The 55,830-nt window shown below is 35.1% G+C and carries 47 protein-coding genes (1 of these 47 cut by a window edge); 20 read left to right on the forward strand and 27 right to left on the reverse strand.

The genetic code is table 11. From position 1 onward, the window contains the following. Both J7604_RS18960 and recO read left to right on the forward strand, forming a co-directional pair. Positions 1 to 1,959, forward strand: the 3' portion of a protein-coding gene (locus J7604_RS18960; RefSeq protein WP_293899142.1) for a two-component regulator propeller domain-containing protein. Its footprint begins 327 nt before the window's first position; only the last 1,959 of its 2,286 coding nucleotides appear in the window; its start codon lies beyond the left edge, outside the window; its stop codon occupies positions 1,957 to 1,959. Next, positions 1,959 to 2,630 carry a DNA repair protein RecO gene (gene recO / locus J7604_RS18965; protein ID WP_293899145.1) on the forward strand — a complete coding sequence of 224 codons (672 nt, stop codon included), beginning with the start codon at positions 1,959 to 1,961 and terminating at the stop codon, positions 2,628 to 2,630. The genes J7604_RS18960 and recO overlap by 1 nt, the downstream gene beginning before the upstream one ends. Positions 2,631 to 2,673: 43 nt before the next feature. On the opposite strand, the gene J7604_RS18970 is transcribed toward recO, so the two are convergent. Further along, positions 2,674 to 3,534, reverse strand: coding sequence for a hypothetical protein (locus J7604_RS18970; protein ID WP_293899148.1), 861 nt, complete (start codon positions 3,532 to 3,534; stop codon positions 2,674 to 2,676). An 89-nt stretch (positions 3,535 to 3,623) separates the two neighbouring features. Here J7604_RS18970 and chrA point away from each other — a divergent pair, with 89 nt between their 5' ends. Next, positions 3,624 to 4,850, forward strand: coding sequence for a chromate efflux transporter (chrA, locus tag J7604_RS18975; protein ID WP_367113588.1), 1,227 nt, complete (start codon positions 3,624 to 3,626; stop codon positions 4,848 to 4,850). Here chrA and rfbA read toward each other — a convergent pair. The 6 genes from rfbA to J7604_RS19005 all read right to left on the reverse strand — a co-directional run bounded on the left by rfbA (position 4,833) and on the right by J7604_RS19005 (position 11,545). Next, a complete protein-coding gene (gene rfbA, locus J7604_RS18980) occupies positions 4,833 to 5,702 on the reverse strand; it encodes a glucose-1-phosphate thymidylyltransferase RfbA (protein ID WP_293899151.1) in 870 nt (289 codons plus the stop codon). The two genes, chrA and rfbA, sit on opposite strands and share 18 nt — an antisense overlap. A 4-nt stretch (positions 5,703 to 5,706) precedes the next feature. Then, a complete protein-coding gene (locus tag J7604_RS18985) occupies positions 5,707 to 6,711 on the reverse strand; it encodes an SDR family oxidoreductase (protein ID WP_293899153.1) in 1,005 nt (334 codons plus the stop codon). A 2-nt stretch (positions 6,712 to 6,713) separates the two neighbouring features. Next, the gene (gene rfbB / locus J7604_RS18990) at positions 6,714 to 7,781 is read right to left on the reverse strand and encodes a dTDP-glucose 4,6-dehydratase (RefSeq protein ID WP_293899156.1); all 1,068 of its coding nucleotides are present in this window, start codon (positions 7,779 to 7,781) and stop codon (positions 6,714 to 6,716) included. Between the two features lie 9 nt (positions 7,782 to 7,790). Beyond that, positions 7,791 to 9,092, reverse strand: coding sequence for a nucleotide sugar dehydrogenase (locus J7604_RS18995; RefSeq protein WP_293899159.1), 1,302 nt, complete (start codon positions 9,090 to 9,092; stop codon positions 7,791 to 7,793). A gap of 69 nt (positions 9,093 to 9,161) precedes the next feature. Then, complete coding sequence (locus tag J7604_RS19000; RefSeq protein ID WP_293899162.1) at positions 9,162 to 10,163, reverse strand: UDP-glucuronic acid decarboxylase family protein; 1,002 nt, start codon at positions 10,161 to 10,163, stop codon at positions 9,162 to 9,164. Positions 10,164 to 10,177: 14 nt separating this feature from the next. Beyond that, complete coding sequence (locus tag J7604_RS19005; protein ID WP_293899165.1) at positions 10,178 to 11,545, reverse strand: UDP-glucose/GDP-mannose dehydrogenase family protein; 1,368 nt, start codon at positions 11,543 to 11,545, stop codon at positions 10,178 to 10,180. Between the two features lie 190 nt (positions 11,546 to 11,735). Between J7604_RS19005 and J7604_RS19010 the strand changes: the two genes are divergently transcribed. The 4 genes from J7604_RS19010 (at position 11,736) to raiA (ending at position 14,411) form a co-directional block, all read left to right on the forward strand. Then, entirely contained in the window at positions 11,736 to 12,875 is a 1,140-nt protein-coding gene (locus J7604_RS19010) for an acyl-CoA dehydrogenase family protein (protein WP_293899168.1), read from the forward strand. 70 nt (positions 12,876 to 12,945) lie between these two features. Next, positions 12,946 to 13,140, forward strand: a complete 195-nt coding sequence (gene rpsU / locus J7604_RS19015) for a 30S ribosomal protein S21 (RefSeq protein WP_028979914.1) — start codon at positions 12,946 to 12,948, stop codon at positions 13,138 to 13,140. A 68-nt stretch (positions 13,141 to 13,208) separates the two neighbouring features. Then, positions 13,209 to 14,087 carry a tyrosine-type recombinase/integrase gene (locus J7604_RS19020; protein ID WP_293899172.1) on the forward strand — a complete coding sequence of 293 codons (879 nt, stop codon included), beginning with the start codon at positions 13,209 to 13,211 and terminating at the stop codon, positions 14,085 to 14,087. Positions 14,088 to 14,111: 24 nt separating this feature from the next. Next, a complete protein-coding gene (gene raiA / locus J7604_RS19025; protein WP_293899175.1) occupies positions 14,112 to 14,411 on the forward strand; it encodes a ribosome-associated translation inhibitor RaiA in 300 nt (99 codons plus the stop codon). 75 nt (positions 14,412 to 14,486) lie between these two features. Here raiA and infB read toward each other — a convergent pair whose 3' ends face one another. Genes infB through rimP form a run of 3 tightly spaced genes read right to left on the reverse strand, consistent with a single transcriptional unit; the run spans position 14,487 to position 19,305 of the window. Beyond that, a complete protein-coding gene (gene infB / locus J7604_RS19030) occupies positions 14,487 to 17,534 on the reverse strand; it encodes a translation initiation factor IF-2 (protein ID WP_293899178.1) in 3,048 nt (1,015 codons plus the stop codon). Between the two features lie 39 nt (positions 17,535 to 17,573). Continuing rightward, on the reverse strand, positions 17,574 to 18,827 hold the full coding sequence (gene nusA, locus J7604_RS19035; RefSeq protein ID WP_293899181.1) for a transcription termination factor NusA: 1,254 nt from the start codon (positions 18,825 to 18,827) through the stop codon (positions 17,574 to 17,576). A 4-nt stretch (positions 18,828 to 18,831) separates the two neighbouring features. Continuing rightward, a complete protein-coding gene (gene rimP / locus J7604_RS19040; RefSeq protein ID WP_293899184.1) occupies positions 18,832 to 19,305 on the reverse strand; it encodes a ribosome maturation factor RimP in 474 nt (157 codons plus the stop codon). 424 nt (positions 19,306 to 19,729) lie between these two features. Here rimP and J7604_RS19045 point away from each other — a divergent pair, with 424 nt between their 5' ends. From J7604_RS19045 to J7604_RS19055, 3 genes are read left to right on the forward strand one after another with little or no spacing between them, the layout of a single operon-like run. After that, positions 19,730 to 20,536: an endonuclease/exonuclease/phosphatase family protein gene (locus J7604_RS19045; RefSeq protein ID WP_293899187.1), complete on the forward strand. Its 807-nt coding sequence runs from the start codon at positions 19,730 to 19,732 to the stop codon at positions 20,534 to 20,536. Between the two features lie 42 nt (positions 20,537 to 20,578). After that, on the forward strand, positions 20,579 to 22,066 hold the full coding sequence (gene cysS, locus J7604_RS19050; RefSeq protein ID WP_293899190.1) for a cysteine--tRNA ligase: 1,488 nt from the start codon (positions 20,579 to 20,581) through the stop codon (positions 22,064 to 22,066). Further along, positions 22,056 to 23,051, forward strand: a complete 996-nt coding sequence (locus tag J7604_RS19055; RefSeq protein WP_293899193.1) for a M28 family peptidase — start codon at positions 22,056 to 22,058, stop codon at positions 23,049 to 23,051. The genes cysS and J7604_RS19055 overlap by 11 nt, the downstream gene beginning before the upstream one ends. On the opposite strand, the gene J7604_RS19060 is transcribed toward J7604_RS19055, so the two are convergent. The 13 genes from J7604_RS19060 to J7604_RS19120 all read right to left on the reverse strand — a co-directional run bounded on the left by J7604_RS19060 (position 23,039) and on the right by J7604_RS19120 (position 34,349). Further along, positions 23,039 to 23,965 carry an LD-carboxypeptidase gene (locus J7604_RS19060; protein ID WP_293899196.1) on the reverse strand — a complete coding sequence of 309 codons (927 nt, stop codon included), beginning with the start codon at positions 23,963 to 23,965 and terminating at the stop codon, positions 23,039 to 23,041. The genes J7604_RS19055 and J7604_RS19060 overlap by 13 nt on opposite strands. 98 nt (positions 23,966 to 24,063) lie before the next feature. Next, the gene (locus tag J7604_RS19065; RefSeq protein ID WP_293899199.1) at positions 24,064 to 24,747 is read right to left on the reverse strand and encodes an OmpH family outer membrane protein; all 684 of its coding nucleotides are present in this window, start codon (positions 24,745 to 24,747) and stop codon (positions 24,064 to 24,066) included. 32 nt (positions 24,748 to 24,779) lie between these two features. Beyond that, positions 24,780 to 25,313, reverse strand: coding sequence for an OmpH family outer membrane protein (locus J7604_RS19070; RefSeq protein ID WP_028979923.1), 534 nt, complete (start codon positions 25,311 to 25,313; stop codon positions 24,780 to 24,782). A 4-nt stretch (positions 25,314 to 25,317) separates the two neighbouring features. Next, on the reverse strand, positions 25,318 to 27,846 hold the full coding sequence (gene bamA, locus J7604_RS19075) for an outer membrane protein assembly factor BamA (protein WP_293899205.1): 2,529 nt from the start codon (positions 27,844 to 27,846) through the stop codon (positions 25,318 to 25,320). Further along, positions 27,846 to 28,595, reverse strand: coding sequence for an isoprenyl transferase (locus tag J7604_RS19080; RefSeq protein WP_293899207.1), 750 nt, complete (start codon positions 28,593 to 28,595; stop codon positions 27,846 to 27,848). Before J7604_RS19080 ends, bamA begins: the two co-directional genes overlap by 1 nt. 64 nt (positions 28,596 to 28,659) lie before the next feature. After that, entirely contained in the window at positions 28,660 to 29,373 is a 714-nt protein-coding gene (locus tag J7604_RS19085; protein ID WP_293899210.1) for a DUF6089 family protein, read from the reverse strand. An 11-nt stretch (positions 29,374 to 29,384) separates the two neighbouring features. Continuing rightward, on the reverse strand, positions 29,385 to 30,329 hold the full coding sequence (locus J7604_RS19090; protein ID WP_293899213.1) for a DUF6089 family protein: 945 nt from the start codon (positions 30,327 to 30,329) through the stop codon (positions 29,385 to 29,387). A 109-nt stretch (positions 30,330 to 30,438) separates the two neighbouring features. Further along, positions 30,439 to 31,314 carry an NAD kinase gene (locus J7604_RS19095; RefSeq protein WP_293899216.1) on the reverse strand — a complete coding sequence of 292 codons (876 nt, stop codon included), beginning with the start codon at positions 31,312 to 31,314 and terminating at the stop codon, positions 30,439 to 30,441. A gap of 1 nt (position 31,315) precedes the next feature. Continuing rightward, positions 31,316 to 31,981, reverse strand: coding sequence for a CBS domain-containing protein (locus tag J7604_RS19100; RefSeq protein WP_293899219.1), 666 nt, complete (start codon positions 31,979 to 31,981; stop codon positions 31,316 to 31,318). Continuing rightward, positions 31,978 to 32,736: an alpha/beta hydrolase gene (locus tag J7604_RS19105; RefSeq protein WP_293899222.1), complete on the reverse strand. Its 759-nt coding sequence runs from the start codon at positions 32,734 to 32,736 to the stop codon at positions 31,978 to 31,980. The genes J7604_RS19100 and J7604_RS19105 overlap by 4 nt, the downstream gene beginning before the upstream one ends. Positions 32,737 to 32,788: 52 nt before the next feature. Continuing rightward, positions 32,789 to 33,361: an aminodeoxychorismate/anthranilate synthase component II gene (locus J7604_RS19110; RefSeq protein WP_293899225.1), complete on the reverse strand. Its 573-nt coding sequence runs from the start codon at positions 33,359 to 33,361 to the stop codon at positions 32,789 to 32,791. Beyond that, positions 33,358 to 33,888: a CvpA family protein gene (locus J7604_RS19115; RefSeq protein WP_293899228.1), complete on the reverse strand. Its 531-nt coding sequence runs from the start codon at positions 33,886 to 33,888 to the stop codon at positions 33,358 to 33,360. The genes J7604_RS19110 and J7604_RS19115 overlap by 4 nt, the downstream gene beginning before the upstream one ends. 8 nt (positions 33,889 to 33,896) lie before the next feature. Then, the gene (locus J7604_RS19120; protein ID WP_293899231.1) at positions 33,897 to 34,349 is read right to left on the reverse strand and encodes a GatB/YqeY domain-containing protein; all 453 of its coding nucleotides are present in this window, start codon (positions 34,347 to 34,349) and stop codon (positions 33,897 to 33,899) included. 77 nt (positions 34,350 to 34,426) lie between these two features. Between J7604_RS19120 and J7604_RS19125 the strand changes: the two genes are divergently transcribed. Continuing rightward, complete coding sequence (locus tag J7604_RS19125) at positions 34,427 to 35,140, forward strand: pyridoxine 5'-phosphate synthase (protein WP_293899233.1); 714 nt, start codon at positions 34,427 to 34,429, stop codon at positions 35,138 to 35,140. 3 nt (positions 35,141 to 35,143) lie between these two features. Beyond that, complete coding sequence (locus J7604_RS19130) at positions 35,144 to 35,908, forward strand: alpha/beta fold hydrolase (RefSeq protein WP_293899235.1); 765 nt, start codon at positions 35,144 to 35,146, stop codon at positions 35,906 to 35,908. Here the strand turns inward: J7604_RS19130 and J7604_RS19135 are convergent. Beyond that, entirely contained in the window at positions 35,900 to 36,127 is a 228-nt protein-coding gene (locus J7604_RS19135; protein ID WP_293899238.1) for a DUF2905 domain-containing protein, read from the reverse strand. The two genes, J7604_RS19130 and J7604_RS19135, sit on opposite strands and share 9 nt — an antisense overlap. Before the next feature lie 38 nt (positions 36,128 to 36,165). On the opposite strand from J7604_RS19135, the gene J7604_RS19140 reads away from it, so the two are divergent. Together J7604_RS19140 and metK are read left to right on the forward strand one after the other, a co-directional pair. Beyond that, on the forward strand, positions 36,166 to 36,894 hold the full coding sequence (locus J7604_RS19140) for an SAM-dependent methyltransferase (protein ID WP_293899241.1): 729 nt from the start codon (positions 36,166 to 36,168) through the stop codon (positions 36,892 to 36,894). An 83-nt stretch (positions 36,895 to 36,977) separates the two neighbouring features. Further along, positions 36,978 to 38,255: a methionine adenosyltransferase gene (metK, locus tag J7604_RS19145; protein WP_293899244.1), complete on the forward strand. Its 1,278-nt coding sequence runs from the start codon at positions 36,978 to 36,980 to the stop codon at positions 38,253 to 38,255. Between the two features lie 88 nt (positions 38,256 to 38,343). Here the strand turns inward: metK and J7604_RS19150 are convergent, their stop codons facing one another. The 3 genes from J7604_RS19150 to J7604_RS19160 all read right to left on the reverse strand — a co-directional run bounded on the left by J7604_RS19150 (position 38,344) and on the right by J7604_RS19160 (position 43,203). Then, the gene (locus tag J7604_RS19150; RefSeq protein WP_028979938.1) at positions 38,344 to 38,616 is read right to left on the reverse strand and encodes an HU family DNA-binding protein; all 273 of its coding nucleotides are present in this window, start codon (positions 38,614 to 38,616) and stop codon (positions 38,344 to 38,346) included. 364 nt (positions 38,617 to 38,980) lie between these two features. Continuing rightward, positions 38,981 to 42,115: a hypothetical protein gene (locus J7604_RS19155; RefSeq protein ID WP_293899248.1), complete on the reverse strand. Its 3,135-nt coding sequence runs from the start codon at positions 42,113 to 42,115 to the stop codon at positions 38,981 to 38,983. Positions 42,116 to 42,123: 8 nt separating this feature from the next. Next, on the reverse strand, positions 42,124 to 43,203 hold the full coding sequence (locus J7604_RS19160) for an FAD-binding oxidoreductase (protein WP_293899251.1): 1,080 nt from the start codon (positions 43,201 to 43,203) through the stop codon (positions 42,124 to 42,126). Between the two features lie 284 nt (positions 43,204 to 43,487). Here J7604_RS19160 and porU (J7604_RS19165) point away from each other — a divergent pair, with 284 nt between their 5' ends. From porU (J7604_RS19165) to J7604_RS19190, 6 genes are all read left to right on the forward strand, one after another. Next, positions 43,488 to 47,372, forward strand: a complete 3,885-nt coding sequence (porU, locus tag J7604_RS19165; protein WP_293899254.1) for a type IX secretion system sortase PorU — start codon at positions 43,488 to 43,490, stop codon at positions 47,370 to 47,372. Between the two features lie 169 nt (positions 47,373 to 47,541). After that, the gene (locus J7604_RS19170) at positions 47,542 to 48,189 is read left to right on the forward strand and encodes an MBL fold metallo-hydrolase (protein ID WP_293899257.1); all 648 of its coding nucleotides are present in this window, start codon (positions 47,542 to 47,544) and stop codon (positions 48,187 to 48,189) included. Then, complete coding sequence (gene pssA / locus J7604_RS19175; protein ID WP_293899260.1) at positions 48,186 to 48,893, forward strand: CDP-diacylglycerol--serine O-phosphatidyltransferase; 708 nt, start codon at positions 48,186 to 48,188, stop codon at positions 48,891 to 48,893. Before J7604_RS19170 ends, pssA begins: the two co-directional genes overlap by 4 nt. 283 nt (positions 48,894 to 49,176) lie before the next feature. Beyond that, positions 49,177 to 53,067: a type IX secretion system sortase PorU gene (gene porU, locus J7604_RS19180; RefSeq protein WP_293899263.1), complete on the forward strand. Its 3,891-nt coding sequence runs from the start codon at positions 49,177 to 49,179 to the stop codon at positions 53,065 to 53,067. Positions 53,068 to 53,110: 43 nt separating this feature from the next. After that, entirely contained in the window at positions 53,111 to 54,304 is a 1,194-nt protein-coding gene (gene porV, locus J7604_RS19185; RefSeq protein WP_293899266.1) for a type IX secretion system outer membrane channel protein PorV, read from the forward strand. Positions 54,305 to 54,310: 6 nt separating this feature from the next. Beyond that, positions 54,311 to 55,582, forward strand: coding sequence for a pitrilysin family protein (locus J7604_RS19190; RefSeq protein ID WP_293899269.1), 1,272 nt, complete (start codon positions 54,311 to 54,313; stop codon positions 55,580 to 55,582). Positions 55,583 to 55,830: the final 248 nt, after the last annotated feature.

Raw genomic sequence — 55,830 nt, forward strand, 5'->3', positions numbered from 1 at the left:
GATGGTTCCATTTATAACCTTAGCGAACTAAAAAATAAATTTATTGTCGGAAGCAAGGTGGTTAACCATATAAACTTTAGTAATGAGTTTGCATATCTGTCAACAGATTTTGGGCTAATAGTTATAAACCTCAAGAAAAAAGAAGTAAAGGAATCTTATACTAATATTGGACCTAACGGAAGTACGCTAAAAGTATATGCTAGTTCCCTTAATAAAAATAAGGACAGCTTATACGCTGCAACTGATAAAGGACTTATGGTTGCTCATGTTTCTACAAGTATCAATCTTCTCGATTATTCCAACTGGTATATATTTCAAACTCAAGATGGCATTCCTTCATCTATCAGGACCATAAATTATCTGAATGATATAATGATAGCAGGATCTCCTAATGACGGTTTCTACTATTACGCCAACCAACAATGGCAGAAAAGCAATCTTCCTTATAGTAGTGGCCTTACCACTGTCAATTTAAGCGGGTCTAAACTTCTATGTGGCATGGATGACTATCTCTTGATAGTTGAAAATTTGGGAAGTTATGAATTAAAGTCTGGTTCTCCATTTAATTGGCCAAAAGAAGCTTCATTTGATCAAGCGGGCAATTTATGGGTTGCAGATCAGCAAGGCGGAGGGTTGTTTAAAGTATCTACTAATAATAATATCCAGTATTTCGAGATAAACTCTCCTCTAAACGAAAATTCCTTCAAGGTAGACACATATGGAGATAAATTGGTAGTATGCGGAGGAGGATACGGCCCCACTTATGGTAAAGCTGATCAGAGTGGTCAGTATTCTATTTTTGAAAATAATTCATGGACCAATTCAGGCAATTTATCCAATTCATCAGATATAATACATAGTACCTATAATCCGTATAATGGGAAATTATATTTCGCTTCTTATGGTCAGGGAATTTTAGAGGTAAAAAATAATCAAACAATTATTTACAATCCAACTAATACCCCCCTTATTGACCCAGGAGGAGGACATGGTTCGTTTGTCTTGACAAGCGATGCAAAAGTTGACAGAGATGGTACATTATGGATTCTCAACAGCTTTCTTCCGTCTTCAACTTCTCCAGCTCTTCACTCTTTGAGCAAAGATTCAGTCTGGAAAAATTATCCTATTACCTTGGACAATATAAGATTCAATATTGATTTGCTAATAGACAGCCGTAATCAAAAATGGATAAGAGTAATCCCTGGCAGAGGGGATGGGATTATCGTTTTTAATGAAAAGACCAATGTAAAACGGTCTTTGGATAATACTCCTGGGAAGGGGAACTTACCTCAAAAAGAGGTAACATGCATGGCTGAGGATAAAAAAGGTGACATGTGGATAGGAACCAAAGGCGGAGTTGGAATCATTTACAATGTATCCTCTGTACTTACAAGCCCCACAGTAGATGCTGTCAAGCCAATCTACGAAGGATATCCCCTGCTCTATCAGGATAACATTAAATGTATTACCGTAGATGGAGGAAACAGAAAATGGATAGGAACAGAAAACGGACTTTGGCTCCTCAGCGAAACTGGGTTGGAAGTAATACATCATTTTACGGTTGACAATAGCCCTCTACTGTCTAACATTATCAATGATGTTGCAATTATGCAAAGTACCGGAGAAGTTTTCATTGCCACATCCAAAGGTCTTATATCTTTTCGAGGAGAATCTACTGAAGGTACTGACAAATTTCAAGACATAAAAATCTTCCCAAATCCTGTACCTCCAGGCTTTACTGGCACTGTAGGTATCTCTGGACTTGCTCAGGATGCGAATGTTAAAATAACAGATATATACGGCAACCTTATCTTCCAAACAAAAGCTGCTGGAGGTACTGCGACCTGGAACGGTAGGAATTACAATGGTAAAAAGGCGGAGACAGGTACTTATCTGGTATTTTCTTCTTCAGAAAACGGTGAAGAATCAATGGTAGCTAAAATCGCCGTAATTGAATAATGCTCGTAAAAACTGAAGCAATAGTATTAAATTTCATTAAGTATAAGGAAAGTTCTGTGATTGCCAAGATCTATACTAGCGAACTTGGTATTCAAAGCTATATAGTAAATGGGGTTAGAAGCAAAAGCAAAAGTAAGATTGCACTTTTCCAGCCCCTTACAATCCTAGATTTAATTGTTTACAAAAAACACAATGCCAATCTGAACAGAATTTCAGAGATACACTGCAGTCAACCATATAAAAGTCTTCCCTATGACCTTAAGAAGACAACAATTGCCTTAATGATTGCGGAAGTTTTAATAAAAACGCTAAAGGAAGAAGAGGCGAATAAGGACTTATTCTTCTTTTTACATAAAAGCTTAATAATCCTTGATTCTTTAGAATCTGACTATGAGAATTTTCATATCCATTTCTTGTTTCAGTTTTCTTCCTTTCATGGTATTTTCCCTTCATCCGCCAAAGATATCATTACTTCAACAGCCATTATTCTAACAAAGGAAGAAGAAGCTAAGATCAATCTCTTTATTGGATCAGATTTTTTTGAGCCAGTAAAAATATCCAATGCCGTCCGTCAAAGACTTCTCGAAATTCTTCTTATGTTTTTCAGTAAACACATTGAAAATTTTGGTGAATTAAAGTCAGTTAAGATTTTAAGAGAAGTCCTCCACTAAAAAAGGCGCTCTACTAAGCGCCTCCTATTTTATTCCAATTCTATTAACTAGCTGCTTGCTTTAATATAATTTTCCTTTCCACGGGGTTAAATGGTACCTTAACTGGTTTATTCTCTTTATCTATCAGCTCAAGTTTTATTTTTGTTTCCCCCATTGGCAAACCTTCAATCAAGTAGGGCTTCCACTGAGTGATTGTAAATTCATTTCCATTTATCGTAGCCTTTACTTTATTCCCATTTTCACTCAAACCTGTATTTACAAGGTAAAAGTCCAAAAGAATATTTTTTGTATCATTACCAACATATTCACCCTTAGGTCTGCTATAGAATAACATAGGCTTAGTTAAATCTATATTTTTATTAGCCGCCTTACCAACTATAAATTGACGTAAATCATATGCTTGACTGTGTTTTAAACTTTCATGATAAGAACGTGAAAGGAAGGATAAGGCAACATAATGACCTTCTTTTAATTCCTCTTCAAATTTTGGCTCATATTTAGCGATATAGGGCTCATTATTTAATATCAGGTGAATATGCTGCCCGTCTTTGGAATTGGCACATTTATCTTGGCAAAATCCAGATGTTTGGCCTTTTAATTCATAATTTTTTATTTCATAATTAAACTCCACCTTGCCAGGTTTTAATTTTCCATTCTCTTCCGGTTTGTTTAATTCCAGAATAGCATCAGGAAAATCCGGAGATTGAACCAATGGTCTTAATGTAATTCCTCCGCTTTTCAACACACCTGCAGTATCGACTGTAACTTCCTCATTAACAACCGAAGTATTATCTGTAGCTATTGTATCTACATTTTCTGCTTCCTTCGATTTTTCATTATTAGAATCGCAAGAGGTTAAAAATAGGCAGATCAGAACCGCCAAACTAAAATTAAACTTTATCATATGGGAATAGTTTGATTTGTTAGTGAGATTAAAATTTCTCCGAAATAACTATATTTAAGTTTAAAAGTTAAAAAATCCCTTCAACTCCATTGCTTCCTGAGGTTCCATTACATAAAACTGAAAGTGCTCTCTCAATTAAAAAAGTAAGGCATCTTATTTTTTTAAAAGACGTTTTCCTCCTCTCACTATCTGCTTTTGGAGGACCTCAAGCTCACCTGGCCTTATTTTTCAATATTTTGGTTAAAAAAAGAGGCTATATAACGGAAGCAGAATTAATAGAATTAAATTCTTTCTGTCAGATATTACCCGGACCAGCCTCTACTCAAACCTTAACAGCCGTAGGCTTTAAAATAGGTGGCCCTCGACTTGCCTTTCTTACCTTACTTTGCTGGATTTTGCCAACAGTGTCAATTATGACAATAGCTGCAATTGCAATTTCCTATCTGCAACACGAAAGCATTCCTTTATACTTTACAAGATATATTCAACCTATGGCTGTTGGCTTCGTGGCATCCGCAGCTTATAAAATAAGTAGTGGAACAGTAAAAACTAAGACTAGCATCGTGCTCTTTATAATATCCGCAGTGATATGCTATTTCATTCAAACACCGGCAATATTTCCTATTTGCCTCATTTTAGGGGGCTTTACCACCTCATTTCGATTTAAAAAACAGCCTATAGAGGAAAGCGCCAGTCTGAAAAAAATAGAATGGTCTAACTTTTTTCTGTTTACTGGAATATTTATTGGAGCAGCTTTGCTTGGCAAAATGACAAATGCATTGCCAATCAGACTTTTTGAGAACTTTTTCAGAAATGGCAGTCTTATTTTTGGCGGAGGCCAAGCTCTAAGCGCTATGCTATATAAGGAATTTGTTGTTTTTGATCAGAAACAATATCTGACTCATGAAGAATTTCTTTCCGGCTTCGCTCTTCTCCAAATCTTGCCAGGACCTTTATTTGCATTCAGTTCATTTGTGGGAGCATTATCTATGCGGGAGTTTGGACTTTGGGGAGAAATATTGGGAGGTATAGTAGCCGCAGCCGGCATTTTTCTTCCAGGTACTATTATGATTTTCTTCATAATACGCTTTTGGGACAGGTTAAAAAAATATAGAGCAGTAAGGGCTTCACTTGAAGGAATAAATGCGGTCAGTGCTGGTATTGTTACCGCAACCGCTATAATTCTATTTCAACCATTGCAAGGTAATATTGTAAGTTATTTTATAATGGGAGGAACTTTTTGTTTACTTCAGTTCACCAAAGTTCCTCCTCCAATAATTATAATTTGCGGACTTTTATCAGGCTTTATTTTTTAAAAGATCTAGAAGATAAGTACCGTATCCGCTCTTCAACAAAGGTTTGGCAAGTTTTTCTAAACCTTCATCATTTATAAACTTCATGCGGTAGGCGACTTCTTCAATACAGCCTATTTTCAAACCCTGTCTTTCTTCAATAACCTGCACAAAATTACCTGCTGCCATTAAGGAAGGGAAGGTCCCTGTATCAAGCCATGCAGTTCCTCTATCAAGAATTCCAACTTTTAACTTACCCATATCAAGATATGCTTTATTCACATCAGTGATTTCATATTCACCCCTTGGACTGGGCTCCAGGCATTTTGCAATTTCGACTACCTGATTGTCATAAAAATATAATCCAGGAACAGCGAAATTTGATTTAGGTTTTGCTGGTTTCTCTTCAATAGACAATACTTTATTGTCTTTGTCAAATTCAACGACACCATATCTTTCAGGATCCTGGACATGGTAGGCAAATACTACTCCCCCGTCCGGATCATTATTCTTGAACAATAGATTACTCAAACCAGACCCATAAAAGATATTATCACCTAATATTAATGCGACCTTATCATTTCCAATGAAAGATTCACCAATCACAAAAGCCTGCGCAAGTCCGTTGGGCGTTTCCTGAACGGCATAACTAAAAGAACAACCAAGGTTCTTACCATCACCCAAAAGTTTCTGGAAATTAGGCATATCATGAGGTGTTGAAATGATAAGGATATCCCTAATTCCTGCTAGCATTAGAATTGAAAGAGGATAATATATCATTGGTTTATCATAAACCGGCATAAGCTGTTTGCTTACAGCAAGCGTCAATGGATGTAATCGTGTACCAGACCCTCCGGCAAGAATTATACCTTTCATTTTTTTATTTTTTTATTGATTCAAGATTAAACTTATACCAGTTGTATGTTATTTCAAGTCCTTGAGAAACTTTTATTGCAGGTTCATATCCTAACAATGTTTTTGCTTTGCTAATATTTGCCAGACTATCCTGAATATCTCCAACACGTTTTGGATGAATTTCTGGTTGGATCTCGTTGTTCCCAGAGATTTCCTGCAACTTCTTAAAGACCCCAACTAAAGATATGGTATCTCCAAAAGCTGCATTATAAATAGTATTTAATGCAGCAGGATTATCAGTAAATGCTGCTTTAATGTTAGCCTGCACTGCATTTTCTACAAAAGTAAAATCTCGGCTCTGGCTTCCATCTCCATGAAATATAACTTTGCCCCCTGTAAGAAATGCTTCTATAAATCTAGGTATAACAGCGGCATAAGCACCTTGTACATTTTGCCTTGGACCAAATACATTAAAATACCTCAAGCCAATCAAGTTTATTCCATAAATTTTAGAAAAAACATCGGCATACACTTCATTTATTTTCTTAGTCACTGAATAGGGAGACAATGCATTGCCGACTTTATCTTCCTGTTTTGGTAGCTCTTGATTATCACCATAAACAGAGGAAGAGGAAGCAAATACCATTCTTTTAACAGATTGATCTTTGACCGCGACAAGCATATTCAAAAATCCGTTGACATTAACTTCATTAGAAGTTATCGGATCATTAATACTTCTCGGGACAGAGCCTAAAGCAGCCTGATGAAAAACAATATCAACCCCCTCACAAGCTTTTTGACAAGTTTCAGAATTTCTAATATCCCCTTCTATAAACTCAAATGAAGGATTATCTTCAAATGCAGCTATATTATGATAAAAGCCGGTAGATAAGTTATCGAGAACTTTCACTTTTCCTGCATTATATTTAAGCAGATACTCAACTAGATTAGATCCTATAAATCCGGCCCCTCCTGTCACCAGGAAACAGTAGTTACTTAAATTTTCTTTATGAAAGGGAGTTTGAAACATCCTTAGAATTTTGAGCTATATTGTAGTTGGTAATAATTCTGATAGGCTCCTGAAGTCACATTTTCAAGCCACTCCTGATTATTCAGGTACCAGTCAACTGTAATATTAAGTCCTTCTTCAAACTGAAGAGAAGGTTCCCATCCAAGCTCTTGCTTTATTTTAGTGGCATCAATTGCATACCTTAAATCATGACCTGCTCTGTCTTTTACATAAGTAATGAGAGTTTCTGATTCACCTGCAGCCCTTCCAAGTTTTTGATCCATTACTTTGCATACTAACTTAACAATGTCAATATTTTTCCATTCATTGTTCCCGCCTATATTATACGTTTCGCCAATCTTACCCTTGTGAAAGATAACATCAATAGCTCTTGCATGGTCTACAACATATAACCAGTCCCTGATATTCTCTCCCTTACCATAAACAGGTAATGGTTTTTTATTGATAATATTATTAATCATCAATGGTAGAAGTTTTTCAGGAAATTGATTTTGGCCATAGTTATTACTGCAATTGCTTACTAATACTGGTATTTTGTAGGTATTATGATATGCCCTTACGAAATGATCTGAACCTGCTTTAGAAGCTGAATAAGGAGACTGTGGATCATATGATGTTGTCTCAGTAAAGAATCCTCCATCATGAAGAGAACCGTATACTTCATCTGTGGAAACGTGGTAAAATATTTTACCATCATAGTTATCTTTCCAGATGCTTTTTGCTGCATTTAAAAGATTAACTGTCCCAACAATATTGGTAAAAATAAATTCCATTGGATTTTCAATGGATCTGTCCACGTGGCTTTCCGCAGCAAGGTGTATTACTCCATCAAACTTATGTTCATTAAAAAGGGCGGATATAAATCCTGTATCTACGATATCACCTTTCACAAACTTATAATTGGGAGCCTTTTCTACATCTGTGAGATTCGCAAGGTTTCCCGCGTATGTAAGCTTATCAAGATTATAAATCATATAATCGGGATATTTATTTACAAATAATCGTACAACATGAGATCCAATAAATCCGGCTCCTCCTGTTATCAATATCTTTTTACTAAAGGTTTTCATAGATGTTCTTTATAAGCTCCAATATGTCAAATTATTAAATTGATTCCGGTACATCCCTTTTAAGTCAATAAAAACTGAATTCTGATCCATTAATTTACTAAAGTAAGATAGATCAAGAGATGTATATTCCTTGTGAGGCACAGCCATAACTATGGCGTCATATGGTCCCACTGTTTTTTGATTTATGCTGATCCCATATTCATGCTCAAAATCTTCAGAAGAAGCATGAGGATCTATTATATCTACAGTCAGAGAAAATGATCTTAACTCTCTAATCACATCCACAACCTTTGAATTTCTTATATCTTCAACATTTTCCTTAAATGTTGCACCCATAATCAGGACTTTACTCTGATTAATATTTTTATTTTTTTTAATCAGCAGCTGAATAGTTTTCTTAGCTATATAAGCCCCCATATTATCATTTATTGATCGACCACTCAGAATCACATTCGGATTATACCCCAATGATTTAGCTTTGTGAGTGAGATAATACGGGTCTACACCTATACAATGACCTCCAACAAGGCCGGGAGTAAATTTTAAAAAATTCCATTTAGTCGCAGCAGCTTCCAGTACTTCATAAGTATTGATTCCAAGCTTATCACAAATAATTGAGAGCTCATTCATCAAAGCGATATTCAGATCTCGCTGAGTATTTTCAATAATCTTAGCTGACTCTGCAACTTTGATTGAAGAGGCTTTATGAATTCCAGCTTCAACAACAAGTGCATAAATTTTAGCAATTTCATCTGTTGCATAGTCATCAGATCCTGCAACAACTTTAATAATTTTTGAGAGCGTATGTTCTTTGTCTCCTGGGTTTATTCTTTCCGGGGAATAGCCTACTTTAAAATCTTTATTGAATTTTAAGCCGGAAACCCTTTCTAGAATAGGAATACAATCCTCTTCAGTGCAACCTGGGTAAACAGTAGATTCAAACACAACATAGTCGCCCTTTTTCAGCACCTTACCAACGCTATTACAAGCGGCTATCAATGGCTTAAGATCAGGATGATTGAATGTATCTATCGGAGTAGGAACTGCCACAATAAAAAAATTCACATCTTTAAGATCCTCAACAGAATGAGTAAAAATGATACTTTTTCCCAAAAATTCTTCTTTATCCAATTCGCCACTTGGATCTATGCCTTTCTGCATTAAACCAATCCGCTCTGAGTTGATATCAAATCCGACAACGTCAGTTTTTTTGGCAAATTCCAGAGCAATTGGCAGACCAACATATCCCAAACCAACTACACATAAACTCTTTCTCCTGGCTACAATATCATCATATATATTAAAGTCCATCCTTTAAATTAGCCTGCCAGCAAAAGCTGGCAGGACTTTTTAATTATAAATGATATTTCTCTCAAAAGCTTACTTCGAATAACTAGAAAACTCTTTAGGCTCTGTTTTCAACTCTTCAGAAGGTAAATTTTTGAAGTAATCATAAGTTACTTTTAGCCCTTCAGATCTTGAAACTTTAGGCTCCCATCCAAGAATTTCTTTTGCTCTCGCAATATCTGGCCTTCTTTGCTTAGGATCATCTGTTGGAAGAGGCTTGTAGATTATTTTCTGAGAAGTACCTGTAAGCTTGATAATTTCTTCAGCAAATTCTTTAATGGTAATTTCATCAGGATTACCTATGTTTACAGGATAAACATAGTCACTCAACAATAATCTGTAGATACCTTCCACAAGGTCATCAACATAGCAGAATGATCTGGTTTGAGATCCATCACCGAATACAGTAAGATCTTCACCTCTGATAGCCTGACCAACGAATGCAGGAAGTGCTCTTCCATCATTTAATCGCATCCTAGGACCATAAGTGTTAAAAATTCTAACGATTCTGGTTTCAAGTCCGTGAAAAGTATGGTATGCCATAGTGATAGCCTCCTGGAACCTTTTTGCCTCATCGTAAACACCTCTAGGGCCTATAGGGTTAACATTTCCCCAATAATCCTCATTCTGAGGGTGAACATGAGGGTCTCCATAAATTTCGGAAGTAGAAGCCACAAGGATTCTTGCCTTTTTAGCCCTTGCTAAACCTAAAAGATTGTGTGTTCCTAATGAACCTACTTTCAGTGTCTGAATTGGAATTTTCAGATAATCTATTGGGCTCGCCGGGGAGGCGAAATGAAGAATATAGTCTAGATTGCCAGGGACATGCACAAATTTCGAAACGTCACAATTATAAAATTCAAATTGTGGCAAATGAAACAAGTGTTCTATATTTCTTAAATTTCCCGTAATAAGGTTATCCATTGCTATCACATGGTAACCTTCTGCGATAAATCTATCACACAGGTGAGACCCTAAAAAGCCGGCACCTCCGGTAACTAAAACTCTTTTATTTGTTGTGGCTTTATTATACATTTCTAAGTAACCTCTTAGTTTTCAATAATTTTATCTTTACTAATAGTAATTTTTTCTCCCGTTTTTGAATCCCTTGTTACTTTTTCTCTTCCAATAGATTCATAATGGAAACCTAATTCCTTCATTTGTTCTGTTTTGAATACATTTCTTCCATCAAAAATCACTTTCGCATTCATCCTCTGTATCATTTTAGGGAAGTCAGGAGTACGGAACGCAGGCCATTCTGTAACAATTACCAGCGCATCTGCCTTAAGTAAAGCGTCATACTGATTGTCTACAAAAGTAATCCTGTCACCCATAATTTTTTTCACATTATCCATAGCTTCTGGATCAAAAGCAGCTATTTCCGCACCTTCTGCTAACAGAGAATTGATAATATACAAAGCTGGTGCTTCTCTTATATCATCGGTATTGGGTTTAAATGCCAATCCCCAAATTGCTATTCTTTTTCCCATAAGATTTCCTTTGAAGAAGTTCTTGATCTTCGGAATCATAATGGTTTTCTGAATTTCGTTGATATCCTCAACCGCATTCAGAATTTTAAAATCATAATTATTGTCTTTTGCAGTTTTAACAAGAGCTTTTACGTCTTTAGGAAAACAGCTTCCACCATATCCAACACCCGCAAAAAGGAATCTGTTACCAATTCTTTTATCAGTTCCAATCCCCATCCTAACCATATCCACATTCGCTCCAACTTTTTCACATAGGTTGGCAATTTCATTCATAAAAGAAATTTTCATTGCAAGAAATGCGTTGGCAGCGTATTTTGTAAGCTCTGCAGACTCTTCATCCATCATGTGAATAGGATTTCCCTGCATAACGAATGGAGCATACAATTTTTCCATAAGCTTTTTCGCTCTTTCAGAAGATGTACCAATCACAACACGGTCTGGCTTCATAAAATCTTCAATAGCTACCCCTTCTCTCAAAAATTCCGGGTTAGAAACTACATCAAACTCGCAATTACAATTCATTGCAATTTTTTGTCTAACCTTTTTAGCTGTTCCAACCGGTACAGTACTCTTATCTATAACAACAACATAGTCTTTTATTAAAGAGCCTAACTGCTCAGCTACTTTTAATATAAAGCTCAAATCAGCTGCTCCATCCGCTCCCGGAGGCGTTGGTAAAGCCAAAAATATTACCTCGGCTCCTTCAATTGCATCTTCGAGTTTTGTCGTAAAAGTTAACCTTCCCTCATTAATGTTTCTTTCAAACATAATATCAAGGCCTGGCTCGTAAATTGGCACAATACCCTCCTTCATTTTGCAGACCTTTTGTTCATCGATATCGACGCAAGTCACAAAATTGCCTGTTTCAGCAAAGCAGGTTCCTGTTACTAAACCTACATATCCTGTTCCTACAACTGTAATTTTCATGATTATTAAGTTAACGGTTTACCAAAAATTCAATATAATTCCTTTTGCTAAGATAGCATTACTTTTTTATAACTTTATCAAGAGGCACAATGTTGGAAATACTTTTTTTTACTATTTGAACCAAAAGTTCAATTTTTTCTCAACAAATTAAAATAATACAACGTTTATTAAAAAAAATTATTTTTAGTATATGAATTTCGATCTCAATGAAAACCAACAAATGATAGCCCGTATGGTGCAGGATTTTGGTCAAAGAAGCATAAAACCTCACGTAATGGAATGGGATGAAAAACAGGAGTTCCCTGTGCCCCTATTCAAAAAATTGGGAGAATTGGGATTAATGGGGGTATTGGTACCAGAAACATATGGTGGGGCGGGTTTCTCTTATTTTGAATACATCACAGCGATCAAGGAAATATCCAAAATTGACGGAGCTATCGGGCTTTCAGTAGCGGCACACAATTCACTTTGCACTGGTCATATATTATCTTTCGGTAATGAAGATCAAAAAAAGAAATATTTGCCAAAACTAGCTTCTGCCGAATTTATAGGGGCCTGGGGGCTTACTGAACCCAACACGGGATCTGATGCAGGCAATATGAGAACTGTTGCTGTTCAGGATGGAGATTATTGGATAATTAATGGTTCCAAAAACTTTATAACCCATGGAAAATCTGGAGATATAGCTGTGGTGATAACAAGAACAGGAAATCCGGGGGAACACAGGTGCTCTACCGCATTTATCATTGAAAAAGGTACACCCGGATTTAGTGCAGGAAAAAAAGAAAATAAATTGGGGATGCGCGCATCCGAAACAACAGAACTTATATTTGATAACGTAAGAGTGCACAAAGATCAAATGCTTGGTAGTAAAGGAGATGGCTTTGTTCAGGCAATGAAAGTTCTAGATGGAGGAAGAATTTCAATTGCTGCTTTAAGCCTTGGCATTGCAGAAGGAGCTTTTGATGCCGCCTTGAAATATTCTCAAGAACGTCAACAATTTAATAAGCCTATTGCTTCTTTCCAGGGAATTTCATTTAAACTGGCAGAAATGGCTACGGAACTTGAGGCCGCAACCTTATTGACCCTAAAAGCAGCAGATATGAAAATCAAAGGCATGCACATGACCAAGGAAGCAGCGATGGCAAAATATTATGCATCCGAAGTTGCTGTAAAGGTTGCTAATGAGGCTGTTCAAATTTTTGGTGGATATGGATATACAAAGGATTTCCCTGTAGAAAAATTTTATAGAGACGCAAAACTTTGCACTATTGGCGAAGGAACTTCAGAAATTCAAAAAATAGTTATAAGTAAAAATCTAATAAATTAAAAATTTAAATCAGGGTAAGTGAATATTTGTGAATAATTACTTATATTTGCGTCCCTTAAATTGAAAATAAATGATTATCATCAACGTAAAAGAAAACGAGTCAATAGATAAAGCTCTTAAGAGATTTAAAAAGAAATTCGAAAGAACAGGCGTATTGAAAGAACTTCGCGCTAGAAGCTATTACGAGAAAAAATCTGTTTCCAGAAGAGCTGAAAAAATCAGAGCTGTCTACAGACAAAAACTTAATGAGCAAGAAACAATATAGTTTCTTTCTTTTGAAATAAGATTTTTTTTATTATGTTTAGTATTACCTGATATTCAGGTAGTACTAATATGATAGAATCGTATTTAAATTATATAAGATATGAAAAAAGGTATAGCAACCATACCTTTATTTCATATCAAAATGACCTCAATCAATTTACTGCCTTTTCAAAAGACAGCTATGGTTTGTCATGTCCTTCTGAAGCATCATACCAAATGATCAGGGCTTGGATTGTAACACTAGCAGAAAATGAAATTACACCCAAATCAATCAATCGGAAAATCGCATGCCTCAGATCATTCTATAAGTACCTCCTAAAGCAAAATGCGATTCAAAAAGATCCTACGCTCCGTCTTAAAGCTCCTAAAATAAATAAACAATTGCCTCATTTCGTCGAGGAAAATGACATTTTAAAACTTCTTGATCAATTTAAATTTTCCGAAGATTTCTATGGATTAAGAGACAAACTTATCCTTGAACTTCTATATGGAACTGGCATTCGTTTATCTGAACTTATTTCCATAAAAGAAGAACACATAAATAAGTTTGAGCGTATTATTAAAATCAAAGGGAAGGGAAACAAGGAACGCATAATCCCTCTGAACGAAAACCTAATGAATCTTATTAATATATATAGGAAGGAGAGAGAAAAAGTGTTTGAGAGACCTAATGAATATTTAATTATTACTGACAAGGGAGATCAAAGCTATCCAATGTTTATTTACCGCACAGTAAAAAACTATCTTGATATTATACCTACTTTGGAAAAAAGAAGTCCCCATGTTCTGAGACATACTTTTGCTACTCATCTTCTCAATAAAGGAGCAGATTTGAATGCTATTAAGGATTTGTTGGGGCATAGTAGCCTTGCCGCAACTCAGGTTTACACCCATAATTCTCTGGATAAGCTCAAAGCTATTTTTGAGCAGGCTCATCCAAAAGCATGATTGATAACTTTAAATTATATAACTATGAAACTTCAAATGCAATCTATCCATTTCGACGCAGACAAAAAGTTGCTAGATTTTATTCAGAAAAAACTGGACAAACTTGAAACTTTTTATGATAGAATCACTGAAGGAGATGTATACCTTCGGGTAGAAACCGATGATGTTAAAGGCAATAAATCTGTACACGTTAAACTTTTTCTTCCCGGAACATCTGTAATGGCAAAGGAACAAGCTGCTTCATTTGAAGAGGCTGTTGATCTCGTGTATGAAAACCTAAAACGTCAACTTCAAAAGACCAAAGAAAAAATGAATTCAATCTAAATTATAACTATCAGATTGTAATATAAAATAAAAAAAGCCCCTATCTGGGGCTTTTTTTATTTTATATTACAAAACTTATAATGTTCGTTTAGTTTCTTTCTCCTCAAACGCTTCAACTATATCCCCTACTTGTAAGTCATTAAAGCCTTGGAAGCTCAATCCGCACTCATATCCAAATTTCACTTCACTAACATCATCTTTATACCTCTTTAATGAATCGAGTTTACCTGTATGAACAACGATGCCATCTCTAACTACTCTGACTTTACTTTGTCTTCTTATAGTACCATCAGTTACATAACATCCAGCAATAGTACCCACTTTTGAAATCTTAAATGTCTCTCTAACTTCTACATTGGCAACAACAACTTCTTCAAGTTTCGGTTCAAGCATGCCTTCCATCGCATCTTTCACCTCATTGATTGCATCATAGATGATTGAGTAAAGTCTGATTTCAATTTCTTCCTGGTCAGCAAGCTTTCTCGAAGTTGTAGTTGGCCTTACCTGGAACCCAACAATGATTGCGTCTGATGCAGATGCAAGCAATACATCAGATTCGGAAATTGCACCAACTGCTTTATGTATAATTCTAACCTGAATTTCAGGTGTAGATAATTTAAGCAATGAATCTGAAAGCGCTTCAACCGAACCATCCACATCACCTTTAACGATAATGTTAAGCTCTTTGAAGTTTCCGATTGCAAGTCTTCTTCCAATTTCGTCAAGGGTAATATGTTTTCTCGTACGAATACTTTGCTCACGAAGCAACTGTTCCCTCTTAGTCGCAATCTCTCTTGCTTCCCTTTCCGACTCCATAACATGGAATTTATCACCAGCCTGAGGAGCTCCATTTAGTCCAAGCAACTGAACTGGAGTAGATGGACCTGCCTTTTTCACTTTAACTCCTCTATGATCAGTCATTGCCTTAACTTTTCCATAGTGAGCTCCTGCTACTACAACATCCCCAACACTAAGGGAACCACTCTGAACAAGCACTGTAGCTAGATAACCACGACCTTTATCAAGAGATGCTTCCACAATTGTACCGGCAGCATTTCTATTTGGGTTTGCTTTTAAATCAAGAATTTCTGCCTCTAATAAAACTTTATCCAACAATTCAGAAATTCCTTTTCCGCTCTTAGCAGATATTAATTCACACTGATATTTTCCACCCCAGTCTTCTACAAGGATATTTTCCTTAGCAAGTTCCTCTTTAATTTTGTCAGGATTTGCTGTAGGTTTATCCACCTTATTGATGGCAATAACTATTGGCACACCGGCAACCATAGCATGGTTAATTGCCTCTTTCGTTTGTGGCATCACACTATCGTCAGCAGCTACAACTATAATTACAATGTCTGTAATTTTAGCACCACGCGCACGCATTGCCGTAAATGCTTCGTGACCTGGGGTATCCAGGAAGGTTATTTTCTTGCCCGAATCTGTAGTTACATTATATGCTCCAATGTGCTGAGTAATACCTCCGGCTTCGCCTTGTACTACTTTAGTTTTTCTTATATAATCAAGAAGTGATGTTTTTCCGTGATCGACGTGTCCCATAATTGTTACTATAGGAGCTCTTTCAACCATGTCTTCTGGGCGATCCTCTGCCTCTGCAATGATTTCTTCCTCATCGCTTGAGATAAATTCTGTAGTATACCCAAACTCGTCTGCAATTACAGTAATTGCTTCCGCATCCAACCTTTGATTTATTGAAACAAACATACCTAAGCTAAGGCATGTCGAAATAACTTGGTTAACAGAAACCTCCATCATAACGGCCAAGTCGTTTGCTGAAATATATTCGGTAACTCTGAGGACTTTGGCTTGCTCGTGTTCATGAAGCATTCTTTCCTCTTCAGCCTCGGCAAATGCAGACCTTTTGTCTTTTCTGTATTTTGCCCTGTTGACTGGGCCTTTATTTCCGCTTAATTTTGCAAGTGTAGCTTTGATTTGATCCTGAATCTGTTTATCAGAAACCTCCTCTTTTACAACTGGCTTCTTAAAGTTTTTGTTTCTGTTATTATTATCTCTATTTGCGTTTCCAGGTCTATTAGCATTACCAGGTCTATTGTCTCTCGATTGGGTTCCTGCTCCTCCTGTCTGAACCTGAGGGGCTCCCGCTTGAGTAGTGGGTTGCCCTTCCTTTCCAGGAATTCTAAGCCTTTTACGCTTTCTCTTAAGTTTCTTTTTGTCTTTGTCGTCAGAAGAGGCTACAGGTTTATTATCCTTTTTCTTAGGTTTATCCGGCAATTCTATCTTACCCATTACAGTAAGACCTTTCAAGGTATCGGCCTTTGCCTTTATTAACTCCTCTTCTTCCTGTGGCTTAACAACCGGTGGCATTTGCTGCAGAGGTTTTGTGATTACTTCTTCGGTTACCTGAACTGGCTTTACAGTTTCCTCTACCGGCTTTTCTTCCTTCTTCACTTCCGGAATCTTGATTTCCTTAGGTTCAGGTGCGACAGGAGCAACTACTTCCTCTACTTTTGGCTTTACAGGCTCCTTAACTTCAACTATTTCCTGAACTACTTTTACAGGTTTTACAGGCGCAGGCTCCTCTTTTATAGTTACCGGCTCCTCTACTTTTTTCACTTCTTTAGGTTGCTCGACAACTTGTTTAGATTCTTTTACCTCCGCAGGTTCTTCGACTTTAGGTTTAGGTTTCTTCTTCTCATTCAGATCAATTTTCCCTAACACTTTTATTCCTTGAAGCTTTACTTTTGAAAGATCTGATTCTGAAGAAGCATCCACTTGCTGTTCTTTAACAGGTTCAGTTTTGACAACCGGCTCTTCTGCTGGTTTGCTTTTTTCTGTACTGGAATTTTTAATGAAGAATTCTTCGTCTTCATCTTTAGCTCTTTTCTCAGCTGTATTTTCTGACTCAATGATGATATTGTCAGTATGCTTTTTACCAATGGTGAGACCAGACGCTTCCTTTTTATCAAGTGCTGAAGACTCGAATTCTTTCATCAGCAGATTGAATTGTTGAAGCGTTATTTTTGAATTAGGATTATTTTCAATTTCAAAGCCTTTAGCAGCAAGGTGTTCTGTAATTGTAGAAAGCCCTACATTCAGTTTTCTTGCCACCTGGCTTAGCCTCATCATTTTTTCTTCAGTCATTACCTAATATTGTAATAATAATAATTGTAATAGTTTTTTTTATTCGAACTCTTGCTTCAGAATACTAAGAACATCTTCAATCGTTTCCTCTTCAAGTTCTGTTCTTCTTACAAGATCTTCTTTTGTAAGTGCCAGTACACTTTTAGCAGTGTCCAAACCAACTCTTTTTAATTCTTCGATAATCCAGGATTCAATTTCATCACTAAATTCTGAAAGATCCACATCCTCCTCTTCCTGCTCTGAAAGTTCCCGGAACACATCTATTTCCATTCCTACAAGTTTGCTTGCCAATTTAATATTTTGACCGCCTTTACCTATAGCAAGCGATACTTGATCCGGCTTTAAGAAGACAGAAACGCGCCCTTCATCACCATCAATTTTGATATTTCCAATTTTTGCAGGACTAAGAGCTCTTGCAATATAAAGCTCCAGATTGTCCGTGAAATTGATAACATCAATATTTTCATTTTCTAGTTCTCTAACTATACTGTGAATCCTAGATCCTTTCATACCAACACATGCTCCAACAGGATCAATTCTATCATCATAGGATTCTACAGCTACCTTTGCTCTTTCACCTGGTTCTCTTACTACTTTTTTGATAGAAATGAGACCGTCATAAACCTCAGGAACTTCACTTTCAAATAATCTTTCAAGGAAAGCAGGGGACGTTCTGGATAGGATAATCTTGGGATTACCATTGTGCATTTCTACACGATGAACAATAGCTCTTGCACTATCCCCTTTTCTGAATCTGTCTTTTGGAATCTGTTCACTTCTTGGCAAAACAAGCTCATTACCTTCTCCATCCAGTAAAAGGACTTCTTTATTCAGAATCTGATACACTTCGCCGGCGATGATTTCGCCAACTATTTCTTTATATTTTTGAAAAAGGATATCCTTTTCAAGGTCTTTAATTTTTTGGATAAGAGTTTGGCGAGCTGTCATCACTAACCTTCTACCAAAGTCTATAAGTTTAACTTCTTCGGCTACTTCTTCTCCAACTTCAAAATCTGCCTCTATCTTTTGTGCATCAGTAAGCGAAATATGTTTATTCTCATCAAAATCAAAACTATCTTCTGCAAATTCATCATCAACTATTTCGCGAATACGCCAAATTTCAAGGTCACCTTTGTCAACATTGATAATAACATCAAAGTTTTCGTCTGTGACAAATTTCTTTCTGATCATTGTTCTGAAAACATCTTCCAGAATCCTTATCATTGTCGGACGATCAATGTTTTTAAATTTTGCAAATTCCGCAAATGACTCGATTAATATTGAACTCTCCATTTCTTTATTTAAATGAAACTAGAACATTTGTTTTCTTAATATCTTTGAAAGCGATTTGACGGCTTTCTATTATATTTTTTTTTGACGCTTTATCTTTTTTTTCCGCATCCAGAACTATTAACTCTTCATTAACTTCTTTCAGCAAACCATTAATTTGACTTTCGTCTAATAAAGTAACACTTACTCTTCGACCAATATTCCTATAATATTGTCTCTTTAACTTTAATGGCTGATCTATCCCTGGTGAGGAGACTTCCAGTACATAGGCGGAATCGATTAAATTTGTTTCTTCAATCTCGTTCCCTACCTTTCTGCTCAGATATGCACATGTATCAATATCAACCCCCTTATCACCATCCAGAGTTATGCCTATCTTTTGCCTTCCTGAATTGCCAGTAATCACTAAATCAACAATGAACAAATCATCGCTGGAAAGGTATTTCTCGGCAATCTGAAGTAACTTCTCCTCTATCTTCATTAATAATTTATAAATAAAAGAGGGGACTATGTCCCCTCTTAATCATACTTATCCTAAATTTGAACAATGCAAAATTAACCAAAATTCTTTTTTTTCAAAAAATATTACCTAAAATTAAATTTTATTTACAGAAATAATACTTTCAATGAAATCTATTGAGAATGGTTGGTTTTCAGTGAATTTTATCTTCACGGTTCTAATTTTTGGGGGAATTCTTCTCGTATACCTTTCCAATGAATTTCCTCCTCAAAAAGTTCATCTTTTTATTCTCATACCCTTATTAATCCCAATTTGCGTATTACTTAATATTTTTTTATTTTTTTTAAATTCTTTCAAAAAAAAACATATTAAAGCGATCATATTTTTTTTATTACTTCTTTTCGGTGGCTTCAAATATTTGGGAAGAACGTTTCAATTGAGCTTCTTGCATAAAAAGGATGGAGAAAAAATAAAAATTGCAAGCTATAATGTTCGGGTTTTTAGCGCCTATTATATAAAGGATGAACAGAAAATCAAACAATCCCAAAACTCAATCAATTGGATAAAAAAAAGTGGTGCTCAAATTGTTTGCGTTCAGGAATTTTATACTAACAATACCATAAAAGACTTGAACACAGTAAAGATCTTTAAAAAAAGCTATCCTAATATTAGTGTTATTCCTTATTACGATATCCCCCCTCAGAAACTTGGCTTGGCAATATTATCAAAATATAAAATTATTAAATCTGGAGAAGTAAAGTTCAGCAGCAGCACTTTTAACCAGGCCATGTTTGCTGATATTAAAATAAATAAAAATAAAACTTTACGAGTCTACAATGTTCATCTACAATCAATGAATATTGATCAAAAAATTTTTTCGGGGACACAGTTTGAAAAAGAATTATTATTTAGCTCAATTCAAAAATATAAAAGTGGAGCACTTGAGAGAGCGGAACAATTAAAACAAATACTTAAACACATAAACAATAGCCCATATCCTGCAATTATTTGTGGAGATTTTAATGATGTTCCATATAGCTATGTTTATGAGCAATTCAGAAATCATTTTGAAAATGGATTTGAGGAGAAAGGAAATGGCTTTGGTTTTACTTATTCAGGCAAATATTCTTTTTTAAGAATTGATAATATTTTTGCTTCGAAGCAAATCAAATTTATTAATTTTAAAACTCATGATTCCGTCTGGGGATCGGACCATTTCCCGATTTCTACGGACGTTTTTATAGAAAATTAATTTTTATCGAGTCATTACCACCGTTTTATTTAAATTCGCAGCATGAATAAGGACTTAAAAATTTATAATACTCTTTCCAGGGAAAAGGAAGTATTTGAACCGATACTGGCGCCTTATGTGGGAATGTATGTATGTGGCCCAACAGTTTATGGGGATCCTCACCTAGGTCATTCAAGAGCAGCAATAACATTCGATATAGTTTTCAGATACCTTCAGTTTCTTGGATTTAAAGTCAGGTATGTCAGAAATATTACTGATGTAGGACATTTGGAAAATGATGCAGACGAGGGGGAAGACAAAATTGCAAAAAAGGCAAAACTTGAGCAATTGGAGCCAATGGAGGTAGTTCAGCATTATACCGATGCTTACCATAGAATTATGAACAGGATGAATGTCTTGTCCCCATCTATCGAGCCACACGCAAGCGGGCATATTCTTGAACAAATTGATCTTACAGAAAAAATCATAGATAGTGGTTTTGGTTATGTTGTAGATGGTTCCGTCTATTTCGATGTAGTTAAATATTCCAAATCAAACCACTATGGAAAGCTTTCTGGTAGAGTTATAGAGGATTTAATAACTGGAACAAGAGAGCTTGACGGCTCCGGAAAGGCTAACGCTCTTGATTTCGCTCTCTGGAAAAAAGCATCTCCGGAACACATTATGAAATGGCAGTCTCCATGGGGAGAAGGGTTTCCTGGATGGCATATTGAATGTTCTGCAATGAGTACCAAGTATCTTGGGAAACATTTTGACATCCATGGAGGAGGAATGGACCTAATGTTCCCGCACCATGAATGTGAAATTGCACAGGCAACCGCTGGAAACCATGCTGAACCTGCAAAATATTGGATGCACAACAATATGATAACCATTAATGGGCAGAAAATGGGCAAATCTTTGGGAAATTTTATCACCATGGACGAGCTCTTTTCTGGGAAACATACTTTGTTAAAACAGGCATACACCCCAATGACCATTAGGTTTTTTATTTTGCAGGCTCATTACAGATCCACATTAGACTTTTCAAATGAGGCATTAATTGCGGCACAAAAAGGTTATAAAAAACTTTTAAATGGTTTAAAGCTCGTTAAATACTTAAATCAGAATCCAGAAGTTTCAGAACCATGCAATGAAGCGTTGGACCTTGAACTTAAAAAGCTCTCAGAGGCCTGCTTCGAGGGATTGAATGATGATTTTAATACAGCTATAACTATTGCAAGTTTATTTAACCTTTTGAAAAAAATTAATGGTTTTCAAACGGGTGCACTAAATATCAATCAGATTTCATCAGAAACTTTAAGCAAAGTAAAGGATACTTTTATTAACATAACTGAAAACATCCTTGGTCTTTTGGAAGAAGGGATTAATGAAAACGAATCGTTAATTGAAGGTTTACTTGAATTTTATAAGGATGCTAAATCTATTAAAGATTATGAGAAGGTTGATAAAATCAGAAAGTATTTTAAAGAAGCAGGTCTTGTAATAAGAGACTCAAAAAATTCCATTGATTGGGCATATGAAGAATAATTTTTCAATAGCAATAATTGCAGCTTTCTCTTTTTTTATTCTTTCTTCTTGTGGAGAGGATAAACCAAAAGAGGATAAACAACATCAGGATCAGGTATCCAAACCTTTAGTTCCAGCGCCTCTGTTTAACAGTGATTCAGCATATAAATTTATAGAACAACAGGTGGCTTTTGGACCTAGGGTACCCAATACTCCTGCCCATCAAAAATGTGGTTCTTTTCTCATTTCAAAATTACAATCCTTTGCTGACACTCTAATTGTACAGGAATTCCAGGCGAAGGCCTTTGATGGAAAAATGCTGAATCTTAAAAACATTAAAGCATCATTTAATCTGAAAGCGCCAAAAAGAATATTACTGACTGCCCATTGGGATTCAAGACCATTTGCAGACCAAGACTCAATAAATCAAAAGAGTCCAATACTGGGTGCAAATGATGGAGCCAGCGGAGTTGGAGTTCTTATAGAAATTGCCAGATTGCTTAGTGAGAACAAAAAGCCAAATGTAGGGGTTGACATTATTTTGTTTGACGGAGAAGATTATGGACAACCTGAATTCTATCAGGGGGGGCAGCAATATGACTCATGGTGCCTAGGATCACAATATTGGGCAAAAAACAAAGGTACCTATACAGCATACTTTGGTATTTTACTCGACATGGTTGGAGGTAAGGATGCCAAATTTGGAATGGAAGGCACTTCTATGGTTTATGCACCTTCAATTGTTAAAAGAGTATGGGATATTGCAAACAGACTTGGATTCGGAAAACATTTTATTTACCAGGAAACCGCTCAAATAACTGATGACCATCTTTATGTCAATCAGATTGCCAAAATACCAATGATTGATATTATTGAATTTGACAATTCTGATGGAAATTATTTTGGATCATATTGGCACACTCACAATGATAATATGAGTGTGATTGATAAAAATACATTAAAAGCAGTGGGCCAAACTGTTCTCCAGACAGTCTATGAAGAATAATCGAAAGTATTTGTAGGGTTGTAAACGACTACCGATTCTTTGAATTCCACACTAAGATTGTATTTCGCTCCAAGTATAAAAGCTCTATTATCTGATTCATGCCCTGCCGGAAAATTATAGCCGACAGGGTATTTATATTCTTTAACTGCATCTGCAATGATTTCGAAAGCAGATTTTCCGAAGGGAACTGTGTTATCAGACATATCACTAAAGTGCCCAACAATCAAACCTTTTAACTTATCCAATTTACCAGCTCTTTTAAGCTGAACCATCATCCTGTCTATCCTATAAAGATTTTCTCCAACATCTTCAAGAAACAGAATCCTATCCTCTGTTGATATATCAGAAGTTGTTCCTATAAGTGAAACAAGTATAGATAAATTCCCACCAACAATTAACCCTTCTGAATTACCGACTCGATTTAACTCGTGAAATGGAAAATGAATAGAATTAACCCTTCCGAACAATGTATCCCTCAAAGTTTGAATTGCATGCTGGTTATGATTTTTACCAAAAACAACTGGCATACTTGAATGAATAGACTGGTACCCTATTGAATTAAGGTGATTTAATAAAACTGTGACATCACTAAAACCTGCGACCCATTTGGGATGGTCTTCAAAAGTACTAAAATTTATATCGTCAATTATCCTTGACGTCCCATATCCTCCTCTGGCACAAACAATTGCCCTTATCTCTTTGTCATTTAAAAATTCCTGTAAATCTGATACTCTTTCTTCATCCTTTCCTGCAAATTGATGATAATGCTTATAGCAATTTTTACCGATCCTGACTTCTAATCCCCAATTTTTAATTATTTCAATACCAGCATTAAGCTCTTCTGGAAGAAAATTTTTAGCTGTGGCTACTATCCCGACAACGTCACCAACCTTTAGAAAGTCAGGTTTTTTCATAAAATTATAATAGAATAAATTCTTGAATTGTTTTAGTAAAACAGAGGTAAATAAAAAAAGCCTCACTGGGAGGCTTTCTTTTATTTGATTTAGATTACTTATTTCTTTTTTACCGGAGCGCCTGATCCAGCTGGTTTAGTTTCAGCTGGCTTGGGTTGAGTTGTACCTGCACCGCCTGTTCCTGCGCCGGTCCCCGTTCCAATCCCAGTATTATTATTAGCATCTGTTGCACCTGGCGCAGGAGGTGTTACTCCTAGTTTCTTAAGTACAAGATCAGAGATATTATCGTCTTTGCTTTTTGCATACAGGATAATAGCAGATCCTCCATAATCAGCATGAGTGCTGAATATATAAGAGTAATTATTTTCTTCAGCTACCTGATCAATTGCCTTTTGAATTTTCTCAAGAACTGGCTCCAACAGAGAGACTTGCTTCTTTTGAAGACTGGTTTGCGCATTTTCTTCAAATTGCTTTATAGAATTCTGCATATTCATCAATTCCTTTTCCTTATCTTCTTTTATAAGATCTGTAAAAAGATTTGCCTGAACACCTTTTTGGTAATCCTGAAGCTTTTTCTCGTATTCACTATATTTGCTTTGCAATTGGGCCTGAAGTTGTTTTTCATAATCTTTCAACTCAGATTCGATCTTTTTTGCCTCTGGCAATAAGCCTAATATATAATCAAGGTTAGTGTAGCCTAATTTCAAATTTGATTGTGCACTGGCAAAAAAATTTCCAGCAAAGAATATCAAAAATGCAGTAACGAATAGTTTTGTTTTCATGTCGTAAATATAATAGAAAATTTGATTTAAGGTTATTTTTCCGCCGTGTCATTAGGATCACCTAAGCCTAATTCTTCAAGCACATAATCAGTATAATCATGAATAGGATTGGTGTATACCATTACCAGATCTCCGGATTTATCAAATATTATTTGAAGGCTTTTGGCTTTGGCTACTTTTTCTACAGCTTCAAATACCTTATCCTGGACTGGTTTCATCAACTCCTGTCTTTTTAAGAATATCATTCCCTCAAAACCGAAAATCTTCTTTTGATATTCTTTGATGGCTTTTTCTCTCCCCGCTAAAGTATCCAGACGCTCCTTCTTCATATCTTCAGTAAGCAAAATCTCTTCTGCTTTAAAGTCCGTTTGCATCTTTTCATACTCCTTTTTCATCTTTTCTATGTCTGCCTGCCACTTGGAAGAGAGCATGTTTAATTCCTTTTCAGCTTTTGCATATTCTGGTAATTTCTTCAGAATATAGTCACTATCAATATAGCCGAACTTCTGAGCATTTACGCTAAGTGTAATCAGGCAAAGTAAAAATAACACTCCTAAAGTTCTCATGTTTTTAGCGGATTTGTTGTCCGATGGTAAAAGTAACTTTACTTCCTTTATTTAATCCTGGGACTGCATCAAAACCATATCCCCAATCAAGACCAATCATACCAAAAGCTGGCATAAAAATTCTCGTACCAACACCTGCAGATCTATATACCTTAAACGGATTGAAGTCCTGGAAATTGTTCCAGTTATTCCCACCCTCAAAGAAGCCCAGAACAAATACAGAAAGTGCAGGACTTAAATTTACCGGGTATCTGATTTCTGCGACAAACTTGTCAAATATCGTTCCTCCTTGAGGAACGGGTTTAATAACATTGTCTTGATAGCCTCTTAACCCTATGATATCTGAACCTAGCAGGAAATTATATCCTGTAATACCAGAACCTCCCATGATAAACCTTTCAAAGGGTCCAATTCCTGTAGATTTTTTGTAGGATCCAATAAATCCTAGGTGCGCTCTCAGGTTTAACACAAGGCTTCTTCCTCCTGGTTTTCTTGGAGGTATCAGAGGGACAAACCAGGATTGATCAACCATCCATTTATGAAACTCAATCCATCTGTATCTCTCCTGACTGGACAATTTCGGATTTTCGTAATTTACACCATTAAACAATGAATATGGAGGAGTGGCTGTTATTGTTAAGTTAAGATTTGAACCTCCTGTCGGGAACGTAAAATCATTAACACTATTTCTTGAAATAGAAGTAATGAATGAGAAGTTGTTTGCATATCCAGTAGTAAAACCAATTCCTCCGATTCCATAAGCTGAAGAATAATTATCTAAGTCATACTTTACAAAGGAAAGAGAATTACTTAATGAGAAGTAATCATCCGGCCATTTCAATTCCCTACCCAAGCTCACTGTTGCTGCTGTTACATAGAGGTGTCCAGCGTTATATTTTCCTGTACTGCTATTATATAGATTTTGAGCTGACCTAGACAAACTGATAGAGAATGATTGAGGCCTTCTTCCTCCAAGCCATGGCTCGGTAAATGAAAGTGAATAAGTTTGATATGCTCTACCATTTGCCTGAAGACGCAAAGCTAATCTTTGTCCATCTCCTGCAGGAAGCGGACTCCATGTTTTTGGTTTGGATAAATTTCTGGCAGAGAAATTATTAAATACAAGTCCTAAAGTACCAACAAAACCAAAGTAACCTCCCCATCCTCCTGAAAGCTCAATCTGATCACTTGGTTTCTCTTCTACTGTATAATGAATATCAACTGTACCTTCCTGAGGGTTTGGTACAGGATTCACACCAATGGTTTCTGCATTGAAATATCCTAACTGCCCTATTTCTCTTTGTGATCTGATAAGGTCAGCCCTGCTGAACTTCTGACCTGGATAGGTTCTAATTTCGCGCAACACGACATGATCATGTGTTTTCGTATTTCCAGACACAGTTACATTTTTTATTGTAGCTTGTGGACCTTCATAAATACGCATTTCTATATCGATAGAATCACCATTAATAAGTACCTCTACAGGATCTACACTGAAGAATAAATATCCATCATCCAGGTATAAGGAACTGATATCTGCTCCACTTGGATTATAATTTAATCTCTTCTGCAGATTTGCAAGATTATATACATCACCTTTGTTAATGGCTAATATTCGGCTAAGAGTTTTATCATCATAAATAAAATTTCCTGTCCATGTGATATTTCCAAAATAGTACTTTTTACCTTCATCAATATCCATCTTTATATTGACAGATTTGTGGTTAAGTTTATATATGGTATCAAATGTTATTTCTGCGTCTCTATAACCTTGAGAATTATAATATTCAATTACATTCGCTTTATCCTGTTCGTATTCTTTTTTAAGAAGTTTGGAAGTCGTGAAAAGCTTATACCAACGCTTTTCTTTGGTCTTCTTCATTTTCTTCTTTAATTTCTGATCCTTAAAAGCTTCATTTCCGTTAATTATGATATTGCGGATTCTAACTTTGCGTTTTCTATCTACATTAATTTTTAGAATAACACTATTAGCAACTACTGTATCTTTAACTTGAGTAATAGTAACCTCTGTATTAAGAAACCCCTTGTCTAGATAAAAATCCTTAACTTTCTTCTGGGCATTTTTTATCATAGCATCATTGACAATTTTGCCTTTGGAAATGCCGATCTTTTCGCTAAGATCTTTTTCATCATTTTTCTTTACCCCTTTAAACACAAAGCGAGAAAGTCTAGCCCTTTCTTTCAACTTGAAATCAAGGAATATCTTTCTTCCTTCTACATTCTGAACTGAGACCTCTACATCTCCAATGAGCCCTTGTTCCCAAAGCTTTTTTATTGCATTGGTAATATCTTCACCTGGAATTGTTATTGGATCTCCAGTTTTCAAACCAGTAATAGCAATAACTGCCTGTGGATCCAGAAACTGAATACCACTTACGGTTATTCCTCCGATAATATACTGCTCGGGGTTAGAATAGCTTGGGTTTATATACTCCTTCTTAATTGGTTGGGCCAACAGAACCGAAATAGGAAATAGGATACTTATTAGTGCAATTAAAAAAAATCTTTTCATTAAACTTGTTTCAGTTGTTCGCTGATCATTCCAAATCTTCTTTCTCTCTTTTGAAAAGAGAGCACTGCATTATACAAATCGCCCTCTCTAAAGTCGGGCCATAAAATATCTGTTATATAAAATTCTGAATATGCAATTTGCCATAACAGAAAGTTACTCACTCTAAACTCACCACTAGTTCTAATTACTAACTCTGGATCTGGAATGCCTGCTGTTGAAACACAATCAGAAATCATCTCCAAAGTAAGGTCTTTCGACTTTAATTCGTTTCGTTCCACCTTTTCTAAAAGCTTCCTAGTAGCTTCCAAAATATCCCATCTACCACTATAACTCAGAGCTAACGTCAGAGTAAGCCCTGTATTGTTTTTAGTAGCATTAATTGCTTCTGATAATTCCTTCTGACAGGAAACAGGCAGGTCTTTAAAATTTCCGATAGCAGAAAGGCGGACGTTATTTTGATTTAATTGCTTTACTTCTCCTTTGATTGTTGAAACGAGAAGTTGCATAAGGGCATCCACTTCCTCTTTGGGTCTGCTCCAATTTTCAGTGGAAAATGCATACAGAGTAAGATACTTAACCCCAATTTTTGCACAAGCTTCTGTTGCTTCTCTTACAGAAGTGATAGCACTTTTATGACCGAAAATTCTGCTTATTGCTCCCTTTTTCTTCGCCCATCGGCCATTACCATCCATAATAATAGCAATATGCGCTGGAATTTTGGTCTTATCAATTTGTTCAATTAAGTTCATCTACCTTTGGCCCAATGAGAAAACCAAAGGTACGAAATGATTCGACTTTTGAAAAATGAAATACTTATTTATGATAAATAGCAGGACATTTGACGCTGTAAAAGGTGTAGCTTACCGTTAAACCTGTGTAATAATACCAATCTGTTTTTAAAATATCCCCAGTTCTGCGGTAGTTTATAGTACCTTCCCTTACACCATCTAGGTAATCTGTAAATGTTTTTCTTGCCACAAACTCTCCGCCAAGATTCCAATGTTCACTCAACTGGAATTTGAAGCCGAGACCAATGGGAATTGCCACATTGAAAAAGCTATTCCCAGTACCAAGGTCTTGTTGAGTATTGAAAAATGCAATACCACCTGTAAAATATGGAGTAATCCTAGATGAGCTCTGAGCTTTTCTTGAATCTTTAGGAGCTCTGAAATTAAAAAAATTATATTCCAAAATAGCTGACACCTCGGTGAGATTATTTTTAAACTCACCCTGTCTGTAATTAGCAACAGGGTCTTTTGATTTCAATTCAGAACCATATATACCTCCAAAACTAAAAGCTCCCCTTAGGGCAACAACCGGGCTAAAATTAAGTCTGTAAAAAATCTCCGCCCCTGGACGATAGAATAGTGGATTGAATTTTCTTGCAAGTTCTCCTGTATAATTGAACCCTCCAGCTCCTAATCCAATTTCATGGACCTGAGCGTTAACATTAGCAACTGAAACTCCTATAAAGAGAAAAATAGCAGAAAGAATCCTTCCTGCTATTCTATTTTTTTTTCTATTCAAAGTTTTATTTTTTATCTGAACTTAGGACAAACAACTCTTGGAGGAATAATGTAAGTCAAATGAAAACCAGTTACAATATACCAGTCTTTATTCTTATCACCTCTTTGATCTCCTGGATTTGACACGCCTCTTATTCCAATCAATTTGCCATTTGAATCAAATTGCAATCTTTCTTGTTCTCCAAGCTTTGCAAATAACTGTGGATCTCTACCAACTCCACCTTCCAGCGTTCTATTTGCCATTGCAGCTGCAAGATTTGTTTCAGGGTCTCCTTTATCTACATAATAAGAACTTACATCATCCAGATAATCTGTAAATGTATATCTCCATCCTAACTCAAATGCAAGATCTAGCTGTTTCGATAATTTATACCTCACACCTAAACCAAATGGAATTGCAACCTGATTTAAAGAATAAGATTTACCTTCTGTTTGCAATTTATTTAAAGCAACATATTTACCACCAAATGCATCAGGGCTTTGAGCTTTGGGATTATGATGAAAATATGCGATACCGATAAATCCATAAGGTGTAAAATCTGCACGTCTTACATATTTACCTCTATGCCCGATCAGATCAATAACCGCATCTACTTTTACCTCAAGAATATCATTTCGCATTGAAAGATTTCTTGCTCTTCTGAAAAGATTTTTATCAGTATAGTTTGCACTTTTATCATCACTTCCTTTTATTCTCCCATAAGAAATAGCTCCTCTCAATGAAAATCTCGGATATAGCCTCGCTAGTCCTTCAATACCAAAGTTGGGCCTTGTTAGCCTTATGCCTGGCCTGGCAAAACTTGGACCCGGATCCAATTCGCCCACGTAGTTCATTGCATTAAGTGTAACTCCAACACTATAATAGCGATTTTTCTTATTGAACTCTTGGGCAAATGACTCCTCCTTGAAAAAGGAAACTAAAAATAATAAAAGTCCTAATTGTAATAACTTTTTCATATCCTATAAGAGTTTAAAACTCAATAAATTTCTTGCAAGAAATAAAATTAATTCGATTATTACGCTAAGTTAACAATTAAAGTCAAATTTTTCTTATTAAAATAAAAAATTAATTCCTTAAATCTAAACCCCAATTAAGCTTATTTCTAAGTGTCTGAAAATAATTATACCCTTCTAACTCAACAATTTTAGCTTTAAACCTCTCCCTTCTCACTGTCAATTTTGTTTTAACAGGTACTGATTTTGATCTGGAATCGAGTGAAATAAGAAAATTCTTATTTCTTGCTTCTATTTCAAAAGAAAGAACGCTGCTATCCGGAACAATCATTGGCCTTACATTAAGATTATGAGGACTAACCGGAGAAATGATAAAATTGTTTGTACTTGGCATAACTAAAGGTCCGCCACAACTTAGAGAATAGCCAGTGGAACCCGTGGGAGTTGAAATTATTAATCCGTCCGCCCAATAAGAATTTAAATATTCACCATTTATATAAGTATGAACCACTATCATAGAAGAGATATCTCTCTTCAGTATAGCGAATTCATTCAGAGCAAAGTTCACACCATTAAATAGGTCAATATCTGAATCCAAATGAATCAAAGTTCTTTCTTCAAATTTATAGGTATGTTTATAGATTGAATCTATTGCCTGTAAGATTTTTTCACGAGGAGTTGTAGCTAAAAATCCTAAACGCCCTGTATTGATTCCAAGAAGTGGTATTTGTTGAGGTCCGGCAAATGAGACAGATTCCAAAAAGGTTCCATCTCCTCCAATACTAAATAAAAAATCGGTTTCTTCTAATTCCTCATGGCGGCTATAAATATGGGCACTATTATATTTAATACCTACCTTATCGAGAAATCCTGAAAAATTCTTATAAACCTGAATTTCAGACTCCCTTGATTTAAGGTTATCAAACATTTCCTGGATGAAAGGAATAGCGTCATTATTGAAGGTTCTGCCGTGAATTGCAATTTTCATTCTAAATATTCAGATACTTAAACAGTAAATCAAGTCTTTCTTTATCGTGACTTGTCAGTTCATTTTCCTGAAAATTAGCAATTATTTTATAATCATACCTTTCAAAAGTCGCAATAATTCTTGTTAGGTCTGTTCTATTTAATTTGAGGGTGAGTTTTATTTTATTCGGATCTAATTCATCATTAGAAACAAATGAACTTAGTACTTTTGCATCATTTGCTTCCACTAACCTGCTTATCTGAGACAATGAATAGTCTTTATCCTGCATAGAAAGCACGATGATCCCCCCAGGCCCTTGAGTTGCAAACATTTGAGCCATAGCAAACGAGGTTTCATTTACAGAAATTACGCCTACAAATTTTGAATCATCACTAACTACAGGTACAATTTGTAATTTATTTTTAGATGCCAACTTAATAACATCATAAAAATGAGAAGACGGCTTTACCACCAACTCTTTATTAACCAACCTAATGTTTGAAATTGGCCCTGTGAAGTCATCTTTTTCATACAAAGCTTGTTCCTCGAGGAATCCTAAAAAATTATTATTCTCAACAACAGGCAATTGGGTTAACCTGAACTCTTCCATCCATTTCTTTGCTTTCTCTGCTGAATCAGAAACTTTCAATGGAGGAATCATCTGGTTTATTAGTTCTTCGGCAATCATACAGTAGACTCCAGGAATTTGTGAACAAAAGCATTAAACTTTTCAGGATTTTCCATCATTGGAGCATGTCCGCACTTATCGATAAATCTTAATTCAGAATTTTTAATTAATCGGTTGAACTCATGAGCTACAAATGGTGGTGTTATAGTATCATTTAGCCCCCAGATTAACAGAGTCGGTATTTTAATATTTGGCACATCTTTCGCCATATTGTGTCTCTGTGCAGATTTTGCAAGGGCAACAATATTCATACACTTAGGTATGCTTTTCGTAATATCAAAAACTTCTTTAATAAGCTCGTCAGTTGCAGTAGAAGGATTGTAAAAGGTATATTCCACCCTTTCCTTTACATATTCATAACTACCTCTTTTGGGATATGACCCGCCCATTCCATTTTCAAACAACCCAGAGCTTCCTGTCAAAACCAATCTTTTTACCTTTGATGAATTTTTCAAAGTATAATCAAGTCCTACATGTCCACCAAGTGAATTACCCAGTAAGGTTAAATCCGTTAACTGTTTGAAGTTGACAAACTTTTCTATAAAAGTCACTAAACCTTCAACACTTGCAGACCTAACAGGCATTTCATAAATAGGCATTAAAGGAATTATGACTCTGTAGTTAGAAGTAAATTCTTTAACTACTCCCTCCCAATTGCTTAGCGCTCCAAAAAGCCCATGTAGCAGTAAAAGAACTTCGCCTTTACCTTCATCAATATATTTGAATTCTTTTTCTTGCTTAACTGTAAAAGTCATGATGTGAAGATGTAATTTTATTAACGTGCAAATTAAAACAAAGTTTGAAATATTACTTTATCGTAAAGGACAAACTAAGCCAGTTTTGAATAATTTTTTCACCATTTTCGGATAAAATTGCCTCCGGATGAAACTGAAACCCATAAATTGGGTAAGTTGTATGCCTTATCGCCATAATCTCATTATTCTTTGATTCAGCTAGAACTTTCAGCGCTGGTGACAATTTTCCAAGAATTAAAGAATGGTATCGAACTATATTAAATTCATTATTAATATTTTCAAACACAGGATCCTTACACATTACTTTCAATAATGAAATCTTGCCATGCATAGGCTTACCCATTTTAACAATTTCAGAACCAAAAAAGTATCCGATTGCCTGATGACCAAGACATATACCCAATATTGGCTTGAGCATCCAATATTTTTCAATGATTGAAAGAAGTAGTTGTTGGTCTTTGGGATTTCCTGGACCGGGAGATAAGACAATTCCCGAGAAAGAATTCAAAACTTCAAGATCATTAATTTCATCTATGCGTATGCATTTACATGCAACTCCCTGCTTTTGAAAAAGATGAAGAAGATTATAGGTATATGAATCTAAATTATCAATCAGTACTATCAAGCCTTTTGGTTTTCAAGTATCTTCTTTAATGCTGGAAATATATCCTGAAATGGAATTATATAGCTGACAACATGGATTGCATTTGGTGCAAAAGAAGCGAGCACAGGGTAAGCAAATGATTTTTGCCCATATTTAGAAATAAACTCCAGCTTAGCTGCACTGGTCAACCAAATAAACATACTAATTATAAATGCAGTTTTTAAAACTCCCACAAATGCCCCCGCAGCACTGTCAAATGTACCAAGAAGTGTATAATCAAGTATTGATTTTAAGAATTTACCAAAAAAGTATATTCCGATAAAAACCAACAAAAAGATTATCGTAAATGTAACATAAGGAAGCATTTGGGGGAAATCTTTCATATATGGTTGCATCCAATTCATTCCTTCTTTGAGAAGTTTAAATGCAGACAACACTGCAATTATGAATGCAAGAAAAGTAACTATTTCCAATAACAGTCCTTTTTTATATCCAGCATATCCTCCCAGAGCGAGAATCAGAATAACTATTATATCAAAGATTTCCACTTTATTTCTTATTGACTCAACAATGATTTAACTAGTGCTGAAACAACTTTATTATCTGCAGTTCCTGCAAAGGCTTTAGTTGCAGCGCCCATCACTTTACCCATATCTCCAGGGCCTTTGGCACCAACTTCAGCAATAATTTCTTTAAGTTTTTCAGCTATTTCATCTTCAGAAAGCTGCTTCGGCAAATATTTCTCGATTACTGCTAATTCATCAAGCTCAATTTTTTCTAAATCAGCTCTTCCCTGTCCGGCATAAACTTCGGCGGATTCTTTTCTTTGTTTTGCTGCTTTTGTTAAAAGCTTAATTTCAGCATCTGTAGAAACCTCTCCTTGAGCACCTTTATCAGTTTCTGCTAATAAAATAAGAGATTTTATACTTCTTAATGCACGCAATTCATCTTTGTTTTTTGCGAGCATTGCCGATTTTATATCAGCATCGATTTTTTCTTTTAAACTCATCTTTTGAAATTTAATAGAATATTGAATTTATTTGTCGTCAAAAATAGTCAAATTATTTTTCAGAAAAAGAAAAAACAATGACCCGCTTAAGTGTAAATGTAAATAAAATAGCCACATTGAGAAATTCCAGGGGAGGTAACAATCCCGATTTGATCCAAGTGGCTTTGGATTGTGAACGATTTGGAGCTCAAGGAATAACAGTTCACCCGCGACCAGACGAAAGACATATCAAATATGCGGACGTTTATGCTTTAAAGGAAGTGATTAAAACTGAATTTAATATCGAAGGGAATCCCGAAGGAAAATTTATTGACCTTGTAAAAGAAATTAAGCCCCATCAGGTAACCCTTGTGCCTGACCCTCCTGGAGCTATAACAAGCAATGCAGGTTGGAATACAATAAAATATAAAGATTTTTTAAAAGAGGTGATCCGTGATTTTAAAGAATTTGGCATAAGAGTAAGTCTATTCGTAGATCCTTTAGAACAAATGGTTGAAGGAGCTGCAGAAGCTGGAGCTGACAGAGTGGAACTTTATACCGAACCTTATGCAAAAAACTTTTCAACGGATAAGGTGAAAGCTATTTCCGAATATATAGTTGCTGCCCAGAAAGCTACTTCTCTTGGATTAGGACTTAATGCAGGACATGATCTTGATCTTAAAAATCTAAAATACCTTAAAGACAATATCTCTAATCTTGATGAAGTATCTATAGGGCATGCACTCATTTGCGATGCTCTTTATTTTGGGTTGGAGAACACTATCCAAATGTATCTTAAAGAATTAAAATAAAGGATGAAATTATATTATAAAGAACTAGGATCAGGAAAGCCTTTAATTCTGCTACATGGATTATTTGGCTCTTCTGACAATTTATATTCTGTTGCCAAGGAGTTGGCTAAAAAGTATAAAGTATTTGTTATAGATGAACGAAACCATGGCAATTCGCCTTGGAGTGATGTAATGAATTATGATGTGATTGCAGATGACATTAAAGAATTTATGGAAGATCATTCCATAGAGAATGCTTTGATAGTGGGGCATTCAATGGGAGGAAAAGCGAGTATGAAATTAGCTCAGAAATATCCGCAATTGGTTAGAAAATTAGTCGTTTCTGATATTGCACCAAGATATTATGCGCCACACCACCAGACCATATTAGCAGGGCTGAATAACGTTAACCTTGAAACACTTGAAAGCAGAACAGATGCTGATACTCAATTGGCAGCTCATATTAAAGACCTACCTACCAGACAATTTCTGTTAAAGAATCTGGGCAGAGATGAAAATGGACAATTCAAATGGAAAATAAACCTGAGTGTAATCACAAAACAAATTGAATTTGTAGGTGCTGGAATTAATGATTCAGAAGTAATTAACACACCCACTCTATTTGTTAGAGGTGGCAAAAGTGATTATATAAAACTCACTGATGAACCAATTATTAAAAAGATATTCCCAAACTCAACGTTAAAAACAATTGAAGGCGCAAGCCACTGGATTCATGCTGAAAAACCAGCAGAATTTATCAATCTGATTCTTGAGTTTGATTCAGAATAATTTTCTTATGACGAACAGGATAAACGAAATAAGTATACTGAGTAAAATACTTGTAGCTAAGGGAAAATAGAATGACCAGTTTTTTCCTTTAATAGCAATGTCTCCTGGGAGTTTGCCAAGTAAAGGTATTTTATCAGAAAACAATAGTATCAACCCTATTACGATGAAAATTATACCAACTATAATTAATCCTTTTCCTAATCCTTGGAACTCACTCATTAGTTCAGCAGTTTAAATGATCAACAAATATAAATACAATGTCGATTCCCGAATCTGAAACTTCAAAATTATATCTGATTCCCTCAGTACTGGCAGAAGGCACGGCACTTCAGATGATGGCTCCGGCAATATTGGAAGTTATTAAAGAAACTGATTATTATTTTGCTGAAAATATTAAAACAGCAAGAAGATATATAAGTGAACTAAAAACTGGGAGAAAAATAGAAGAGCTTATTTTTCATCAACTGGATAAAGATACCACCAAAGAAGAGGCTACTAAACTATTTGATACCGTTCCATCGGGTAAAAATATTGGTGTATTATCAGAAGCAGGCTGTCCCGGCATAGCCGACCCAGGAGCTATGGCTGTGGCAATTGCACATAAAAAAAAATGGGATGTAGTGCCCCTTCCAGGCCCATCATCAATCTTTATGGCATTAATGGCCTCAGGTTTCAATGGCCAGTATTTCTGCTTTAAAGGTTATCTTCCAATTGATAAAGACCAAAAGATTAAGTCTTTTAAAGCCTTAGAGAGAGAGGCCTGGGATAAGAGAGCTACGCAGATAGTAATTGAAACACCTTATCGCAATAATAAATTTTTAGAAGATGTAATTTCAACGGGTAATCCTGAAACCCAACTTTGTATAGCTTGTGATATTACAGGACCTCAACAATTTATTCAGACAAAAAATCTGAATGAATGGAAAAAAAATTTACCTGATCTTAACAAAAAGCCCACAGTATTTCTATTTTTTGGAAGAAACTGATTAAGTTTTTTGTGTTATTGGATTTTAATTTAACTTTGATAATTAGTTATTCTTAAACAAGATACCTTTAAACCTAAAATATAATGTCATACCTATTTACCTCAGAATCCGTGTCGGAAGGTCACCCTGATAAGGTTGCTGATCAGATTTCAGATGCAATCCTTGATGCAATCCTAGCTCAGGATCCAAATTCAAGAGTTGCTTGTGAAACGATGGTTACTACAGGACTAGTTGTAGTTGCCGGTGAAGTTACTACTAAGGCTACTATTGACACTCAGAATATCATTAGAGATACTATTAAGAAAATCGGGTATACCAAAGCCGAGTACATGTTTGAAGCAGACTCTTGTGGTATACTTACTGCACTTCACCAACAGTCTCCAGATATCGCACAAGGTGTTAATGAAGGCGAAGGTCTTGACAAAGATCAGGGAGCTGGTGATCAGGGAATGATGTTTGGCTATGCTACAACAGAAACTCCCGAATATATGCCGATGGCTTTGGCGTTTTCTCACAGATTGGTAAAAAAATTAGCTGAGATTAGAAAAAAAGGCAAGAAAATGACGTACCTACGTCCTGATGCAAAATCTCAAGTTACTATTGAGTATGGCGACAACGGTAAACCAAAGAGAGTGCATACTATTGTAATTTCCACTCAGCACGATGATTTTGGAAAAGATGCTGATATGCTGAAATTGATCAAAAATGATATGGTCAATGAGGTTATCCCATCAGTGATTCCGAAAAAACTTATTGATAGTAAAACCATCTTCCATATCAATCCAACCGGTAAATTCGTAATTGGCGGACCTCACGGAGATTCAGGATTGACAGGAAGAAAAATTATTGTTGATACTTATGGCGGAAAAGGTGCACACGGTGGTGGAGCATTCTCTGGAAAAGATCCTTCTAAAGTTGACAGAAGTGCTGCATATGCGGCAAGGCACATTGCTAAAAACCTTGTTGCTGCAGGAGTTGCAGAAGAAATCCTTGTTCAGGTGGCTTACGCAATCGGAGTTTCAAAACCAGTTTCTTTAACTGTAAATACTTACGGTACTGCGAAAGTAAATATGACTGATGCACAGATCGCTTCTAAAGTATTGAATGTTTTTGACATGAGACCAAAAGCAATTGTTGAAAGATTAGGCCTTAAAAACCCTATTTTCTCTGAGACTGCAGCATACGGTCACATGGGAAGAGATCCATTTATAAAAGAGGTTGATCTTTCTTATGTGGAGCTAAAAGATGATGGCAAAAAGAAAACTGAGATCAAGAAAACTGTAAGTAAAAAAGTTGAATTCTTCACATGGGAAAAACTTGACCATGTAGAAGCTGTAAAGAAAGAATTCAAGATCAAGTAAAATAAGAAGGGCTCCTACTGGGAGCCCTTCTTATTTAAAGTCAGTAATAAATAAAGCCTGTTCTTTTCAGATCAGGCTTTTTAATTATTTATTTTACTTTTTTAGCTAGATCAGCACCTGCTTTGAATTTTACAACTTTCTTAGCTTTGATCTGGATAGTTTTACCAGTTTGTGGGTTTCTACCAGTTCTTGCTGCTCTTTTAGCTACAGAGAAAGTACCAAATCCAATGATGATAACTTTATCTCCTTTTTTCAAAGTTTTAGAAGCTGCACTTAGAAATGCATCAAGTGCTCTTTTTGAATCAGCCTTAGTTAGTTTTGACTCAGCTGCGATTGCGTCGATTAATTCTGCTTTGTTCATTTTTTTAAAAATTTAACTTGTGTTTAAAATCTTATGTCAAAATTATATGAATTCCAGTATTGTACAATAGTTTTACACAAAAATATATCGAAATGTTGATAACTTTTTTCATTTAATGATCAGCATTCATAGGGTATACAGATATTTCAAAACTCGAAACATACGTCGAAACAGGGTTACAGGTTGTGGAAAACTTGAATTGCTTATCAACAAAGGAATCCAGGGAGCAATTTTAAAAGGTTCAAGCTGAACAACAAACCAGGCAATAAATACAATTTAAAACACTCATTTAGAGTATTTTATAAGCAAAAAATAGTACTATTAAATGAATTATATTTCTCTACAAACTCATTCAAAACAGATTTTAAAAATCATATCCAAAAGTGAAATAGAATAATGGAGATTGAACCACATTATTTTTAACGCCCCATGCTACATCTACTTTTACATAATATCCCAACAATAAGGTTCTTGCTCCGAAACCATACCCTACTAGGAATGGATTCACATAGTTTCTTACCTGAGCTGTAAATGGATTGCCATTTCCTCCGGCAACAGTAGTGTTAATACTGTTATCTTTACTAAATGGCGTATCGCCCGTCCAGGCAGATCCAGCGTCGGTAAAGGCTACTAACTGAAAATTTCTTAAAAATGAAGAGGATATTGGTTGTCTGTAAATTGCTCTAAATGGAATACGTAATTCAGCATTCATGAGCACATAGCGCGAGCCAAACTGTGAATTATATATAAACCCTCTCATTGGCATTGAGTACTCAATGAAAAGCAAATCAGAGTTGTTTTTAAACTGAGATATCGCTAAAGGGCTATTAGGAGATGAATTATCTGTTGAGTTAAACAACCAGTTATCCATTCCTCCAAGTAAAAAGTTTTTCTTGGCATTACCAGTAAAGGCCCCGCCTGCGACACGGGCCGCCAGAACAATTTCTTTATAAATTCTCTGATACCTTCTAAGATCTAGATTGATTTTACCAAAATTGTTGGAAGAGGAGCCATCTGCCATGTACTGCTCTGCGCTAAAAATAAATCTCGTTCCTTCAATCATATTCAAGCCAAGCTTTATTGTATTATCATATACAAAGCTGAGATTAAGTCCCTGATACCCCTGTGTAATATCTTTAGAAGTCATTTCGGTAACAGATCTTCGGGTAAAAGCTACAAAAGGAGTAAGACTAAGCCTGGAATATACTGAAAAAGGATAGGAGGCAGTAAACGCCAATTTATTTAGAGTATATATCTGCGAAGACGTTGACTCATTTGAAGCAAAAAGATTTTTTCTATCATACCTAACTTTAAGATCAACTCTTTTCTTTAGATAAATATATTCACCGAATATATTATTAGTTTTTAAATCCGCCACCCCAAAAGCTCCAACGTTTATTCTATGATTACCCAGAACATCAGACATTTGCCCTTCAAGTAATATTCCCAATCCTCTCAACGGATCTATAAGTATTGTGGAAATGACATTATCTATACCAAAAAAATTTCTATATGGATATGGTCCAAGAAAAGAAGTTTTTTTCTGTAATTGATTTTTATTAATTGTATCAGCAGGTTCTTCCTTTAAAGGAGCCCCGGCTATTCTGCCTTTATCAGTGGTATCCTTCAATTCAGATTCGAATCGGAACTCATCCAGATTTATTTCTTTAACCTTTTCCTTTGAATTAAATTCAAATTCCTGTTTCTCTGATCTGGTTATCTTATCGTCTGCTTTCTCTTCAATTTGAGAAGAAGATGGTTCTAATCTTGTAAAAACAGAATCAAGGTTGTAGTGAGGAAAAAAGTAAGCTCTTTCTTTCCCTCCGATTCTATTTATAGTTACCAGATTATTATTAGCACTTGATATATGGAAAGATTTAATATTATATAAAAAAGCTGACTTCCTGGAAAGCTTTTTATCAGTTAGGTTCAGACTGTATAAATTATCAATTTTATCGTCATCAGAAATAAATAAAACAGAATTTGAAGATTTTACAAATACAGGCTGGATAACATTGATATCATTTGTAAGCCTCACTAGTTTATTACTTCCATTAAACTTAAATAAGGAATATTGTTCCAAAGGTTTATAGATTTCCTTTTTTGGAAGAACAAGTGTATCAGAACTCCTGTTTGATGCAAATATGACCTCTTTAGTTGTTCCGTAGAAAGATGGAGAAAGATCATCAAAGATGTCATTAGTAATTTGCTTCATCCCCCCTCGAGCATTGTCCATTAGAAACAAATCTGTCTGCCCATCCTTATCAGCACTGAATATTATCGCAGTTCCATCTTCAGAAAAAGCAAAATCAAAAACATGTTTGAAATATGTTATCTTCTTTTTTACCTTATCTCCGGTTTTTAAATTGTGTATCTCCAAATAAGTCTTGTCGCTTTTTGTATAGATAAATGCTAGTTCATCTTCAGATTTCCAGGCAAAGGTTGGATTGTGGGTATCAAAGTCGCGTTGCGCACTTCTTGTACCTCCCTTTCTTATAGATTTTGAATCTTTTTTTCCTTTCTCTGTAATTTCTACCGCAAACAAATGATATTTTCCATCCTGAAATTTCACAAATGCCATTCTATTACCCTTAGGATTTACCTTCACTACACTTAAGGCATTCTTTTTAGAAGAATTTAATCTTAAATATTTGTCCTCCTGTGGCTCTTTATACTCCTTTTTCAGATTATTATTTATACCTAAGTAAAAGTTTCTGAATTCTGCTAAAAAAATTGAATAAGGAATGCCCAGAGTACTTTCTATGGCCGCTTCTTCGTTTCTTACAATTCGAGTTAAGTTTAACAGGTTAGGTACAGTATAAAGGCCGTATTTTTCAACTATGTAATTCCAGATACCATGTCCAGCAAGTTCAGCTTCTCTTCCTGTCAAAGCAGCAGGAACTTTATATTTTTTTTTCTCCAATGCTCCTCTTACATGAGAATTCATATAGGGAGAGTTACCATACGCAACGTAGGCGGCAAGTCCTCTGATGTACCACTCAGGTAATGAAAGCAAATAAGAACTCTGAACTACATCTTTAAGACTACCACCATACATCATTACATTCAGAAGTATTTTGGTAATGCCATATGTAATCTCCTTTTTAAAATCTACCTGGCTTCCTTTATAAGATACCTCAATTCGTGATTTGACAAAACTTGTATTCCCACCAACTACTACAAGATCTTCTCCCAGGCCAATATTACTTTGCTCACTCTTTTGAGGGGAAGTGTAAACAATCATCCTGATTCGATCATATGGTGTAAAGCCAATTAGCTCAATTACCCTTTCTAGCTCCTCTTCTGCATACCTGCCAGCGCTTTGAGCAAGCTCCATATCACCCTCGTTGTAGAATATTTCAAAGTTGTGAGTTGTAAAAACTCTCCACTTAAAGCTTTTATATTGGATTCTGTTTTTACCAAACTGATCTACGTAAGCCTGAGAATAAGCAGTTGATATTAAAAACAATGAGAGGAACCAGATATAAATAAAACGCATAATATATATTAGCCAATATGGCGATAAAAGAATGATTCAAACCTAGATATATTAACTTCATTATCTAGCGGTTTATTTTCTTCTAAAAAAGAAAATAACTGCTCTGCAAAATATGGTGCCAAACTTATCCCTTTTGTTCCTAAGCCATTAAATATTGCCAGCTCTGGATATTTGGGATGTAATCCTAATATTGGTCTCCGGTCACTTGTAGATGGCCGGATTCCAGCTTCCTGTCTTACATATTCAAAATCAAAACTTACAAGTTCTTTTAGTTTATGCTCGATTTCTTCTCTGGCCTTTTGGGTAACCTCGTCTGTCAAATCTTTCCAATCATATGTAGACCCGGCCTTTAAATTTCCATTATGTAATGGAACAACAAATACGCCTTTGCTAATAATCTGCTTCAAAGGGAATTGAGATTTTAATGTTAAAACCTCCCCTTTCACAGGTATATATGGAATCCAATTAAAATATGGGTTAAATTGATTCAGAAATCCTTCAGCGAAAATAACTTTCCTTGCCTTGTAATTGCCCCAGGTTACACCTTCATTTTCAAATACAAGGTCAGAGCAATTGAACCTTTCACTGATAATACTTTCCCTTTGCTCAAAATATTTAAATGCTGCAGAAAGCAATGTTACTGTATCTACATAACCTCCTTTAAAAAGACTTAGACCGCCAAAATGTTTGTTTTTATTAATAGGAAAATCATCTGATGAGGTAACCACCCTGGAAAATTTATTATAGGCTTCGTCAGAATGGCTTACCCAGTGATTTTGTTCTTCAATAGAACCAAATGGTCGGAAAATAGGCAATGGATGAAAAAAGTTTGCATCCAGGTCCTTCTCCATTCCAGGGTAAAATTCATTTAAAAAAGGGAATAACAACTCAGCCTTCCACGTCTTTACCATCCTCTTTCCAGTAATCGGATTAAAAATTCCCGCTGCAACTTTTGAAGAGTTATTACTACCTCCATCAACTATGAGTATTTTAAGACCCTTTTTTATTAATGTATATCCTAATACTGAGCCTGCAATGCCCTGTCCAACTATAATATAATCATAAATCATTCGGTAATTTAAATACATTTATCAGGAATATTGGCATTTGCAATCTCAATTTTATCTGTAAAAAAAACATCAGTTTTTATCCAAAAATAAATCTGTAAATAATTCTGAAACCCAGTTTTCAACGGGTGAAGTCTATTTTTAGTATTTTTGGCTGATTACCATCTGGCAATTCTCATCTGTCCGCCTCCTTATTATTTTTCATCTTAAAAATTTAAAAAAATAATAAGTATTAAATACGACCGTTTACAAAATCGTCTGACTTTTTTTCAGATAATTTTATTGTTAACACAATTTTTAAGATAATGAAATTCATTCGATTACTTTTAATCTTTTTATTAACATATTCTTTCCAGAGCATTGCCCAACATAGCAATCCTAGGATAAGAATAACATGGGGCAAGCCGGTTAATTTACAAACTAAGGATAAAGGGATAACAGTTCCTGACTTCTCCTCTGCTTACCATCTCGAGAATCAAGGTTTTCTCCCTTCCTATCATATCCAAATCTATGATGAAATAGTAGAAGAATTCGAAGTTATAGCTGATTCTATTGAAACATTAGATACTGAAACGATGGAGTTTATCAAAGGGATAGCTAAGGATAAATTTGAAACTATAATCTCCATAAGTTATTTCAAAGGCAAGCCAGTCAGTGATATTTTCATTGTTCCAATACTGACTACGTCTGGTTCATACATGAGACTTAGAACCTTTTTTTACAATTATAAAAGCAGTAAAAAAAATTTAATTTCGACTAGTCCGACAAAAATTACCAGGAGAGGCAACTATACTAAGCTCGCTGCTGCTGCATCTAACTCAGTGCTTGCCAATGGAAGTTGGTTTAAACTTAGCATTTCTAATTCAGGAGTATTTAAACTTGATTATAATTTTCTTCTAAACATAGGCCTCAATCCATCAAGTATTAATCCCAGAGAACTTAAAATATATGGAAATGGAGGAGGCATGCTTCCTCAAAACAACTCAACGCCCAGGTATGATGATCTTGTTGAAAATGCAATATACGTTTACGGAGAAAACGATGGAAAATTTGATCCTCAAGATTATATTTTATTCTATGGAGTTGGTCCACATGTGTGGAGATATAATGAAATTGAAAAATCGTTCAATCACTCATACAATCTATATTCAGATTTTTCTTATTACTTTCTAACAACAGACTCTGGAGATGGGCTTCGAATCAGCAATCAGGCCTCTTTAGATGGAGCTTCTGTTTCAATCGAACAATTTGATGAAAGGTATTTCTTTGAAAAAGATGAAGCTCAGGTAATGACTACACCTTGGGTACCGAGTGGCAGACTCTGGATAGGTGATATATTCAACTATAATTTACAAAATACTTATAATTATGATGCAACTGGTATTATACCTAATAGTGACATATTACTCAGATCTGCATCCATAGGCAGATCTTCTACACGTAGTTCATTCAATGTTTCCTTAAATAACACTCATGTAGGAACACATGAATTTACGAGATATTTTGAAGATCCTTACGCTGACTATCCCTATTTGGGAGAATATAAAGTTGATACATGGAAAATTAATAGCTCTAATATTCAGGGAACCAATTTTTCAATTAAATATTCATTCAACAAAAACGGCAAAACAGAAGCAAAAGGTTATCTTGATTTTTTCGAAATTTTTATTCAAAAAAAACTCCGTATCTATGGTGATCAAACAGCTTTCAGATCTTTACCAAGCTTAAATAATATCATATCAGAATATCGTATTGATAACACTAATAATTCTGAATTTATCTGGGATATTACAGATCCTCTTTTTGTTAAAAACCAAGACTATAACTTTAATTCCGAACAATCCTCTTTCTCTGCAAATTCATCAATATTAAAAGAATACATTATATTCAGGCCTATTAACCTTAATGCTCCAAATTTCGAAGGTAAGATTGAGAATCAGAACTTACACGGCTTCACGGAAGCAGGCATACCAGACAATCTAATAATTACAACGGAAGAATTTTTAAGGCCTGCACATGAACTTGCTCAATATCATAAAGACTTTGACAACATTGAATCCTATGTTGTTACAGTAAAGAATATATATAATGAATTTTCATCAGGAGCCCAGGATATTTGTGCTATAAGAGACTTTATCAAAATGGTCTACGATAGAAGCAAGCCTGGTGACAGCCTTAGGTATGTTACCCTTTTTGGCGATTGCTCGCTGGATTATAAAAACAGAATACCTAACAATACAAACTTTGTCCCTATTTACGAATCTTATGAATCTCTAAATCCGGTGGATTCATATTCTTCAGATGATTTCTATGGATTCATGGATCCTAATGAAGGAGATTGGAATGAAAATCCCAACGTCAATGATAAAATGGAATTAGGTATAGGAAGACTTCCAGTCAAAACAGAAGCAGAAGCATATGAGATTTTACAAAAAATTAAACAATACAAATCAGACAAATCACTAGGTAAATGGCGGAACAACATTACATTAATAGCAGGGAATAAAAAAAGTACAGAGCCCAGCTACCAAAATAACGTATCTTTATCTTCAGCTGAATCACTGTCCCTTATTCTAAATCAAAAGGGGCCAAACTATAATATCAATAAAATTTATCTTCCAGCTTATCCTTTAACATATACACCATCTGGAGCAATTTGCCCGATGGTAAACGATCTTATAAAAAATGAATTTGACAAAGGCACATTCATTTTAAATTATGTAGGACATGGTAGCGAAACACAACTCAGTCAGGAAAATATTCTAAATACCTCTATTATTTCTGAACTAAAGAATCAATATCAACTGCCATTTATTATAGCAGCAACATGTCAGTTCGGACGATACGATTTTCCTGGCATTCTCTCAGGTATTGAAACTGCATTTCTTAATAGAGAAGGTGGTTCCATAGGATCTCTAGCACCTAGCAGACCGGTTATTTCTACTACAAATCACCAAATCAATAAAGCCTTTTATGAAACAGTATTTCTAAAGAACCGTTCTCGATTCTTAACACTTGGAGACATTATTCTTCTAACAAAAAATAATAGTACAAGCGGTATCAATAACAGAAGTTATGCTTTGATCGGAGATCCTTGTCTTACTTTAAATTATCCTAAGGAGGAAATTTTAATCACGAAAATAAACGGACAAAACTTCGGAGAAATAACAGATACATTAAAAGCACTGCAAAAAGTTAAGTTAGAAGGGGAGATTCAATCAGAAGGAAAAATTATTTCTGATTATAATGGAGAATTAAACCTACGACTCTTTGACAAAGAGACCACCGTCGCAACGCTCGAAAGTCCAGTTACGAACTTCAACGTACAAAACACCCTTATCTATGACGGATCTGCCTCTCTAAAGAATGGTAAGTTTGCAATTGAGTTTATAATTCCAAAAGATATTTCCTATCAATGCAACAAAGGCAAAATCAGCCTATACGGAAGTAATTCTCCTAAACTAGGAGACGGGGCTGGCTCCTTAACAAATATTATTATCGGAGGAGCTAATAAAAATGCGGTTGATGACATTACACCTCCGGTCATCAAAGCTTATATGAATGATGAGTCGTTTGTCTTCGGGGGAATTACAAATTCTAATCCAAAACTCATTGTTAATTTATTTGATGAAAGTGGAATAAACCTCGCTTCGTCAGGTATTGGTCACGAGATTTCTTTGATTTTAGATAATTCGAATGAGCCTATCAGTTTAAATGAATTTTATACAACTAAATTGGATAGTTACAAAAATGGAACTGTTACATTTAATTTGAGAAATCTAACACCCGGGAATCATTCAATTAAAATAAAAGCATGGGACACTTATAATAACTCTTCCGATACATATCTTGAATTTGTTGTTGTAAACAACGAAGATATTGACCTATCACATATTTTGAATTACCCTAACCCCTTCACCACTCACACTGAATTCCACTTTGATCACAACAGATCAGGCGATGACATTGATGTGATGATTCAGATTTATACAGTGTCAGGTAAATTAATTAAAACCATATCAGAAAGATTCTATATCTCCCCTGCCCATATTTCAAATCTATTTTGGAATGGGAGAGATGACTTCGGAGATAAAATAGGTAAAGGAGTATATGTATACAAAGTTTCGGTTAAATCTCTTTCTGACGGAAATCACAAATCAAAATTTCAGAAACTCCTTATTCTCAATTAAAATTTAGGGTCCATTAAATAAGTCGATTTAATTAACAAATCTTAATAAATATGGTCAACTTAATAAAATAAGTTGGGATATACCTTTTCTAAAAAACATTTAACATTTTGAATGCTATTCCGATGAATATTGGTAATTTACAAATCGATTTTGCAAGTACAACTCTAAAATGATTCAGATCCACTCATTCGTATTTAATCCCTTTCAGGAAAATACTTATATTCTGTTCGATGAAACAAGGGAAGCCTTAATTATAGATCCAGGCTGTTATGAAAAAGATGAGCAGGGAGAACTTACTGCTTTTACTAAATCAAAAAATTTAAAAGTAAAAGCTTTAATTAATACTCATTGTCATGTAGATCACGTTTTAGGTAATGGTTTTGTAAAAGATCATTACAAAGTAGAGCTGGGTATACATCCTATAGAGTTAAGCCTTTTAAGAGCAGTAAAAAGTTATGCATTCAATTATGGATTTGCCGCGTATCATGGCACAGAGCCTGAGTATTACCTGAATGAAGGAGACAAAGTAAAATTCGGAAATTCAGAATTGGAGGTTCTATTTGTACCAGGTCATTCCCCTGGACATATCGCATTTTACAGCAAGGAGCAAGCCTTTTGCATAGCAGGAGATGTTCTTTTTAACAGAAGTGTCGGAAGAACGGACCTTCCAGGAGGAAATTTTGAAACATTGATTAACAGTATTCATACAAAGCTTTTCGCTCTTCCGGATAATACAAGAATATTTCCCGGTCATGGTCCTTACACCACAATTGGAGAAGAAAAACGTTACAATCCTTATTGTGCAATAATAAAATGACCATAAAAAAGCATCTCCCAAATTTCATCACTTGTTTAAACCTCCTGTCAGGCTGTATTGGAATTACCGAAGCATTTAAAGGTAATCTTGTAAATGCAGCACTTTTGATCATTGCAGGAGCAATTTTTGACTTTTTTGATGGATTTATTGCCCGCCTGGTAAAAGCCTCTTCCCCCATTGGAAAAGATCTAGATTCTCTTGCAGATGTAATTACATTTGGATTATTGCCAGGAGTAATATTATTTAATTTGTTAAAAATAAATGGTAATATTCCTTTAGCTATAAATTACATTCCATTAATCGTTCCTGTATTTTCCGCTCTCCGCTTAGCCAAGTTCAATAATGATCCCCGTCAAACCGGTTCATTTATTGGAGTCCCTACCCCTGCAAATGCTCTTCTCATTGGGTCTCTACCTTTAATAACAGAATTTAATTCAGATTTCAATTTGAATTTTATAATCAACAATCCTTATTTTGTTATTTCAGTCAGTGTAATAATGTCATTGCTTCTGATTTCAGAGATTCCCCTATTTGCCTTGAAGTTTAAGACGTTTAACTGGAAAGACAATCAGATTATTTATATTTTCTTACTAATTAGCTTAATCCTTTTACTTTTAATAAAAGTGGCAGCCATACCATTAATAGTGATTTTATATGTAATTTTGTCTGTCATTAATAATTCAATATTAAAAAAAACAAAATAGAAATCAGTTTATTGCCAAAGTTGCTTTATACTACCCAAAAAACACTTAACAATCAACCCAAAGCAGTAAAATCTGGACTCATATTATAATGAGTAAGTACTCTTGAATTAGATGAGATTCAGGTAAAAGAAAGTTGGTATACCACTGTAAAAAGCTAAAAGCCAACCTGATTATGGAAGGATGTAGTTTTAAAATTAAACAAGCATAATAAATATTTCAAAATACCGTTTATATCTTGCCTGTAGCATAGGCAAGATATAAACGGTTGTTTTTTTATCTATCTATGAAATTAGAAACGAAGCTATTATTTCTATTACTGATATACACATTCAGTGCCAAAGCCCAATATTCCGACTTTAAAAACTCTATTAAGGTAAAGTGGACATCTCCGGTTTCTGTTCTTGATAACCAAGCAAAAACAAGATTAGTTCCAAATTTTGAAGAATCATTTCATATAGAACCTCAGGATTATTTACCCTCTTTTGTACTGCGTATATACAATGAAAGAGTCGAGGAAATTACCATTCACCCCGATTCAACTGAACTCATGGGGACAATAGATGCAGATCTTATAAGAAACGCTCCCGCTGATGCATTCGAGACAAAAATTTTTATAAGATACTATAAAGGGAAACCCTTAAGTGAAATTTATATTGTTCCAATTAAGGCATCAGCCGGTTCATTTCAAAAAATTCATAAATTTTCATATACGTATAAAGCGTCTCAAACATCTGAACCTCTTCCTGTTTCCAGTAAAATTATAAAAAGATCAGGAAAATCAACTGCCCGAACTGCCTCAACATCTAGTTCAGTATTATCTTCAGGAGACTGGCATAAGTTAAGTATCTCCAACTCTGGAGTTTTTAAAATTGACTACAATTTCCTTACGAACCTTGGTTTAAATCCCTCCACCATAAATCCTAAACAAATCAAAATTTATGGTAATGGAGGAGGAATGCTTTCTCAAAAAAATGATGATCCGAGATATGATGACCTGGTTGAAAATGCTATTTATGTTTCAGGTGAAGCTGATGGAAAATTTGACCAGGGAGATTTTATCCTTTTTTACGGGACAGGTCCACATCCCTGGTCCTATGACTTTATAAGTCAAAGCTTCAACCACACTTTCAATATTTATTCAGATTTTGCGTATTACTTTCTTACTATAGGTCCGGATAATGGACTCCGTATACCTGAGCAGCTTTCTGAAACCGGTGCAGAGCAAAGTATTACTCAATTTGACGATAGATATTTTTTTGAAAAGGACGAAGCGCAAGTAATGGTAGAGCCTATAAAACCAAGTGGCAGGCTCTGGATTGGTGATATTTTTAACTATAATCTTCAATATACTTACCCTTTCGACGCGACAGGCATAATTCCTAATAGTGAGGTATCGTTGAGGTCCTCGTGCGTTGGAAGATCTTCAGCATCAAGCTCATTCAATATTACCCTTAATAACGTGGCGATTGGCACTCATAATTTTACCAATTCAGCCTATTTTGAAAATCCAAATGTTGAGTATCCTTATGTGGGAGAAGTGAAAACTGAATTATTTAAAACGAATAGTTCAACCTTTAATAATAGCTCTAACATTTCTATAAAATACGTTTTTAATAAAGCAGGCAAAAGTGAAGCAAGAGGTTATCATGATTATTTTGAAATATTTGTCCAAAAGCAATTACGACTATATGGTAATCAGACTTCGTTTAGATCTATACCGAGTCTTAACTATAGCATTTCCGAATTTAAAATTTCAGGCACACAAGGCACAGAGATTGTTTGGGACATTACAGATCCTCTTTATGTAAAAAAACAAAATTATTCCTTTGCCGCAGATACAGTTTCCTTTTCAACTAATACTAACACTTTAAAGGAATTTGTAATTTTTAACTTAAATAATATTAGCCCCCCAGCTTATATTGGAAAAATCGCAAACCAAAATCTCCATGGAATTATTGCTCCAAATATTCCTGAAAACATTATCATAACCACTGATGAGTTTGAAGATGCGGCAAATCAATTGGCTCAATTCCATAAATCCTATGATAATCAGGACAGTTATGTGGTTACAGTAAAAAAGATTTACAATGAGTTTTCTTCCGGAGCCCAGGATATTACCGCTATAAGAGACTTTATTAAAATGGTATACGACAGAAGCTCTCCTAATGACAGCTTACATTACGTAACATTATTTGGAGATTGCTCCATGGATTACAAAGACAGATTAGCGAATAATACAAATTTTGTCCCAACTTATGAGTCACGCCAGTCCTTACATCCAATTTTCTCTTATTCTTCAGATGATTATTATGGATTTATGGATTCCTTTGAAGGAGAATGGGTTGAAAATATTAGTGGAGACGCTACCCTTGATGTAGGAATAGGACGACTACCAGTTAAAAGTACTGCTGAAGCTTATGCTATTGTTGACAAAATTAAAATTTACAAGAGCAATCAGTCTCTGGGAAAATGGAGAAATAGAATCACTTTAGTTGCCGACAATCAACCTAACAGCAACCTTCATTTGAATTCAGCCGAATTATTGGCAAGTAAGCTTGAACAAAATCAGCCTAATTACAATATTAATAAGGTATATATGGCTGCTTACCCACTTGTCTATACACCATCAGGACCTACTTGCCCTGCAGCAGCAGAAGTAATTCAAAATGATATAGACAAAGGAATTTTCTTATTAAACTACACCGGACATGGAGGAGAGCTTCAGCTGGCTCAGGAAAATATTCTTAATACTACTATCATTTCAAAATGGAAAAATATAGATCAACTCCCATTTCTAGTAGCTGCTACTTGTCAATTTGGCCGATATGACTATCCAGCGGTTGTATCCGGAATTGAAACCGCAATATTAAATGCAAATGGGGGAGCCATTGGTTCGCTTGCCTCTACCAGGCCAGTTTATTCAAATACGAATGAAGCTATAAATGTTGCCTTTTATAATGCTGTATTCCAAAAGAAAGGTAACAGATATCAAAGATTAGGAGAAATTATGATGCCTACTAAAAATAAGAGTAATTCGGGTATTAATAACAGGAATTATTCATTATTGGCAGATCCTGCATTAACATTAAATTATCCAATAGAAGATATTGTACTTACCAAGGTGAATGACATTAATGTTTCAGGTGTGGTAAGTGATACAATTAAAGCACTTGAAAAGGTTAAACTTGAAGGTGAAGTGAGATCTGGAGGTAGTATAATTGAGGATTACAATGGAGTATTAAATTTGACGCTTTACGATAAAAAGAATATAATTACTACAATAGAAAACCCAATTGTAAGTGTAGGATTGCAGAATAGTCTTATATACGATGGTCCAGCATCAGTTAAAAATGGTAAGTTTTCATTAGAATTTGTTATTCCAAAAGATATTTCATATCAATACAGTAACGGCAAAGCCAGTTTTTACGCTAGCAATTCACCAAACCTACGTGATGCAGCAGGTGCTTCCTTTGATTTAGTAATTGGAGGAACTAATAAAAGTGCAGTCGAAGACAATACACCACCAGTCATTAAACCATATTTAAATGATGAAACTTTTGTTTTCGGCGGATCTACAGGTTCTAACCCCAAATTAATTATTAAATTATTTGATGAAAATGGAATAAATCTGGCTTCTGCTGGTATTGGTCATGAAATTTCAATGACTATAGACAATTCCAACGAAGTTATTACTCTAAATGAATTTTACAGCTCAGGGTTAGATGACTATAAAAATGGAACGGTGAATTATCCACTTAAGGATCTTGCACCTGGTAATCATTCTATTAAGATAAGAGCATGGGATACTTATAATAATTCTTCAGAAGTATATCTTGAATTTGTTGTAGTTAACAATGAATCAATAAGCCTTGAACATATCCTTAACTACCCAAATCCATTCTCAACCAATACTGAGTTCCATTTTGATCACAATAGAGCCGGTGAAGATATAGATGTTATGATCCAGATCTATACAGTTTCAGGCAAACTTATCAAAACTATCTCCAACAGATTATTTACAAGTCCAAGTCATGTCTCAGGAATTCATTGGGATGGAAGAGATGATTTTGGAGATAAAATTGGAAAAGGAGTTTATGTATATAAATTAAATGTTAAATCTCTCAGAGATGGTAACCATAAATTTAAATACCAAAAGCTAGTAGTTCTTAACTAATAATTGATTTAAAATTTTAATTTTGAAATTCAAATCCACAACAATGATAAAAAAAATATTTTTTAGCTTAAGCATTGTAGTACTAAGCACTCAATTATCTAATGCCCAAACTACCACATTAGGTGGGCAACAAGGTAATCCAATAACAACGGCAACTCCATTCATGACAATTTCCCCAGATGCAAGGTCTGGCGCTATGGGAGACGTTGGCGCTGCAATATCTCCAGATGCCAATTCAATTTTCTGGAACCCTGCCAAATTAGCATTTGCCGAAAAAAACATGGGCGTTGCCATCAGTTATACACCATGGCTCAGAAAACTAGTAAATGATATGTCCCTCTCTTACCTATCCGGATATAAAAAATTACGAAAAGAAGAGGCTATCGGTATATCAATGAATTACTTCAATCTAGGTAGCATTACTTTCACAGATAATAATGGTAATGTAATGCAAGACTTTCGTCCTAAGGAATTTTCATTTACAGGTTGTTATTCAAGAAAATTGAGTAAAACCCTTGGTGTAGCTGTTGGTCTGAAATACATATATTCAAACTTATCTGGAAATATTTCAATTAGCAGTGGAGGAGCAACAACATCTGCCAAACCTGGTAATACTGCAGCAGGTGACGTAGGAGTATACTTCAACAATGATTATATCATTGCCGGTACAAATACGAATATAGCTCTAGGTGCTATGTTGTCTAATCTTGGAGCAAAAATATCTTATACGAATAGCAGTCAGAAAGATTTTATCCCCACCAGTCTTAGAGTTGGTACAGCAATAACAACAGAACTGGACCCATACAACAAATTAGTCTTTGCGATTGACGCCAATAAACTATTGGTTCCAACACCACCGCAGAGAGACAGTTCGAATAATATAGTTAAAGGGAAAGACCCAGAAAGAGGCCTATTAAGTGGAGTCCTTGGTTCTTTTTCAGATGCTCCAGGAGGATTTAAAGAGGAGATGCAGGAAATCATTCTATCCGGAGGATTAGAATATTGGTATAATGATTTATTTGCAGTTAGAGGCGGATATTTTTACGAAAATCCCCATAAAGGCAATAGGAAGTATTTTACATTAGGATTTGGAATAAGATACCAGGTTTTTGGCTTAGACTTCGCATACCTTGTACCGGTAAGATCGAACAATCCACTTGCTGAGACGTTAAGATTTACACTGCATTTCAATTTCGAGAGTAAGAGTACAAAAGATATTGAAACTATAACAGAATAATAAAAGATGTTGATAAGAACTCAGGAGCCTGAATTAAGACCATTAACGTTTAATAATATTTTATTACCAAAGCGCAATGAGCTTAATAATAAGATACCTTTTTATCAATTAATATCAGGAGCTCAGGACGTTCTTAGATTAGAAATAATTTTTAAAGCAGGAAGCCTTTACGAACCGAAAGAAAGTGTAGCCCACTTTACCGCCAAAATGCTTTCGGAAGGGACTAAAGACTTTTCTGCTAAGGAAATCCAGGAAAAAATAGCTTTCTATGGAGCTTTTATGGAATTAAATAGTGGGTTCGACAGGGCAGCATTTACTGTCTATTGTCTGGCCCGTCATTTGGATAAATTATTACCTATAATTTCTCAAATAATTACAGAGCCGACTTTTCCTGAACAAGAATTAGAGACATTAAAGCTTATAAGCCTTCAATCACTTCGTGTTAATCAGGAAAAAACAGCATTCTTAGCTTCAGCAAAATTCCGAAAACTATTATTTGGACAGCACCCATATGGAAGCTGCATGACCGAAGAAGGGATTAGTTCAATATCCAGAGAAGATCTCATTCAATTCCATGAAAAATATTATTCATTATCTAATGCAACAATTCTTATTACAGGAGGAGGGAATACAAACTACTATAATTTAATAAATAATCACTTTGGCATACATCAATTAATCAACACAAATCAAATATCTGATTATGCTGCCAGCTTAGGAACACCAACTAATGAAATAATTGTCAAAGAAAATTCTATCCAATCTTCAATAAGGTTGGGATGCCCTTTATTTACCATCAAACATGACGATTATTTTAAAACGTCAATTCTCGTAGAAATTTTAGGAGGTTACTTCGGTTCACGTCTTATGAAAAATATTCGAGAAGATAAAGGATACACCTATGGAATCCATGCGAACTTTGCAGTTATGAAAAACAATGGATATCTAGTAATAGGAACTGATGTTAATAAAGAAAATACAAAGGCAACTCTAGAAGAAATTTATAAAGAAATTAATTTACTTAAATCAGAGAAAGTTAATATAGAGGAGTTGACACTTGTAAAAAACTATCTAAAAGGAAGCTTTATTAATTCAATAAATACATCATATTCACAGGTAGATAAATTCAAAACATTACTATTTAACAATCTACCTGAAAATTTTTACGAAACATATTTTAATACTCTTACACATATTACCACTGAAGAAATTCAATCAATAGCATTAAAATACTTTCGACTTGAAAATTTTTATGAGGTTGTAGTGGGTAATATTTAATTATATATAATTTCATGAAATCAATATATAACTTTTATAGCTCTCGACTATTACTATCACAAGTTTATGAAATGATAAACAGTCAAGTTATAGGTCCCATTTAATTCGAGCAAAAGAGTTCTATGCTTGAATCCTACACAAAACCTATTGAAGATTATTGAGGAGAGAATTAAAATTTCAGCTATTGTAAAATAAAAAAGCTCTGAACTGTCTTCAGAGCTTTATAATAATAAGGTTGGCGACTACCT

This window comes from Sporocytophaga sp., from assembly GCF_017745095.1.
In the GTDB taxonomy this organism is placed as follows: domain Bacteria; phylum Bacteroidota; class Bacteroidia; order Cytophagales; family Cytophagaceae; genus Sporocytophaga.

Bases quoted from the DNA above. Each gene is read 5' to 3' on its own strand.
- recO (WP_293899145.1), top strand. From the start codon at position 1,959: ATGCTCGTAAAAACTGAAGCAATAGTATTAAATTTCATTAAGTATAAG.
- J7604_RS18970 (WP_293899148.1), bottom strand. From the start codon at position 3,534: ATGATAAAGTTTAATTTTAGTTTGGCGGTTCTGATCTGCCTATTTTTA.
- rfbA (WP_293899151.1), bottom strand. From the start codon at position 5,702: ATGAAAGGTATAATTCTTGCCGGAGGGTCTGGTACACGATTACATCCA.
- J7604_RS18985 (WP_293899153.1), bottom strand. From the start codon at position 6,711: ATGTTTCAAACTCCCTTTCATAAAGAAAATTTAAGTAACTACTGTTTC.
- rfbB (WP_293899156.1), bottom strand. From the start codon at position 7,781: ATGAAAACCTTTAGTAAAAAGATATTGATAACAGGAGGAGCCGGATTT.
- J7604_RS18995 (WP_293899159.1), bottom strand. From the start codon at position 9,092: ATGGACTTTAATATATATGATGATATTGTAGCCAGGAGAAAGAGTTTA.
- J7604_RS19000 (WP_293899162.1), bottom strand. From the start codon at position 10,163: ATGTATAATAAAGCCACAACAAATAAAAGAGTTTTAGTTACCGGAGGT.
- J7604_RS19005 (WP_293899165.1), bottom strand. From the start codon at position 11,545: ATGAAAATTACAGTTGTAGGAACAGGATATGTAGGTTTAGTAACAGGA.
- J7604_RS19010 (WP_293899168.1), top strand. From the start codon at position 11,736: ATGAATTTCGATCTCAATGAAAACCAACAAATGATAGCCCGTATGGTG.
- rpsU (WP_028979914.1), top strand. From the start codon at position 12,946: ATGATTATCATCAACGTAAAAGAAAACGAGTCAATAGATAAAGCTCTT.
- J7604_RS19020 (WP_293899172.1), top strand. From the start codon at position 13,209: ATGATAGAATCGTATTTAAATTATATAAGATATGAAAAAAGGTATAGC.
- raiA (WP_293899175.1), top strand. From the start codon at position 14,112: ATGAAACTTCAAATGCAATCTATCCATTTCGACGCAGACAAAAAGTTG.
- infB (WP_293899178.1), bottom strand. From the start codon at position 17,534: ATGACTGAAGAAAAAATGATGAGGCTAAGCCAGGTGGCAAGAAAACTG.
- nusA (WP_293899181.1), bottom strand. From the start codon at position 18,827: ATGGAGAGTTCAATATTAATCGAGTCATTTGCGGAATTTGCAAAATTT.
- rimP (WP_293899184.1), bottom strand. From the start codon at position 19,305: ATGAAGATAGAGGAGAAGTTACTTCAGATTGCCGAGAAATACCTTTCC.
- cysS (WP_293899190.1), top strand. From the start codon at position 20,579: ATGAATAAGGACTTAAAAATTTATAATACTCTTTCCAGGGAAAAGGAA.
- J7604_RS19055 (WP_293899193.1), top strand. From the start codon at position 22,056: ATGAAGAATAATTTTTCAATAGCAATAATTGCAGCTTTCTCTTTTTTT.
- J7604_RS19060 (WP_293899196.1), bottom strand. From the start codon at position 23,965: ATGAAAAAACCTGACTTTCTAAAGGTTGGTGACGTTGTCGGGATAGTA.
- J7604_RS19065 (WP_293899199.1), bottom strand. From the start codon at position 24,747: ATGAAAACAAAACTATTCGTTACTGCATTTTTGATATTCTTTGCTGGA.
- J7604_RS19070 (WP_028979923.1), bottom strand. From the start codon at position 25,313: ATGAGAACTTTAGGAGTGTTATTTTTACTTTGCCTGATTACACTTAGC.
- bamA (WP_293899205.1), bottom strand. From the start codon at position 27,846: ATGAAAAGATTTTTTTTAATTGCACTAATAAGTATCCTATTTCCTATT.
- J7604_RS19080 (WP_293899207.1), bottom strand. From the start codon at position 28,595: ATGAACTTAATTGAACAAATTGATAAGACCAAAATTCCAGCGCATATT.
- J7604_RS19090 (WP_293899213.1), bottom strand. From the start codon at position 30,329: ATGAAAAAGTTATTACAATTAGGACTTTTATTATTTTTAGTTTCCTTT.
- J7604_RS19095 (WP_293899216.1), bottom strand. From the start codon at position 31,314: ATGAAAATTGCAATTCACGGCAGAACCTTCAATAATGACGCTATTCCT.
- J7604_RS19100 (WP_293899219.1), bottom strand. From the start codon at position 31,981: ATGATTGCCGAAGAACTAATAAACCAGATGATTCCTCCATTGAAAGTT.
- J7604_RS19105 (WP_293899222.1), bottom strand. From the start codon at position 32,736: ATGACTTTTACAGTTAAGCAAGAAAAAGAATTCAAATATATTGATGAA.
- J7604_RS19120 (WP_293899231.1), bottom strand. From the start codon at position 34,349: ATGAGTTTAAAAGAAAAAATCGATGCTGATATAAAATCGGCAATGCTC.
- J7604_RS19125 (WP_293899233.1), top strand. From the start codon at position 34,427: ATGACCCGCTTAAGTGTAAATGTAAATAAAATAGCCACATTGAGAAAT.
- J7604_RS19130 (WP_293899235.1), top strand. From the start codon at position 35,144: ATGAAATTATATTATAAAGAACTAGGATCAGGAAAGCCTTTAATTCTG.
- J7604_RS19135 (WP_293899238.1), bottom strand. From the start codon at position 36,127: ATGAGTGAGTTCCAAGGATTAGGAAAAGGATTAATTATAGTTGGTATA.
- J7604_RS19140 (WP_293899241.1), top strand. From the start codon at position 36,166: ATGTCGATTCCCGAATCTGAAACTTCAAAATTATATCTGATTCCCTCA.
- metK (WP_293899244.1), top strand. From the start codon at position 36,978: ATGTCATACCTATTTACCTCAGAATCCGTGTCGGAAGGTCACCCTGAT.
- J7604_RS19150 (WP_028979938.1), bottom strand. From the start codon at position 38,616: ATGAACAAAGCAGAATTAATCGACGCAATCGCAGCTGAGTCAAAACTA.
- J7604_RS19155 (WP_293899248.1), bottom strand. From the start codon at position 42,115: ATGCGTTTTATTTATATCTGGTTCCTCTCATTGTTTTTAATATCAACT.
- J7604_RS19160 (WP_293899251.1), bottom strand. From the start codon at position 43,203: ATGTATTTAAATTACCGAATGATTTATGATTATATTATAGTTGGACAG.
- porU (WP_293899254.1), top strand. From the start codon at position 43,488: ATGAAATTCATTCGATTACTTTTAATCTTTTTATTAACATATTCTTTC.
- J7604_RS19170 (WP_293899257.1), top strand. From the start codon at position 47,542: ATGATTCAGATCCACTCATTCGTATTTAATCCCTTTCAGGAAAATACT.
- pssA (WP_293899260.1), top strand. From the start codon at position 48,186: ATGACCATAAAAAAGCATCTCCCAAATTTCATCACTTGTTTAAACCTC.
- porU (WP_293899263.1), top strand. From the start codon at position 49,177: ATGAAATTAGAAACGAAGCTATTATTTCTATTACTGATATACACATTC.
- porV (WP_293899266.1), top strand. From the start codon at position 53,111: ATGATAAAAAAAATATTTTTTAGCTTAAGCATTGTAGTACTAAGCACT.
- J7604_RS19190 (WP_293899269.1), top strand. From the start codon at position 54,311: ATGTTGATAAGAACTCAGGAGCCTGAATTAAGACCATTAACGTTTAAT.